General features: G+C 72.1%; 56 protein-coding genes. 23 read left to right on the top strand and 33 right to left on the bottom strand.

What is annotated here, in order from left to right; genetic code table 11:
• Positions 1-118: 118 nt before the first annotated feature.
• Positions 119-1516 carry a S8 family peptidase gene (locus tag ACWEF6_RS24470; protein ID WP_449685082.1) on the bottom strand — a complete coding sequence of 466 codons (1398 nt, stop codon included), beginning with the start codon at positions 1514-1516 and terminating at the stop codon, positions 119-121.
• Between the two features lie 63 nt (positions 1517-1579).
• Positions 1580-1819: an SCO4848 family membrane protein gene (locus ACWEF6_RS24475; protein WP_310967462.1), complete on the bottom strand. Its 240-nt coding sequence runs from the start codon at positions 1817-1819 to the stop codon at positions 1580-1582.
• Positions 1820-1862: 43 nt separating this feature from the next.
• On the opposite strand from ACWEF6_RS24475, the gene ACWEF6_RS24480 reads away from it, so the two are divergent.
• Positions 1863-3107 carry a D-alanyl-D-alanine carboxypeptidase family protein gene (locus tag ACWEF6_RS24480; protein ID WP_449685083.1) on the top strand — a complete coding sequence of 415 codons (1245 nt, stop codon included), beginning with the start codon at positions 1863-1865 and terminating at the stop codon, positions 3105-3107.
• On the opposite strand, the gene ACWEF6_RS24485 is transcribed toward ACWEF6_RS24480, so the two are convergent.
• The 6 genes from ACWEF6_RS24485 to ACWEF6_RS24510 all read right to left on the bottom strand — a co-directional run bounded on the left by ACWEF6_RS24485 (position 3104) and on the right by ACWEF6_RS24510 (position 7750).
• Complete coding sequence (locus tag ACWEF6_RS24485; protein ID WP_449685084.1) at positions 3104-3541, bottom strand: winged helix-turn-helix transcriptional regulator; 438 nt, start codon at positions 3539-3541, stop codon at positions 3104-3106. The two genes, ACWEF6_RS24480 and ACWEF6_RS24485, sit on opposite strands and share 4 nt — an antisense overlap.
• On the bottom strand, positions 3538-4647 hold the full coding sequence (locus ACWEF6_RS24490) for an acyl-CoA dehydrogenase family protein (protein ID WP_449685085.1): 1110 nt from the start codon (positions 4645-4647) through the stop codon (positions 3538-3540). Before ACWEF6_RS24490 ends, ACWEF6_RS24485 begins: the two co-directional genes overlap by 4 nt.
• Before the next feature lie 58 nt (positions 4648-4705).
• Positions 4706-5716 (bottom strand): inner membrane protein YhjD, encoded by a 1011-nt coding sequence (yhjD, locus tag ACWEF6_RS24495; RefSeq protein WP_449685086.1) that lies wholly within the window; start codon positions 5714-5716, stop codon positions 4706-4708.
• 108 nt (positions 5717-5824) lie between these two features.
• Entirely contained in the window at positions 5825-6325 is a 501-nt protein-coding gene (locus ACWEF6_RS24500; protein WP_449685087.1) for an AAA family ATPase, read from the bottom strand.
• Entirely contained in the window at positions 6322-7353 is a 1032-nt protein-coding gene (trpS, locus tag ACWEF6_RS24505; protein WP_449685088.1) for a tryptophan--tRNA ligase, read from the bottom strand. Before trpS ends, ACWEF6_RS24500 begins: the two co-directional genes overlap by 4 nt.
• A 46-nt stretch (positions 7354-7399) precedes the next feature.
• Positions 7400-7750: a hypothetical protein gene (locus ACWEF6_RS24510; protein ID WP_310967474.1), complete on the bottom strand. Its 351-nt coding sequence runs from the start codon at positions 7748-7750 to the stop codon at positions 7400-7402.
• 471 nt (positions 7751-8221) lie between these two features.
• Between ACWEF6_RS24510 and ACWEF6_RS24515 the strand changes: the two genes are divergently transcribed.
• Entirely contained in the window at positions 8222-8890 is a 669-nt protein-coding gene (locus ACWEF6_RS24515) for a chitinase (RefSeq protein WP_396136871.1), read from the top strand.
• A 5-nt stretch (positions 8891-8895) separates the two neighbouring features.
• Here ACWEF6_RS24515 and ACWEF6_RS24520 read toward each other — a convergent pair whose 3' ends face one another.
• Positions 8896-9714, bottom strand: a complete 819-nt coding sequence (locus ACWEF6_RS24520; protein ID WP_449685089.1) for an exodeoxyribonuclease III — start codon at positions 9712-9714, stop codon at positions 8896-8898.
• Between the two features lie 83 nt (positions 9715-9797).
• Here ACWEF6_RS24520 and ACWEF6_RS24525 point away from each other — a divergent pair, with 83 nt between their 5' ends.
• From ACWEF6_RS24525 to ACWEF6_RS24535, 3 genes are all read left to right on the top strand, one after another.
• On the top strand, positions 9798-10544 hold the full coding sequence (locus tag ACWEF6_RS24525; protein ID WP_449685090.1) for an MBL fold metallo-hydrolase: 747 nt from the start codon (positions 9798-9800) through the stop codon (positions 10542-10544).
• 564 nt (positions 10545-11108) lie between these two features.
• On the top strand, positions 11109-11672 hold the full coding sequence (locus ACWEF6_RS24530; RefSeq protein WP_449685091.1) for a TetR/AcrR family transcriptional regulator: 564 nt from the start codon (positions 11109-11111) through the stop codon (positions 11670-11672).
• Positions 11673-11751: 79 nt separating this feature from the next.
• Entirely contained in the window at positions 11752-12300 is a 549-nt protein-coding gene (locus tag ACWEF6_RS24535; protein ID WP_449685092.1) for a permease, read from the top strand.
• Between the two features lie 4 nt (positions 12301-12304).
• Here the strand turns inward: ACWEF6_RS24535 and ACWEF6_RS24540 are convergent, their stop codons facing one another.
• Positions 12305-12601: an SH3 domain-containing protein gene (locus ACWEF6_RS24540; RefSeq protein WP_310967484.1), complete on the bottom strand. Its 297-nt coding sequence runs from the start codon at positions 12599-12601 to the stop codon at positions 12305-12307.
• 172 nt (positions 12602-12773) lie between these two features.
• Positions 12774-13997 (bottom strand): NADP-dependent isocitrate dehydrogenase, encoded by a 1224-nt coding sequence (locus tag ACWEF6_RS24545; RefSeq protein ID WP_310967486.1) that lies wholly within the window; start codon positions 13995-13997, stop codon positions 12774-12776.
• 246 nt (positions 13998-14243) lie between these two features.
• On the opposite strand from ACWEF6_RS24545, the gene ACWEF6_RS24550 reads away from it, so the two are divergent.
• The 3 genes from ACWEF6_RS24550 to ACWEF6_RS24560 are packed head-to-tail and all read left to right on the top strand — an operon-like array spanning position 14244 to position 15792.
• On the top strand, positions 14244-14765 hold the full coding sequence (locus ACWEF6_RS24550) for a hypothetical protein (protein ID WP_310967487.1): 522 nt from the start codon (positions 14244-14246) through the stop codon (positions 14763-14765).
• A 25-nt stretch (positions 14766-14790) separates the two neighbouring features.
• Positions 14791-15171 carry a DUF2203 domain-containing protein gene (locus ACWEF6_RS24555; protein ID WP_449685093.1) on the top strand — a complete coding sequence of 127 codons (381 nt, stop codon included), beginning with the start codon at positions 14791-14793 and terminating at the stop codon, positions 15169-15171.
• A gap of 9 nt (positions 15172-15180) precedes the next feature.
• Entirely contained in the window at positions 15181-15792 is a 612-nt protein-coding gene (locus ACWEF6_RS24560) for a class I SAM-dependent methyltransferase (protein WP_449685094.1), read from the top strand.
• Between the two features lies 1 nt (position 15793).
• Here ACWEF6_RS24560 and ACWEF6_RS24565 read toward each other — a convergent pair whose 3' ends face one another.
• Positions 15794-16300 carry a hypothetical protein gene (locus tag ACWEF6_RS24565; RefSeq protein ID WP_449685095.1) on the bottom strand — a complete coding sequence of 169 codons (507 nt, stop codon included), beginning with the start codon at positions 16298-16300 and terminating at the stop codon, positions 15794-15796.
• Between the two features lie 84 nt (positions 16301-16384).
• Positions 16385-16798 carry a DUF2000 family protein gene (locus ACWEF6_RS24570; RefSeq protein WP_449685096.1) on the bottom strand — a complete coding sequence of 138 codons (414 nt, stop codon included), beginning with the start codon at positions 16796-16798 and terminating at the stop codon, positions 16385-16387.
• Positions 16799-16848: 50 nt separating this feature from the next.
• On the opposite strand from ACWEF6_RS24570, the gene ACWEF6_RS24575 reads away from it, so the two are divergent.
• Both ACWEF6_RS24575 and ACWEF6_RS24580 read left to right on the top strand, forming a co-directional pair.
• Positions 16849-17625 (top strand): AraC family transcriptional regulator, encoded by a 777-nt coding sequence (locus ACWEF6_RS24575; protein WP_449685097.1) that lies wholly within the window; start codon positions 16849-16851, stop codon positions 17623-17625.
• Positions 17626-17725: 100 nt separating this feature from the next.
• The gene (locus tag ACWEF6_RS24580) at positions 17726-18307 is read left to right on the top strand and encodes an HhH-GPD-type base excision DNA repair protein (RefSeq protein WP_449685098.1); all 582 of its coding nucleotides are present in this window, start codon (positions 17726-17728) and stop codon (positions 18305-18307) included.
• Here ACWEF6_RS24580 and ACWEF6_RS24585 read toward each other — a convergent pair.
• Both ACWEF6_RS24585 and ACWEF6_RS24590 read right to left on the bottom strand, forming a co-directional pair.
• The gene (locus tag ACWEF6_RS24585) at positions 18304-18864 is read right to left on the bottom strand and encodes a hypothetical protein (RefSeq protein ID WP_449685099.1); all 561 of its coding nucleotides are present in this window, start codon (positions 18862-18864) and stop codon (positions 18304-18306) included. The genes ACWEF6_RS24580 and ACWEF6_RS24585 overlap by 4 nt on opposite strands.
• Positions 18861-19295, bottom strand: a complete 435-nt coding sequence (locus ACWEF6_RS24590) for a TrmH family RNA methyltransferase (RefSeq protein ID WP_449685100.1) — start codon at positions 19293-19295, stop codon at positions 18861-18863. The genes ACWEF6_RS24585 and ACWEF6_RS24590 overlap by 4 nt, the downstream gene beginning before the upstream one ends.
• A gap of 197 nt (positions 19296-19492) precedes the next feature.
• Here ACWEF6_RS24590 and ACWEF6_RS24595 point away from each other — a divergent pair, with 197 nt between their 5' ends.
• Positions 19493-19681: a DUF1918 domain-containing protein gene (locus tag ACWEF6_RS24595; protein ID WP_449685101.1), complete on the top strand. Its 189-nt coding sequence runs from the start codon at positions 19493-19495 to the stop codon at positions 19679-19681.
• Here the strand turns inward: ACWEF6_RS24595 and ACWEF6_RS24600 are convergent.
• On the bottom strand, positions 19678-20853 hold the full coding sequence (locus tag ACWEF6_RS24600; RefSeq protein WP_449685102.1) for an MFS transporter: 1176 nt from the start codon (positions 20851-20853) through the stop codon (positions 19678-19680). The genes ACWEF6_RS24595 and ACWEF6_RS24600 overlap by 4 nt on opposite strands.
• A gap of 109 nt (positions 20854-20962) precedes the next feature.
• Here ACWEF6_RS24600 and ACWEF6_RS24605 point away from each other — a divergent pair, with 109 nt between their 5' ends.
• Positions 20963-21286 (top strand): ArsR/SmtB family transcription factor, encoded by a 324-nt coding sequence (locus ACWEF6_RS24605; protein ID WP_449685104.1) that lies wholly within the window; start codon positions 20963-20965, stop codon positions 21284-21286.
• Positions 21287-21470: 184 nt separating this feature from the next.
• Positions 21471-22655 (top strand): MFS transporter, encoded by a 1185-nt coding sequence (locus ACWEF6_RS24610; RefSeq protein WP_449685105.1) that lies wholly within the window; start codon positions 21471-21473, stop codon positions 22653-22655.
• A 52-nt stretch (positions 22656-22707) separates the two neighbouring features.
• Here the strand turns inward: ACWEF6_RS24610 and ACWEF6_RS24615 are convergent, their stop codons facing one another.
• Complete coding sequence (locus ACWEF6_RS24615; RefSeq protein WP_449685106.1) at positions 22708-23022, bottom strand: DUF3017 domain-containing protein; 315 nt, start codon at positions 23020-23022, stop codon at positions 22708-22710.
• Positions 23019-23876 carry a bifunctional methylenetetrahydrofolate dehydrogenase/methenyltetrahydrofolate cyclohydrolase gene (locus tag ACWEF6_RS24620; protein ID WP_310967510.1) on the bottom strand — a complete coding sequence of 286 codons (858 nt, stop codon included), beginning with the start codon at positions 23874-23876 and terminating at the stop codon, positions 23019-23021. The genes ACWEF6_RS24615 and ACWEF6_RS24620 overlap by 4 nt, the downstream gene beginning before the upstream one ends.
• 223 nt (positions 23877-24099) lie before the next feature.
• Between ACWEF6_RS24620 and ACWEF6_RS24625 the strand changes: the two genes are divergently transcribed.
• Positions 24100-26985 (top strand): glycohydrolase toxin TNT-related protein, encoded by a 2886-nt coding sequence (locus ACWEF6_RS24625; RefSeq protein WP_449685107.1) that lies wholly within the window; start codon positions 24100-24102, stop codon positions 26983-26985.
• Positions 26986-27026: 41 nt separating this feature from the next.
• Here the strand turns inward: ACWEF6_RS24625 and ACWEF6_RS24630 are convergent, their stop codons facing one another.
• Positions 27027-27614: a pentapeptide repeat-containing protein gene (locus tag ACWEF6_RS24630; protein WP_449685108.1), complete on the bottom strand. Its 588-nt coding sequence runs from the start codon at positions 27612-27614 to the stop codon at positions 27027-27029.
• Positions 27615-27638: 24 nt separating this feature from the next.
• Positions 27639-27821: a hypothetical protein gene (locus ACWEF6_RS24635; protein ID WP_449685109.1), complete on the bottom strand. Its 183-nt coding sequence runs from the start codon at positions 27819-27821 to the stop codon at positions 27639-27641.
• A gap of 39 nt (positions 27822-27860) precedes the next feature.
• On the opposite strand from ACWEF6_RS24635, the gene ACWEF6_RS24640 reads away from it, so the two are divergent.
• The 3 genes from ACWEF6_RS24640 to ACWEF6_RS24650 are packed head-to-tail and all read left to right on the top strand — an operon-like array spanning position 27861 to position 29852.
• Positions 27861-28685 carry a helix-turn-helix domain-containing protein gene (locus ACWEF6_RS24640; RefSeq protein ID WP_449685110.1) on the top strand — a complete coding sequence of 275 codons (825 nt, stop codon included), beginning with the start codon at positions 27861-27863 and terminating at the stop codon, positions 28683-28685.
• Entirely contained in the window at positions 28651-29082 is a 432-nt protein-coding gene (locus tag ACWEF6_RS24645; protein ID WP_449685111.1) for an acyl-CoA thioesterase, read from the top strand. Before ACWEF6_RS24640 ends, ACWEF6_RS24645 begins: the two co-directional genes overlap by 35 nt.
• Before the next feature lie 32 nt (positions 29083-29114).
• Positions 29115-29852, top strand: coding sequence for a class I SAM-dependent methyltransferase (locus tag ACWEF6_RS24650; RefSeq protein WP_449685112.1), 738 nt, complete (start codon positions 29115-29117; stop codon positions 29850-29852).
• Here ACWEF6_RS24650 and ACWEF6_RS24655 read toward each other — a convergent pair.
• From ACWEF6_RS24655 to ACWEF6_RS24670, 4 genes are all read right to left on the bottom strand, one after another.
• The gene (locus ACWEF6_RS24655) at positions 29835-33140 is read right to left on the bottom strand and encodes an error-prone DNA polymerase (protein ID WP_449685113.1); all 3306 of its coding nucleotides are present in this window, start codon (positions 33138-33140) and stop codon (positions 29835-29837) included. The genes ACWEF6_RS24650 and ACWEF6_RS24655 overlap by 18 nt on opposite strands.
• Positions 33141-33761, bottom strand: a complete 621-nt coding sequence (locus tag ACWEF6_RS24660; protein ID WP_449685114.1) for a hypothetical protein — start codon at positions 33759-33761, stop codon at positions 33141-33143. It abuts the gene before it with no gap.
• A 2-nt stretch (positions 33762-33763) separates the two neighbouring features.
• Positions 33764-35371, bottom strand: coding sequence for a DNA polymerase Y family protein (locus ACWEF6_RS24665; protein WP_449685115.1), 1608 nt, complete (start codon positions 35369-35371; stop codon positions 33764-33766).
• Between the two features lie 379 nt (positions 35372-35750).
• The gene (locus ACWEF6_RS24670; protein WP_449685116.1) at positions 35751-36443 is read right to left on the bottom strand and encodes a hypothetical protein; all 693 of its coding nucleotides are present in this window, start codon (positions 36441-36443) and stop codon (positions 35751-35753) included.
• 217 nt (positions 36444-36660) lie between these two features.
• On the opposite strand from ACWEF6_RS24670, the gene ACWEF6_RS24675 reads away from it, so the two are divergent.
• Together ACWEF6_RS24675 and ACWEF6_RS24680 are read left to right on the top strand one after the other, a co-directional pair.
• Positions 36661-37149: a GNAT family N-acetyltransferase gene (locus ACWEF6_RS24675; protein WP_449685117.1), complete on the top strand. Its 489-nt coding sequence runs from the start codon at positions 36661-36663 to the stop codon at positions 37147-37149.
• Positions 37150-37195: 46 nt separating this feature from the next.
• Positions 37196-37915 carry a hypothetical protein gene (locus tag ACWEF6_RS24680; RefSeq protein WP_449685118.1) on the top strand — a complete coding sequence of 240 codons (720 nt, stop codon included), beginning with the start codon at positions 37196-37198 and terminating at the stop codon, positions 37913-37915.
• Here the strand turns inward: ACWEF6_RS24680 and ACWEF6_RS24685 are convergent.
• The 8 genes from ACWEF6_RS24685 to ACWEF6_RS24720 form a co-directional block, all read right to left on the bottom strand.
• Positions 37912-38682, bottom strand: a complete 771-nt coding sequence (locus ACWEF6_RS24685; protein WP_449685119.1) for a hypothetical protein — start codon at positions 38680-38682, stop codon at positions 37912-37914. The two genes, ACWEF6_RS24680 and ACWEF6_RS24685, sit on opposite strands and share 4 nt — an antisense overlap.
• 27 nt (positions 38683-38709) lie before the next feature.
• Complete coding sequence (purH, locus tag ACWEF6_RS24690) at positions 38710-40269, bottom strand: bifunctional phosphoribosylaminoimidazolecarboxamide formyltransferase/IMP cyclohydrolase (RefSeq protein WP_449685120.1); 1560 nt, start codon at positions 40267-40269, stop codon at positions 38710-38712.
• Positions 40259-40876 (bottom strand): phosphoribosylglycinamide formyltransferase, encoded by a 618-nt coding sequence (gene purN, locus ACWEF6_RS24695; protein WP_310967530.1) that lies wholly within the window; start codon positions 40874-40876, stop codon positions 40259-40261. The genes purH and purN overlap by 11 nt, the downstream gene beginning before the upstream one ends.
• Positions 40877-40953: 77 nt before the next feature.
• Positions 40954-42408 carry a cell division protein PerM gene (locus tag ACWEF6_RS24700; RefSeq protein WP_449685121.1) on the bottom strand — a complete coding sequence of 485 codons (1455 nt, stop codon included), beginning with the start codon at positions 42406-42408 and terminating at the stop codon, positions 40954-40956.
• 136 nt (positions 42409-42544) lie between these two features.
• A complete protein-coding gene (locus ACWEF6_RS24705; RefSeq protein ID WP_449685122.1) occupies positions 42545-43324 on the bottom strand; it encodes a DUF5336 domain-containing protein in 780 nt (259 codons plus the stop codon).
• A gap of 210 nt (positions 43325-43534) precedes the next feature.
• Positions 43535-44425: a succinate--CoA ligase subunit alpha gene (gene sucD / locus ACWEF6_RS24710; protein WP_310967533.1), complete on the bottom strand. Its 891-nt coding sequence runs from the start codon at positions 44423-44425 to the stop codon at positions 43535-43537.
• Position 44426: 1 nt separating this feature from the next.
• Entirely contained in the window at positions 44427-45596 is a 1170-nt protein-coding gene (gene sucC, locus ACWEF6_RS24715) for an ADP-forming succinate--CoA ligase subunit beta (RefSeq protein WP_310967535.1), read from the bottom strand.
• Positions 45597-46107: 511 nt separating this feature from the next.
• Positions 46108-47616 (bottom strand): hypothetical protein, encoded by a 1509-nt coding sequence (locus tag ACWEF6_RS24720; protein WP_449685123.1) that lies wholly within the window; start codon positions 47614-47616, stop codon positions 46108-46110.
• A gap of 1638 nt (positions 47617-49254) precedes the next feature.
• Between ACWEF6_RS24720 and ACWEF6_RS24725 the strand changes: the two genes are divergently transcribed.
• Entirely contained in the window at positions 49255-49935 is a 681-nt protein-coding gene (locus ACWEF6_RS24725) for a M23 family metallopeptidase (protein ID WP_449685132.1), read from the top strand.
• Positions 49936-50961: 1026 nt separating this feature from the next.
• On the opposite strand, the gene pcrA is transcribed toward ACWEF6_RS24725, so the two are convergent.
• Positions 50962-53376: a DNA helicase PcrA gene (pcrA, locus tag ACWEF6_RS24730; RefSeq protein ID WP_449685124.1), complete on the bottom strand. Its 2415-nt coding sequence runs from the start codon at positions 53374-53376 to the stop codon at positions 50962-50964.
• 149 nt (positions 53377-53525) lie between these two features.
• Between pcrA and ACWEF6_RS24735 the strand changes: the two genes are divergently transcribed.
• From ACWEF6_RS24735 to ACWEF6_RS24745, 3 genes are all read left to right on the top strand, one after another.
• Complete coding sequence (locus ACWEF6_RS24735) at positions 53526-53951, top strand: DUF1707 SHOCT-like domain-containing protein (protein ID WP_449685125.1); 426 nt, start codon at positions 53526-53528, stop codon at positions 53949-53951.
• A 161-nt stretch (positions 53952-54112) separates the two neighbouring features.
• Complete coding sequence (locus tag ACWEF6_RS24740) at positions 54113-54409, top strand: chorismate mutase (protein WP_310967542.1); 297 nt, start codon at positions 54113-54115, stop codon at positions 54407-54409.
• A gap of 64 nt (positions 54410-54473) precedes the next feature.
• Positions 54474-54788, top strand: a complete 315-nt coding sequence (locus tag ACWEF6_RS24745; protein ID WP_310967544.1) for a hypothetical protein — start codon at positions 54474-54476, stop codon at positions 54786-54788.
• Positions 54789-55300 lie beyond the last annotated feature (512 nt).

Below are 55300 nucleotides of genomic sequence, written 5' to 3' on the forward strand. Positions count from 1 at the left end.
CCGGGCCCGCAAGCCTGCGCCCTCACCCAGCTCTGGGTGGTGGGTTGCGGGCCCGGCTCAAAGCGATTTTCACGGCCTCAGGCGACGGGATGACCACCCAGCTCCTCTATTGGTTGCGTCAGCGGACCGCGTCCAGGGCGTTTACCAGGCCGTGGCCGTAGTACGAATTGTTCTTTGCCGGGCCTGTGCACGCCTCTTCCGTCGATGCGCACCTCACCACGTCCGCTTCGCTCTCCAGGATCTGCGTCAGGAACCTTGGGGATGCTCCGCGGAACTTCGATGCCAGCAGTGCCGCCACCCCGGCCGCGTGGGGGGATGCCATTGATGTTCCGCACTTCGAGCCGTACTGGCCGCCGACCACCGATGACAGGGGGCAGGCCGGGCCCGCTCCTTCCGGTGGCGACTGCTCGAACGCGCCGCCCGGGGCCGTTACCTCGATCTCGCCGTAATTGCTGAAGTCCGACTTCGTACCCGCGTAGCCGACCGAGGACACCGTCACCACTTCGTCAGCCATGCCCGGGAGGATGGCGCACGACGCGTCCACCGGGTGGGGGCGGTTCTTGTCCGTGGTCTGGTTCGTGAGGTCCAAGCTGTCGTTGCCCGCCGCCGCCACGTTGAGCACTCCTCGATGCGTCGAGTACGCCACCGCCCTGCGGATCGCCTCGAACGCCGCCGCGTCTCCCGGCTGCTTCGGGCAGTAGAACATCCCCGGGTCGATGTAGTAGCTGTTGTTCGTCACCGCGAAGCCGTGCTCCGCCGCCCAGACGAAGCCGCAGACCGCCGACTCCGGGAAGATGTAGCCCGCGTCGTTGACCACCTTCACCGAGGCCAGCCGGACGCCCGGGGCGATGCCCGTGAAGCCCGCCGCCGGGTCCTTGCCCGCGATCGTGCCCGCCACGTGCGTTCCGTGGTCCGAGGTCGTCGGCTGCCACGCGGCCGGCGTCAGGTCCGGTGCGCCCGTCACGCAGCCGGCCGACGAACGAACGTCGAGAGCCGCCTTGAGCGCCGGGTGTGTTGCCTCGATGCCCGAGTCGAGCACGCCGACCGTCACCGCGCGGCTGCCCTGGTAGATCTTGTTGGCTTCCGGCGCGTGGATCGCCTTCATGTCCCACTGCTGCGCGGACAGGTCACCGGCCGCCGCGACCGAGCGGGTGTCCTCCAGCGTGCGCACCGCGCCCAGCGAACGGGCCGAGGCCGCCGCACCCTGGGAGGCCACGTCCTTGGCGCCCGAATAGGCCCGGTAGACGCCGATCTTCTGCTGGAAGTCCGCATTGCGCGAGCTGGCGATTGCGACGCCGATCGGCGCGTAATACGCGACCTTCGTGCCGCACTTGGCCGCCAGCTCCTTGTCGACAGCCGACGCGCGGGTGCCCGGCTGGTACATCACGACGTAGGTGTACGGCGTGCTCGTCGTGTCGCAGGCAGCCGGCGCGGCCTCCGCGGCCGGGGCCACCGCGAACAGGCCGCCTCCGACGGCCAGCGCAAGCGGGGCCGCCATTCGACGTAAACGGGACATTCCACCTCCAGGGTCTGTGGCGTCAACCTAAACCGGCCCCGGAAGCCGCGCCACCGACCAAAGTCAGGAGGAGACCCGCGCGGTGGCCCGGACGCCGCGCCAGCCGAGCACGCCGATGATCGTGCCGAGCACGAACGAAACGACGGTCAGCACGGCGTGCACCACGAAGTAGGCGGTGGGCGAGCCGTCGGGGGTCCAGGCCCGGTCGCTGTCCCACAGGTTCTTCGCGAAGGTGATCCAGATGATCCACGACCACACACCGAAGGCCAGCAGGAACAGCGAGGTGCCGCGTGAAATGCGCATGCCCCGTAGTATGCGGCGGCGGTCGCGACGCTAGATTGCGTGGGTGCACTCCGTTGTTTCCCGGTCGCTCAAGGTCTTCACGACGACGCTCGCCGCCGCCCTCCTGGCCCTGAGCTCGCCGGCACTGGCGGCCGCGGCGCCGCAACAGGGTCAGTGCGCGAACCGCCAGGCACCCCCGCCGCCGGTCGACACGTCGGAGAAGCCCGCGCCGGGCAAGCAGGCCCCGGCGCCGCTGGCGGTGCCCGCGGTCCCGGTCGGCGGCGCCCGGATGGCCGAATGCGGCCTGATCACCCCGGACGGCGCGCTCAACCCGCCGGACGGCAACACCGCGGCGTCCTGGGTGGTGCAGGACCTCGACACCGGCGCGGTGGTCGCGGCGAAGGACCCGCACGCCCGGCAGCGGCCTGCGTCCCTGATCAAGACGCTGCTCGCGCTGGTCGTCGTCACCCAGCTGGACCCGCAGCAGCCGATCATCGCGACGAAGGAGGACGCCGAGCAGGAGTGCACCTGCGTCGGCCTCGTCGCCGGCGGCCGGTACACCGTCGACCAGCTGCTGCACGGCCTGCTGATGCACTCGGGCAACGACGTCGCGCACGCGTTCGCCACGGTGCTCGGCGGGGTCGACGCCACGGTGGCGAAGATGAACGCGCTGGCCGCGAAGGTCGGCGCGCTCGACACGCGCGCCGCGACGCCGTCGGGCCTGGACGGGCCGGGCATGTCGACCTCGGCCTACGACCTCAGCCTGATCTTCCACTACGCGATGAAGCAGCCGGAGTTCGCGAAGGTCGTCGCGACGAAGAGCTTCGAAATCCCGGCGACCGGCGGCAAACCGGCCATCCCGATCTTCAACGACAACAAGCTCCTCGGCGTCTACCCCGGCTTCCTCGGCGGCAAGACCGGCTTCACCGACGACGCACGGCACACCTACGTGGGCGCGGCGCAGCGCAAGGGCAAGCGCCTCGCGGTCGTCATGCTGCGCGCCGAGCAGAAGCCGACGAAGGTGGTCGACCAGGCGGCGAAGCTGCTCGACTACGGCTTCGCGCTCGAGGAGGACCGGGCCGTGCCGGTCGGCCAGATCACCTACCAGGCACCGGCCGCGGCGCCGTCGAGCGAAGATCCGTCCGTGCTCGCCGACGGCGGCACCGGCAACAGCGGGACGTCCGCGGCCGCGTCGGCGGCGAAGGAAGACCCGTTCGGCGTCACCGGCTGGATCATCACGCTGGTGGTGTTCCTGATCATCGTCGGCGGGTTCGTGGTCGGGCACCAGCGCAAGAAGGCCGCGGGCTAGCGGAAACCGGGCCCCGGCTCGGGCGTCACCCGATCGGTGGCGATCGCGCCGCCGCAGTGGCCGCAGGCGACGTACGTCCCACCGACCTCCCCGCAGTCGTGGTGCCGCAACAGGATCGGCGGCCCCGCAGGGCCGGCGAGGTGCCGGTCCCCCCACTGCATGAGCGTGACGACGGCGCCGAAGAGGTCCCGGCCGGCGGCGGTCAGCACGTATTCGGGCACCGGGTCGACACGTTCGAGCACGCCGGCGTCGACGAGGGTCTTCAGCCGGGCGGACAACGTCGGGCGCGGGATGGACAGGTTGCGCGCGAACTCGCCGTAGCGGCGCACGCCGAAGAACGCCTCCCGCAGGATGAGCAGGCTCCACCGCTCGCCGACCAGGTCGAGCGCGCGGCCGACCGAGTCCGCCGTGAACCGGTGCTCCAGGCCGGTCACAGCTGTTCCGTCCGGGCCGGGACGCCCAGCAGGAGCTTGCCGGAGAGCTCGTAGCTGGCCGGGTTGACCTGGAAGTGGGCGGTTGCGGTGTGCGCGTCGCGGAACCGGCGCTGCAACGGCGAAGTCTCGTAGATCGCCGCGCCGCCGCCGAGGTCGTACATGCTCTCGGCGACCTTCGCGGCCGTGCGCGTCACGTGCGTCGCGGCCAGCCGGAGGCCCAGCTTGAGCGCGTCCGGCACCGGTTCGTGGCCCTGCGCGGCCTGCCAGGCGTCGTCGATGCTCGTGTAGTAGAGCAGCCGCGCGGCACGCAGGGCCGCTTCGGCCTCCGCGACCGCGGCCTGGGTCGCCGACCGCTCGGCCAGCGACCGGCTGGAGCCGAGCGGCGTGCGCGTCGAGGCAAGTTCGACGAGGTCGTCGATGGCGCCGCGCGCGTTGCCCAGCGCGGCGGCCGCGACCGACAGCGCGAAGAACCCGAAGAGCGGGAACCGGTGCAGCGCAACGGCTTCCGGCGGCGGGCCGGCCAGCACCGAGAAGACGCGGTGCTCCGGGACGAACAGGTCGTCGGCGACGCAGTCGTGGCTGCCGGTGCCGCGCAGGCCGTTGGTGTGCCAGGTGTCGAGCACTTCGATGTCGGCCTTCGGCAACGCGGCGACATAGAGCGCCTTCTCGTGGACGAACCCGGCGAAGAGCCAGTCGGCGTGCGGGATGCCGCTGCAGAAGGCCCACCGGCCGGTGACGAGGTAACCGCCGTCGACCTTCCGGCCGGCCCCGCGCGGCGCCCAGACCCCGGCGGCGACCGTGCGCGGGTCCCCGAAGACCTCTTCGGCGCACTTAGGCGGGGCGTAGGCCGAGAGCAGGCTGCTGGTCACGGCGATCGAGACGCACCAGCCGGCGGAGGCGTCCCCGCGTGCGACGGTCTCGGCGGTTTCGAGGCTGACGGCGGGCGACGCTTCGGGGCCGCCGAGGTAGCCGGGGACGCCGGTGCGGAACAGCTCGGCGTCGGTCAGCTTCGCGACCAGCTCGGGCGGCAGGGCGCGCTGCCGCTCGGTGACCGGGGCGAGGGTCTTGGCGAGGTCGGCACACTCGCGGGCGGCGTCCAGCAGCACGAAACCCCTCCGGTTCAGATTTCTTACCGGTTCAGTTTCTTTACTGGACGCGCAGCTGTCAAGGCTTGCGGCGCCCGCCCAGCCAGGCGAGCAGCGCACCGGCGCTGAAGGCCCCGGCGACGGCGCCGAGGCCGGGCCCGCGCTGGAGGGTGACGTTCTGCTCGAGCCGAACCGGCGGCGGGGGCGCGATGACCTTGCGTTCGTTCTCCTTGGCCGTCGCGGTCCAGGCCGTGACGAGCAGGAGGAAGCGCGAGACGAGGTTGGCGAACACGAGCAGGCCGATGACCGGCCCGAACAGCGCGAACGCGGGCGACTTCGTCACGCTGGCCAGGTAGATCGTGGCGGCCTGCTGCAGCACGACGAACCCGACCGCGGCGAACACGGCACCCTTCACTGCACTGCGCAGCGCGACGCGTTCCCGCGGCAGACGGGCGATCACCCAGAGGAAGACGAGGGTGTTCGCGGCCAGGCCGAGGACGATGGTGGCGCCCCGGAGCAGCACGATCGCCCAGGTGGCGTGTTCGAGCCCGACGAGTTCGAGCAGGAACTGCCCCACGCCACCGCCGATCGCGGTCAGGGCGAAGGAGACGACGAGGGCGACCCCGAGCCCGATCAGCGCCACGAGGTCCTTGAGCGTCTGCTTGACGACCGGCTGCGGCTGTTTTTCCTGGCCCCACTGCGCGGTGAGGGCGTCCCGCAGGTTCGACATCCACCCGACGCCGGAGTAGAGGGCGATGAGCAGACCGAAGATCCCGATCCCGCTCCCGGACTTGAGCGCGGCGTCGACGATCCCGGTGACGAGGGTCTGCAGCCCACCGGGCACGGACTTCTTGATGCCGTCGGAGATCTGCCGGATGATGTCCGGATCGTTGTTGACGGCGAGGCCGACAACGGCGAAGGCGACCATCAGGATCGGGATGACGGAGAGCACGCTGAAGTAGGTGATGGCGGCGGCGTAGTGGTTGCCGTACCGCTCGGTGAAGGCATCGTTGGCCCGGATGAGGTGATCGAGCCACGGGTACTTCCGCCGCAACCGCGGCAGGAGCTTTTCCTTCTCTTCAGTCGCCACCGTGAAACGCTAACCACGCAAGGTGAACCCCGCAACGCGAGCGCCCGGCGCGGGGGAGGTTCGTTCGCGTGATCCAGGCCCGCCGCGGGTCAAGGCACGCGCCACCCTTCACGTGATCGAGGTCAGCAGCGCGGAATAGGCGTCCACCGCGGTGAGCACCGGCACCCCGCGGCTCGCACCGAACGCGGCGACCGCCTCGTAAGCCGCATCCAACTCCCGCTCGGTCAGCGGCACGGCCGACTCGATCTCCGCTTCGCCTCGGGCAGCGAAGCGGCGCCGGACCACCTCCCGCCCCGGCAGCAACACCACCTCGTGGAAAGTCGCCCCGCACTCGGCCGCCAGCGCCTCGAGCCGTTCCGGGAACCCGGCCCGCGCCACCAGCTGCGGCACCACCACGTCGTGCCCCGCGCCGAGGTGCGTCCGCGCCGCCGCCAAGGCGATCTCCCGCGCGAGCCGGCCGGCCTCGCCCGGCGCTGATCGCCAGGCGCCGAGCATCGCCCGGATGCGGTCCACGTCCAGGGCCAGCGCCGGCGGGTGGTGGTCGGCGTAGCGCCGGGCCAGCGTCGACTTGCCGCCGGCCGGCGGGCCGTTGAGCAGGATCAGCTTCACCGCACCGGCGGCAGGAACCCGATTCGCTGGTACGTCTTGGCCAGCGTCTTCGACGCCACCTCGCGCGCACGTTCGGCGCCCGCGGCGAGGACCTTGTCCAGCTCCGCAACATCGTCCAAATAGGACTTGGCGCGCTCCTGGACCGGGGTCACCCACTCGACGAACACCTCGCCGAGGTCCTTCTTCAGGTCGCCGTAGCCCTTGCCCTCGTACGCTGCTTCGAGGTCCGGGATCGTCCGGCCGGTCAGGGCCGAGTAGATCGTCAGGAGGTTCGAGACGCCCGCCTTGTTCTCCGCGTCGAACTTGACCTCGCGGCCCGTGTCCGTCACCGCCGAGCGGAGCTTCTTCGCCGAACGCTTCGGGTCCTCGAGCAGCTCGATGATGCCGTTGACGTTGGACGCCGACTTGCTCATCTTGGCCGTCGGTTCCTGCAGGTCGTAGATCTTGGCCGTGTCCTTGATGATGTACGGCTCCGGCACCACGAACGTCTTGCCCAGCCGGTTGTTGAAGCGCTGCGCGAGGTCGCGCGTCAGTTCCAGGTGCTGGCGCTGGTCCTCGCCGACCGGGACGGCGTCGGCCTGGTAGAGCAGGATGTCGGCAGCCTGCAGGACCGGGTAGGTGAACAGGCCGACGCTGGAGCGGTCGGAGCCCTGCTTCGCCGACTTGTCCTTGAACTGCGTCATCCGGCCGGCCTCGCCGAAGCCGGTCTGGCACTCCAGGACCCAGCTCAGCTGCGCGTGCTCCGGGACGTGGCTCTGCACGAACAGGGCGCTGCGCTGCGGGTCGATGCCGATGGCGAGCAGCTGCGCGGCCGAGACGCGGGTGCGCTGGCGCAGCACCTTCGGGTCCTGCTCGACCGTGATCGCGTGCAGGTCGACGACGCTGTAGAACGCCTCGTGCGTGTCCTGCAGCTTCACCCACTGGCGCAGCGCGCCGAGGTAGTTGCCGAGGTGGAACGAGTCGGCGGTCGGCTGGATCCCGGACAGGACCCGCGGGCGGCGCTCTGCGACGGTCTGCTCTTCGGACACGTCAGGATTCTTCCAGGCCGCGACGAGCGGCGGGCGCCGAGGGCCCTCAGGCGTTCGGGCGCTGGGTGAGGAACGGGCGGGTCGGCGTCGCGTCGGGCTCGCCGAGGACGGCTTCGGCCATCGCCGTGACCGGGTCGGGCACCTCCGGCACCGCGGGGGCGGCCTCGGCCAGCCGGGTCTTGCGGCGCTGGCGCAGCACACCGAGCGTCATGCCGACGATGCCGAGCGCGACCGCGACCAGCCCGACGGGGCCGAGCACGCCGAAGGCCTCGACGTTGGTGTCGGCCTGCGCCGTCGTCGTGTCGGCGGCGAACGCGCTGCCGCCGGCCAGGAGCAGGCCCGCCGGGACGAGCGCGACCACCACGGCCGCGCGGGAACCGCGCAGGGTGGACCGCAACAGGGTTCGACCTGGGTTGCGCACCGGAGTGCCTCCCGCGAGTAACGCTCACCCATCCGAGTGAGACGTTGCGTGCTACTGGTCAGAAAACTACCGAGCGTGTCAAGACCTGCCGGTTCTGATCAACTCGGAAGCGAGGGTAGCGCTCATTCTGTAATACGCCTCGGGCGCCCCCGGGGTTCACTCTCGTTACCCGGGTGGGTGAAGTCGCTACTACTCGAAGTAGAGCGTGACCGGAGAGTGTCCGATCGGGGGTCACCCGTTCTTCGCAGCATCTGCTCACGCTGCGACGTTCGCCGCAGTACCCACTGCTCCGATCGCGTCCTCCTGTTCGGAAAACTTTTCACCGGATAGTGATTGGTCTATACCTCTTGGAGTAGTTGCCGAGTCCGTCCGGACCGCGCCCGGACGGCGTGACAAGAGGAGTCCCGCATGGCGATCACCCGCTTCCTGAAGCGCGCCGGAGTGGCGATGAGCGCGCTCGTCACGGCCGTCGCACTGGCCCCGGTCGCGTCCGCTGCGTCCTTTGTGGTCAGCGAGGCGCAGTTCGGGCAGATGTTCCCGGGCCGCAACACCTTTTACACCTACAGCGGCCTCACCGCGGCGCTGTCGGCCTACCCCGGTTTCGCGAACACCGGCGACGACACGGTGAAGAAGCAGGAAGCCGCCGCGTTCCTCGCGAACGTCAGCCACGAAACCGGCGGGCTGGTGTACGTCGTGGAGCAGAACACCGCGAACTACCCGCACTACTGCGACACGAGCCAGCCGTACGGCTGCCCGGCGGGCACCGCGGCGTACTACGGCCGCGGCCCGATCCAGCTGAGCTGGAACTTCAACTACAAGGCGGCCGGCGACGCGCTCGGCATCGATCTGCTCGGCAACCCGTACCTGGTCGAGCGGGACGCGGCGGTCGCGTGGCAGACCGGGCTCTGGTACTGGAACACCCAGAGCGGCCCCGGCACGATGACGCCGCACGACGCGATGGTCAACGGGCGTGGTTTCGGCGAGACCATCCGCAGCATCAACGGTTCGATCGAGTGCAACGGCGGCAACCCGGCCCAGGTGCAGAGCCGGATCGACCTGTACACGCGGTTCGCCGGGATCCTCGGCGTCCCGACGGGCGGCAACCTCTCCTGCTGAGCGTCCTACTGGGGGAAGTCGATGTCGTAGGTCGCGGTGACGGGCGCGTGGTCGGACCAGCGCTGGTCGTAGGCGGCCGCTCGCTCGACCACGACGTCGACGACCTTCTCGGCGAGGCCGGGCGTCGCGAGCTGGCAGTCGATGCGCCAGCCGGAGTCGTTGTCGAAGGCCTGGCCGCGATAGGACCACCAGGTGTACGGGCCGGGGCCTTCGGGATCGAGCCGGCGCTGGACGTCGGTGAAGCCGGCCTCGGTGTAGACGCGGCCGAGCCAGGCGCGTTCTTCGGGCAGGAAGCCGGAGTTCTTGCGGTTGCCGCGCCAGTTTTTGAGGTCGACGGTGTCGTAGGCGATGTTCCAGTCCCCGACCACGACGGCTTCCCGCCCGTCGGCGGCGGCCTTCGCCCGGAGCTCGACGAGGTAGGGCAGGAACGCGGCCATGAAGCGTTCCTTTTCGTCCTGACGTTCGGTGCCGACGTCCCCGCTGGGCAGGTAGAGGCTCGCGACGACGACGTTCGGCAGGTGCACCTCGAGGTACCGCCCGCTGTCTTCGAATTCGGGCTCCCCGAAGCCGACGCGCACCTCTTCGGGCTCGACGCGGCTGTAGACGGCAACGCCGTTGCGCCCCTTGGCGGCCGAGGGGGCGTGCACGGAGAACCACCCCTCGGGTTCGACGACGGCGGCGGGCAGCTGGCTGGCTTCGGCCCGCACCTCCTGGCAGGCGACCACGTCGGCTCGGGTGGCGGCGAGCCACTCGACGAAGCCCTTCTTGGCGGCGGCGCGGAGGCCGTTGACGTTCACGGTGGAGACGGTCAGCACGGACTGCACGCTACCCGGCGGAGTCTCCGGGCAGCGGGGCCGGTGAGGTGACCGACGGCGGGCGCTGTGCCGGTTCTGCCAGACTGCCGCGCATGGGTGATCTGACTGTGCTCGGCAGTTGTGGCGCATGGCCGGAGCCCGGACGCGCCTGCGCCGGGTTCCTGTTGTCGCACAACGGGTTTCGCATCGTCCTCGACCTCGGGTACGGCACCGCGTCGAGGTTGTTCACGCACTGTCGAGGCGGGTTGCCGGATGCGGTGATCGTGACGCACGAGCACCCCGACCACTGCGCCGACGTGAGCGCGCTCGGGCGAGCGTGGCACTACACCGTCCAGGTCGACGCGCCTTCGGCACGGCTGCCGCTGCACTGCACGACCGGAACCGTCCGGCGGCTCGAGGCGATGGAGCCCAGACCACATCCGACGGCGCTTTTCGACGTGCGCGAGTTGGGCGACGCGGCCGACGTCGGACCGTTCCGGCTGACGTCGTACGCCTTGCCGCACCACCAGCCGAATTTCGGGGTGCGCCTGGTCGCGGACGGGCTGACCGTCGCCTACACGGGCGACACGGGCCCGTCGCCGGCCCTGGCCGAGCTCGGGCGCGAGGCAGACCTGTTCATCTGCGACGCCACCCTCCGCACCCCACCACCGGAGGCCGAGCCCCGCTACCTGATGACGGCCGCGGAGGCGGGCCACTGGGCGGAGAAGGCCGGAGCGCAAAGGCTCCTGCTCACGCACTTCTGGCCCGGCACCAACCGCGCCGCGGCGGCCGAGGAGGCGCGGGGCGAGTTCCGTGGCGAGGTGCTGGTGGCGGACGAGGACCTGGTCATCGGGCTGTGACGCCTTAGCGGGCGCAGGCTCCGGCCGGCTGACCGCTTAGGCCGGCTGGCCGACCCTCGCCCGGCCGACGGCCTCGCATGGCTGGCCGCCTGCCGCCGCGGCTGCCGAGGGGGCCAGGCGGAGGCGCCGATCGCGGAAGTGAACCTCTCCATCGCGCTATGACGCGCCGCCACCGCGCCTGGCTGACCGCTGCCGCACCCCGGCACCCCGGCGATCGTCCCTCGTGCTCTGACCCCCGTCTGAGCACGAGCCCAAGGCTCGATTCCAAGGCTCGATCCACCGCGCCGCTCGGGCGCCCGGCCCGCGAGACTCCCCCTGGAGACCCCGCGGACACCCGGCCCAAACCGGCCCAACCCAAGCGGCGATTCAGTTGTCGCCCGCCCCCGGGCGTTCCCTCCTTCCCAGCGGCCCCCAACGGCCGCCACCTGCGGTTTTCGACGTGATCAGTTCTAGCACCCACCACCGACAAAAACCGGGCCTTGACCGCCGAAGCTACGGATATTAGCTTTAAAGCTATGCCAAGTAGCCACCATGTCGCCTAGAGCCGGGCTGACCACCGATGCCGTGGTCGAGCTGGCGATCGCCCTCGTCGATGAGGCCGGGCCCGGCGAGCTCACCCTGGCCAAGGTCGCCGAACGCGCCGGGGTTGCCGCCCCTTCCCTCTACAAGCACGTCAAGAACCTCGCGGACCTTCGGCGGCTCATCGACCTTCGGGTCGTCAAAGAAATGGCCGACACCCTCAAGAACGCCGCCACCGGGCGCGAGGGCGGGGACGCCGTTGCCGCCGTTGCCGCCCTTGCCGACGCCTACCGGCACTACCTGCAAGCCCACCCGCACCGCACCCACGCCCTGACCGCCGCCCCCGATCAGGGAGATGTCGAACTCAGCCGCGCCACCCATGCCGTTGCCGAAGTCGTCTTCGCCGTCCTGCGGCCCTTCGGCTTCGATCACGCCCGATCCGTCCACGCCACGCGGTGCATCCGCGCCGCCGTTCACGGCTTCGCAAGCCTCGAAGCCTCCGGTGGCTTCGGGCGCCCCGAAGACGTCGGCGAGAGCTTCGAAGTGCTCAAGAAAATGCTGGTCCAGGGCCTCACCGACTACGCGACGAACCACCCGGAGAAACGATGACCTTCCTCCTCGCCGTCCTCCTCTTCACCGTCGGGCTCGGCGTGCTCGACACGCGCTTCCCCTGGACGGAGGCCCGCCGATGATCGCCGGGCACTTCGGGCTGGCCGCCGCCGTCAAGGCGGGCCGTCCGGCCATTCCCGTGTGGACGCTCATGCTCGCCACCGCCTGGCTCGACGTCGTCTTCGTGCCGCTCTACCTGAGCGGTGTCGAGACGATCGACGGCGAAGGCTACGGCGGCGGCGTCATCCACGCCGACTACACGCACTCGCTCGTCGGCGCACTGGTGCTCGCCGCGCTCTTCGGCGCCGTCGCCGCCAACTGGCTCGGCCGCGAAGCCGGGCTCGTGCTCGGCGGGGTCGTCTTCTCGCACTGGCTGCTCGACCTCGTCGTGCACCGCGCCGACCTGCCGATCCTGCCCGGCAACGCCGGCGATCTGCCCGTCTTCGGCTTCGGGCTCTGGCGGCTGCCCGCCGTCTCGGCCGTCGTCGAACTGCTGATGCTGGCGATCGGGATCGGCCTCTACTGGCGCGCGGCCGCGAAACGGGACCCGAAACGCGCGCGGACGCTCGGCCTCTCGGCCGCGGCCTTCGGTGTCGTCACGCTCGCGGCCGACCTGATCGGCCTCTGAAACCTCAGCAGGCGGAGCCGGCGACGGGCTGGGTGAACTCGGCGGCCACCCACTTGTTGTCGGCCACCTTCCGGAAGCCGGCCTGCACACCCGGCAGGACGTCGAACTGGGCGTCACGCAGGTACTTGCCGACGACCTTGGCGTTGCCGTCGGCCGCTTCGCGGGCGTTGAGGACGTCGGCGGTCACCGTCACCTTGCAGCCGGTGGCCGACGCTCCCGACGCCTGCTTGCCCGACGAGTTCACGTACACGATGACGATCAGGACGAGCGCGCCCAAGATGAGCAGAGTCTTCTTCGACATGCCTTCCTCCAACCCGCGAACCCGTCCCCACGCCAAGGGTAGGCAATCCTTTACCCCGGCGGCAGCGCCGGACGACGCAACCACCCGGAGGCGCCAGCGACGTCACCGCGTGTGATCAAAGCGAAAGGCCCCCTCCCCGGCGAACCGGGGAGGGGGCCTTCAACGCACGAACTCAGCCCTGGGCGATCTTCTTCGCCAGGTTGTCGTCCAGCGTCGCGAGGAACTCCTCGGTCGTCTGCCACGGCTGGTCCTTGCTGATGAGCAGCGCGAGGTCCTTCGTCATCTGGCCGCTTTCGACGGTCTCGACGACGACCTGCTCGAGCTTGTTCGCGAAGCCGATCAGCTCCTGGTTGCCGTCCAGCTTGCCGCGGTGCTCGAGGCCGCGGGTCCAGGCGTAGATCGACGCGATCGGGTTGGTCGACGTCGGCTTGCCCTGCTGGTGCTGGCGGTAGTGCCGGGTGACCGTGCCGTGCGCGGCCTCGGCCTCGACGGTCCGGCCGTCCGGCGTGCGCAGCACCGACGTCATCAGGCCGAGCGAGCCGAAGCCCTGCGCGACCGTGTCGGACTGGACGTCACCGTCGTAGTTCTTGCACGCCCAGACGTAGCCGCCCTCCCACTTCATCGCCGCGGCGACCATGTCGTCGATCAGGCGGTGCTCGTAGGAGATGCCCTTGCTGTCGAAGTCGGCCTTGAACTCGGCGTCGAAGATTTCCTGGAACACGTCCTTGAACATGCCGTCGTAGGCCTTGAGGATCGTGTTCTTGGTCGACATGTAGACCGGCAGGCCGCGGTCGAGGCCGTACTGCAGCGACGCGCGCGCGAAGTCCTCGATCGACTTGCGGTAGTTGTACATCCCCATGGCGACGCCGCCGCCCTCGGGGAACTTCGCGACCTGGAACTCCATCGGCTCCGACCCGTCCTCCGGGGTGAAGCTGATGGTCAGCGTGCCGGGGCCGGGGACCTTGAAGTTGGTCGCCTTGTACTGGTCGCCGTGGGCGTGACGGCCGATGATGATCGGCTTCGTCCACGTCGGCACCAGCCGCGGGATGTTCTGGATGACGATCGGCTCGCGGAAGATCACGCCGCCGAGGATGTTGCGGATCGTCCCGTTCGGGGACAGCCACATCTTCTTGAGGCCGAACTCCTCGACGCGCGCCTCGTCCGGGGTGATCGTCGCGCACTTGACGCCGACGCCGTGCTTCTTGATGGCGTTCGCGGAGTCGATGGTGACCTGGTCGTCGGTGCGGTCCCGCTCCTCGATGCCCAGATCGTAGTAGTCCAGGTTCACGTCCAGGTACGGGTGGATCAGCTTGTCCTTGATGAACTGCCAGATGATGCGGGTCATCTCATCGCCGTCGAGTTCGACGACGGTGCCCTGGACCTTGATCTTGGCCATGAGCAGCGGTGCTCCTTCCGCGGATCTTCGCGTTCTTCGATACGTCTCGCCGGTAGCGGTACAAGCGTACTGCTTGACGCACCTGGATGGTTCAAGTAGTGGTCGGCATCAAGTCTCCACCCGCGCTTTGTGGCACGGATCACCGGGCACGGCCCGATCCGACCGCTCGCCGAGCGACCATCGCTTTTCGGGCGTGAACCAGGGCACGATGCCACCCGTGAATTCTTGATGCGGGAGGTGACGGCCATGTCGACCCATCGGTACGCCGGCTACGAAGACGACTACGAGAACGACTACCAGGATTCCGGTGAGCCCGGTGACGTGCTCGACGAGCGGCCGCGCCGCGGAGCCGCGCACGTCGTCAGCGCGCTCGGCGGGCTCGTGCTGACGCCGGTCGCGCTCGGCCTGCTGAGCTGGGGCGGCCTGCGCCAGCAGCAGCTGATCCAGGCCACGCTGAGCACCAACCGCGACGCCCTCGGCATCGCGCTGCTGGCCGGCGGGGCGATCCTGCTGCTGGTCGTCGCCGCGCTCGGCGCCCTGTCGGCGGTCGGCCCGATCCTCGGCGGCCTGATCTACGGCGTGCTGCCCGGCGTCGCCGCGATGGCCATGCCCGAATGGGGGTTCCGGCTGGTCAACCTGATGCCGAAGAGCGACATCGCCTACGGCGTCATGGACTTCCTCTTCATCGGCGGCCTGCTCGGCGTCGGCTTCCTGCTGGTCGGCAGCGGACTGGCCAACGCGCTGGTCCGGCGGCGGCGCGAGGGCTGACCCACGCCGGTGGCATCATCGGCGGATGGGACTGTTCACCGTCGCCGAGGCCCGCGCCGAACTGACGCGCCTGCGGCCGGTCCTCGACGAACTCGTGCGCGTCCGCGCCGACGCCGCCGAGCTCGCGGCGTCGCTGCGACCGGGCGGCCGGGCCACCGAGCTGGGCGGCCTGCCCGAGTGGAAGGCCGCGCAGGCCCGCCTCGACGACCTGATGACGACGGTCCAGCGCACCGGCGCCGAGCTCAAGGGGTTCGCGCCGCTGCTGGTCGACTTCCCGGCGGAGCTGGACGGCACCGACGTGCTCCTGTGCTGGCTGGAAGGTGACCGCGAGCTGGCCTGGTACCACCGCGCCGACCTCGGGTTCGCCGGGCGTCGCCGCCTGAAAACCGCTGGTGGGCCCGGCTAGGTTGGGTTCGTGAGCGACGAATCCCGGGCCGCGTTCTTCGACGGCACAGCCGAGCACTACGACGACGACACGTTCCACGCCTCGGTGGCCGCCGCGCTGGTCGAGCCGCTGCCGTCCGGCCCGGAACTCGTGCTGGACGTCGCCACGGGGACCGGCTTCGCGGCCTATGCGGCGTTGCAGCTGAAGCCGGCGCGCGTGCTGGCTGTCGACCTGTCGCCGGCCATGGTCGCGCGGGCCGAGGCGAAGGCCGCCGCGCAGGATCCGGCCGGCGTCATCACGTGGCAGGTCGCGCCGGCGGTGCCGATGCCGGCGCCCGACGGTTCGGCCGACGTGGTGCTGTGCGCGTCCTCGCTGCACTTCCTGGGCGCGGTGGCGTTCGCGGACTGGCTGCGCGTACTGAAGCCGGGCGGGCGGCTGGCGTTCTCGGTGGTGTCCGGAGCGCGGTTCAAGCCGTCCGGGCCGTTCGCCGAGTTCGTGCCGAAGGACCTGGCGTTCCCGCTCGACGAGGCCGGGGCCGCCGCGCTGGCCCACGGCTTCGTCGATGTGTCGGCGAAGACCTTCACCGCCGACGACGGCGAGCGCGTCCGAAGCGTCTTCGTGGTGCACGCGACGGCCCCGTGACTCAGGCGCGGAAGTGGACCTCGCCGCGAGTGGCGGGGCCGTCCGGGCTGCCGCAGTGCTGGACGAACGTCAGGTCGACGTCGGTCGACCAGCCGTCCTCGGCCGGTTCCAGCCGGTCGATCGTGAAGTCGGCGTACGCCTCGCTCCACACGTTGCCGTGGGTGTAGACGAAGATCCCCGGGGTGGTCAGCTCCTGGTCACTCTGCCAGCGGAACCGCGCGCCGGTGTACGTGCCGGTGTGCAGGGTCTCCCCCGTCGGCGCGCTCAGCTCGACGCGCAGGTCCTTCAGCCCCGACTGGACGTCGATCTTCAGGACGCCGTTGTACTCCCAGACGGCGATCTCGTCGCCCGGAGCCGCGTAGTGGGCGCTGCCCTCCAGCGGCCAGGCACCGTCTTCCGACGTGTAGTCGACCGTCTGCAGCGGGTCCGCCGAGGCGACCGGCACGAGGGCCAGGCCCAGCCCGGCCGCCGCCGTCAGGACCACGCACGCACGACGAAGTGAAGTCACGGAACCTCCCCATTCCGAGCCGCCCTCCGCGGCACTGCCGATCATGCTGGCAGCTCACCCTCCCGGGGGACAGGGGGTTTCTCCTCAACGGTGCAGCGACGCGCCCTTGAGGATCTTGTCGACGGCGTTCTTCGGCCCGTGCACCGCCAGCCCGGCCAGCGCCAGCTTCTCCCCCGGCACCTCGCGGACCGCCGCGCGGTTGTCGGCGTCGTTGCCCGTGTGGAACAGCTCGTCGGTGAAGATCGAGAACCGGAGGCCGCGGCCCAGCGCGCGGGCGTGGGCCGCCGTGAGGACGGCCGCCGTCCCGGAGAAGACCAGCACCGGCTGGCCGAACATCGGCAGGTACCCGGTGCCGTCGGCGTCGGCGTACGGCTCGCCCATCAGCTCGGGCGTCACGTGGGCGATGCCGCTCACCAGGAACGCCGTGACGTTCAGCCGCTGCCAGGACGCCAGGTCGTCGCGGAGCAGGACGGCGATCTTCGTGTCGAAGGAACTCATGCCGGTCACGATCGCCCGGGCGCGACGGCCGCGTCTTGTACGTTCTTGACATGGCGGACGTCGCGGCTTGGCGGCCGGCGGTCCCGGGGATCGCCGAGGTCTTCCACGCGCGCTTCACCACGCACGCCTACCCGCTGCACACGCACGACACGTGGACGCTGCTGATCGTCGACGACGGCGTCATCCGCTACGACCTCGACCGCCACCACCACGGCGCGCTCGGCCCGGCCGTGACGCTGCTGCCGCCGAACGTCGCCCACGACGGCCGCGCCGCGACCAGCCACGGCTTCCGCAAGCGGGTGCTCTACCTGGACACGCCGGTGCTCGGCGAGGACCTGATCGGCGCCGCGGTCGACCGGCCGAGCCTCGCCGACGGCCTTCTGCGCACCCGCATCCACCAGCTCCACGAGTCCCTCGCCGAGCCCGGCGACGCGCTGGAGGCCGAGAGCCGGCTGGTGCTGGTCGCCGACCGCCTGCGCACCCACCTGGGCAAGCCGGCGTCGCACGAGCCGAAGCGCGGCCTGGCCGACGACCTCCGGGACCTCCTGGACGCGCGCCTGCCGGAAGCGCTGACGCTGGCCGAAGCGGGCGAGACGCTCAGCGCGCACCCGGCGTACCTCGTCCGCTGCTTCGGGGCGCGGTTCGGCCTGCCGCCGCACCGGTACCTGACCGGCCGCCGGGTGGACCGGGCCCGCCGCCTGCTGCTCGACGGCACCCCGGCCGCGGAAGTCGCGACGGCGGCCGGGTTCACCGACCAGGCCCACCTGACCCGGCACTTCAAGCGGTACCTGGGCACGACGCCGTCGCGCTACGCGAAAACCCGGTGACGACGCCGTTGCGATTCACCGGACATGATGTGGCGCGCGATCACGGTCGCGCTGGTCGTCGCGCACCTGCCGGAGCGGGAGACTGTGTCAAGATGACAGCATGCTGCGCGAACTGCACCTGACCGGTGACCCGGCGGCCGACAAGCTGCTGAACGACGACCCGTTCGCCCTGCTCGTCGGCATGCTGCTGGACCAGCAGTTTCCGATGGAGCACGCCTTCATGGGCCCGCGGAAGATCGAGAACCGGATGGACGGGTTCTCGCTGGCGAAGATCGCCGCGACCGAGGTCGATGAGTTCGTCGAGCTCTGCGTGGTGCCGCCGGCCATCCACCGGTACGGCGGCTCGATGGCCCGCCGCGTCCACGCGCTCGCCCAGCACATCATCGAAACCTACGACGGCCGCACCGAAGGCATCTGGCTCGACGGCCGCCCGAAGCCGGACGGTCCCGAGGTCCTCAAGCGGCTGAAGGCCCTGCCCGGGTTCGGGGAGCAGAAGGCCAAGATCTTCCTGGCCCTGCTGGGAAAGCAGCGCGGCATCCAGCCGAAGGGCTGGCGCGAGGCAGCCGGCGCGTACGGCGACCGCGGCTCGCGCCGGTCGATCGCCGACGTCACGAGCGCCGAAACCCTCGCCGAGGTGCGCGCGTTCAAGAAGGCCGCCAAGGCCGCCGCGAAGGCCGGCTAACGCACTAGGACGCGCAGGGGTCCGAGCGCCGAAGCGCCGTGGTCCAGCGCGATCCGCAGCGCGTCGCCGTGTTCGTAGCCGACCACGGGGAGCCCCGGGAACGCGGCCGCCACCGCCGCCACCGCGCCGGGCCACGCCGAGGGTGGGCCCGCGAAGTTGGACAGCCCCACCACCTCCTCGCCGCGGTGGGCGACGACCCGCGCCGGGCCGCGGGACAGCACCGCCACCGAGGCGACGACCGGGAAGCCGTGCTCGGTCAGCCGCCGCCAGCCCGGCTCGGGGACGCCCGGCCCGCACGCGATCCACGTCGCTTCGAACAGCACCGAAAACCCGGGCAGCGCCAAGGTCGCGAAGCTGTCCTTGACCGAACACCCCGCCGAGCCGTCGACGAACGGGAGGATGTCGGCGGCGGTGGCGTCCGGGGCCAGCGTCACCGCGTCCGGGTAGAACTCCGGTGCGCGCGACGGCGAAGTCCACGCCCGCGGGCCGAACTCCCCGCCGCACACCAGATCGCACCAGGCGGCGTTCTCCGCGACCGTCCACTTCAGACTCGTCACAGCAGGCCGGCCAGCTTGTACAGCACGAGGCTCCCGGCCACCGCGACGTTCAGGCTGGCACCGGTGCCGACCATCGGGATCTCCACGACGCTGTCGAGCAGGTCGAGAGCCTCCGGCGGGATCCCGGTCTGCTCGTGGCCGAGCACGGCGATCGTGCGGCCGCGGGCGGCAGGCAGGTCGGCCAGCCGGACGGCTTCCTCGGCCAGCTCGACGCCGACCACCTTCGTGCCCGCCGCGCGTTCGCGGGCCAGCCAGGCCGATGGGTCGTGCACCCAGTGCACGCAGGCCGGACGCCGCAACGTGTTCCCCCTCCGCAACGCTTCGGGCACCCACGGGAACCGCGGCACGGCGAGGCACGCGCCAACGGCGTCGCAGGTGCGCAGGAGCGTGCCGAGGTTGGCGCCGTGCAACGGCCACAGCGGGGCGGCCACCAGGTGCCCCCAACAGGAATGTGCCTTGCTCCGCCGGGACTTCCGCAGCTCTCGGGGCGTGCGGACCCGGACCGAAGGGCTCACCGGCGCCGAGGCGCGGCGCCTCCGGATTCACTGATCATGCCGGGGATTCTAACCCGTTCGCCGGGTCCACGGGACGGATTTCCGCTCCTACCCTGGACCCGGAGGTGAAGCCCATGCACGCAGGAGTAGGCGACGAAATCCAGGTGCACGGCCGGACCGTCGGAGCGGCCGAGCAGCGCGGCGAGATCCTCGAAATCCGGGGCCCCGACGGCGCACCGCCCTATCTGGTGCGGTTCGCCGACGGGCACGAAGGGCTCGTGTACCCCGGCCCCGACTGCGAGGTCCAGGCGCACGCCGACTAGACGGTGACCGGTTCCCGGGGCTCGCGGACCCGCCCCCACGCCCAGCCCACCAGCAGCAGGGCGACGAGGGTCAGCGCGGCCGCGACCTCGGGCAGCAGCCGCGGGCCGCCCGAGGCGAGCACCGCTCCCCCGACCACGCCGGACAGGCCGACGCCGAGGTAGATCGCGGACGCGTTGAGCGAGAGCACCAGCCCGGCGTGCCCCGGCGACAGCTCGATCAGGCGGTGCTGCACCGGCGGGTTGAACGACCACGTCGCCAGTCCCCAGACGAACAGCGAGATGCCGGCCGCGACCGGGGTCACCGTCGTCAGCGGCAGCAACGCCATCACCGCGGTGATGGCCACGGTGACCACGAGCAGCGGCGCCCGCGAGCCCCAGCGGTCGACCGCCCGGCCGCCCGCGAAGTTGCCGATCGCGCCGCCGACGCCGTAGCAGAACAGCAGGATCGTCACCGTCGTGCCGTGCACGCCCGCCGTAGCGGCCAGCAGCGGTGACACGAACGTGTAGACCATGAAGGCGGCGAGGCAGGCGAGCACCGTCGTGGCCAGCATGACGAGCACCCGCGGGTCGCGGCCGGCGGCGAACCGCTCGGCCAGGCCCACCCGCGGGGGCGCGGCGACCGTGGGCAGCGCGAGCCGTATGGCCAGCGCGCTGACCAGCGAGAACGCGGCGACCAGCGCGAAAGCCGTCCGGTAGCCGAGGTGCTGGGAAATGAGGCTGCCGAGCGGGACGCCGAAGATGAGCGCGACGGTCAGGCCGCCGAACACGAGCGCGACGGCGCGGCCCCGGCGTTCCGGCGCGGTCAGCTCGGCCGCCACCGCGCTCGCCGCCGGCGTGAACACCGCGGCGCCGACCGCGGTCACCACCCGGGCGACCAGGAGGGAGCCGTAGCCGGGCGCGAGCGCGGCGAACAGGTTGCCGGCGCCGGTGACGGCGAGCGCGGCGACCAGCAGCGTCCGGCGCTCCCAGGTGCCGGTGGCCGCGGCGAACAACGGCGAGCCGACCGCGTACGCGATGGCGAAAGCGGTCACGAGCTGCGCCGCGGCCGTGGCCGAGACGTGCAGCTCGCCGGTCAGCGCGGGCAGCAGCCCGGCGACGATGTAACCGCTGGTCCCGACGCCGAAGGCGCCGAAGGCGAGGACCGAGATCCTCGGCTGGGCAGGTGCGGACATGGGCTGGGCCCCCAAGCGAAGCAGGGATAAGTTCGATGAACGTCGTAGTTCGACAGTCACCGTACTACGACTCGTCCCCGAATTTCGACCGGCGTCGTACCATGGACCCATGGCCAAGACCGACACCCTGCCCCCGATCGCCCACCCGGCCCGGGAGGAGATCACCGTCGAAGGGGTGTTGCGCGCCCTCGCCGACCCGGTGCGGCTGGCCATCGTCCGGCAACTGGCGGCCACCGAGCACGAAGTCGCCTGCGGGGCGCTGACCGTGCCGGTGACGAAGTCCACAATCACCCACCACCTGAGCATCCTGCGCCAGGCCGGGGTGGTGGCGGGCCGCCAGGAAGGCACCACGCGGTTCAACTCGTTGCGGCGCAACGATCTCGACGCCCTGTTCCCCGGCCTGCTGACCGGCGTGCTGGCCGCTCCGCGCTGATCACGGCGTTACGGTGTGGATCGTCACCCGATATCGGGATGACAACGGACCCCCTCACTTGTTGGACTGGGCGTAGGCAGCTCACGGCGCTGGGGCCGATCGGCTGTCTTTCTTTTTGCCCGCCTACTGAACCGATCCAGAAAACTAGGCTCAGTAATCGTTTACCCACCCTGGAAGGAGTGCCGTGCCCGTCGCGCTGCTCGCGCTCGCCATCGGAGCTTTCGGCATCGGGACCACCGAGTTCGTCATGATGGGCGTGCTGCCCCAGGCGGCCGCCGACTTCGGCGTCGACATCCCGGCCGCCGGCCACCTCATCTCCGCCTACGCCCTCGGCGTCGTCGTCGGCGCCCCCCTGCTCACCGCGGTCGCCGTCCGGCTGCCGCGCAAGACCATGCTGCTGGCCATGATGGGCCTGTTCACGCTGGGCAACGCCCTCTTCGCGCTCTCGCCGAACCAGGAGTTCGGCGTCGCGTTCCGGTTCCTGGCCGGCCTGCCCCACGGCGCGTTCTTCGGCGCCGGCGCGGTCGTCGCCTCCAGCCTCGTCGGCCAGGGCGAGCGCGCCAAGGCCGTGTCGCTGATGTTCCTGGGCCTGACCCTGGCGAACGTCATCGGCGTGCCGCTGGGCACGCTGCTCGGCCAGCAGGTCGGCTGGCGCGCCACCTTCGGCGTCGTCGCGGTGATCGGCCTGATCGCCATCGCGGCCATCGCGAAGCTCGTCCCGCACCAGGGCAAGCCCTCGGCCGAGGCCTCGCTGCGGAACGAACTCGGCGCGTTCAAGCGGCCGCAGGTGCACCTGGCGCTGGCGATCGTCACGTTCGGCCTCGGCGGCGTGTTCGCGTGCCTGTCGTACATCACGCCGATGCTGACCGACGTCGCCGGCTACTCGCCGTCGAACGTCACCCTGCTGCTGTCCCTGGCCGGCGTCGGCATGACGATCGGCAACCTGCTCGGTGGCCGGCTGGCCGACCGGGCGCTGATGCCGAGCCTGTACATCGCGCTGCTGGCGCTGGCCTCGGTGCTGGGCATCTTCACGATCACCGCACAGGGCAAGATCGGCGCGGCGATCACGATCTTCTTCGTCGGCGTCGCCGGGTTCATGATCGGCCCGATGATGCAGGCGCGGATCATGGAGAAGGCGGGCGGCACACCGTCCCTGGTGTCGGCCGCCGTCCAGTCCGCGTTCAACATCGCCAACTCGATCGGGGCCTACCTGGGCGGGCTGGTGATCGCGGGCGGGCTCGGCCTGGTCGCCCCGAACTGGGTCGGCGCGCTGCTCGCGGTGTTCGGGCTGACGCTGGCCGTCGTCTCGGGCACCTTGGACCGCCGCGAAGCCCGCGCCGAACGGCGGGAACTCGCCCTGGCGTCCTAACCCTGCCGCAGCTGTCGTGAGTGGTAAGGCGGGTTAGAACCCGCCTTACCACTCACGACCCGAGCGGGCCGCCGGTGATCGTCAGGGCGACGTACAGCACCGCCGCCGCCAGGGCCGTGAACGTCACCACGTCCACGAGCTTGCCGCGGATGGCCAGCAGGCCCGCCCGGGCCGCCGGCAGGACCGCCCGCAACACCGCGGCGAGGAGGAGCGCGGCACCGATCAGCGCCGCGCCCTCCCGCCAGTGGTACTGGAAGATCCGCAGCGCCGCGACGGCCACCACCAGCAGCACCGCCGCGAACGGCAGCTGGGTGAAGCGGGAGGGCCGGTGACCGGGCACCTCCCGCCGCTCCTCGGTCATCGTCATCGGCCCTGGACCGAGCGTTCCGCCGCTTCGACGACGTTGCTGACCAGCATCGCCCGGGTCATCGGGCCGACCCCGCCCGGGTTCGGCGAAATCCAGCCGGCGACCTCGGCGACTCCCGGGTGGACGTCGCCGGTGAGCTTGCCGTCCACATGGGACACGCCGACGTCGAGCACCGCGGCGCCCGGCGCCACCATGTCCGGCGTGATGATCCCCGGCACGCCCGCCGCGGCCACCACGACGTCGGCGCGGCGGACCTCGGCGGCGAGGTCGCGGGTGCCGGTGTGGCACAGCGTCACGGTGGCGTTCTCGCTGCGGCGGGTCAGCAGCAGGCCGAGCGTGCGGCCGACGGTGATGCCGCGGCCGACCACGGTGACGCGCGCGCCGTTCAGCTCGACGCCGTGGCGCTTGAGCAGCTCGATGATCCCGTACGGCGTGCACGGCAGCGCGCCCTGCTGGCCGAGCACGAGCCGGCCGAGGCTGACCGGCGCGAGGCCGTCGGCGTCCTTCTCCGGGTCGATGCGCTCCAGCACGCGGTTCGCGTCCAGGTGCTTCGGCAACGGCAGCTGCACGATGTAGCCGTGGCAGGCCGGGTCGGCGTTGAGCTCGTCGATGACGGCTTCGAGCTTCTCCTGGGTGATGTCGGCCGGCAGGTCGCGGCGGATCGAGTTGACCCCGATCTTGCCGCTGTCGGCGTGCTTCATCCGCACGTACGAGTGCGACCCCGGGTCGTCGCCGACCAGGACGGTGCCGAGACCGGGCGTCACCCCCTTCGCAGCGAGGGCCGCGACACGGGGCTCGAGCTCCGCGAAAATGGCGTTCTTGGTGGCCTTGCCGTCGAGAATCTTCGCCGTCACGCGCCCCATTCTGGCAAAGCGACCCCCGCGCGTCGCTTCCAGGCGCGGCTGGTCGCAGCCCGTAGACTGATCGCTACCCCACACGGTCCAATCGCGACGGTGCCCGCGATCAAGCTGTGACCTACCGCACGTCGCATCACCCGAGGTCAGGCCCGGTGCCACCGGGTGGCCGGGCGGCAAAACCCACATGCGGGGTGCACTCGCGCGCGCGAGCAGTCAAAATGTGCGGGTGGCACAACCGACGACGCAGCTGAACGCGACCGAGCAGGACACCCTGGTCAAGCAGATCGGACTTGCCCTGCTCCGTGCCGCCCCGCGCGACTGGCGCAAGGTCACCGCGGAGTACCGAGCCGTCGGCAGGTACCACGAGCTGACCGGCGAGATCGTGACCGAGGACGGCACGGTGCACGAATGGCTCGCCACCCACGACATCGCGACCCTGTTCGGCAGGCTCCGCGGCGGCATGTACCGCGACGGCCGTGGAACGTGGTTCAACGCGCGCTACCAGCTGGACCACCCGTCCAGTTACAACCTCGAGTACAACCGCGACGAACCCGTGTGGAACCTCACGCCGCCGCCGCAGGCCTACTCCGACGAGCTGCGGATGTTCCCGCGCACCGAGGAGAACGTCCCCGAATGGCTGATCCGGCGGATGTCCGGGCTCGGCCCGGAGCAGCCGGGGCCGCACTTCCGGATCGCCCGGATCTTCGACACCGTCGGCCCGGCCGGCCGCCCGGTGATCAACCGGCCCGACCTCGAGGTCGACGAGCAGGACCGCCTGCTGGAGTACCTCGAGCGCGCCCCGCTGGTGGTGCCCGAGCGCGGCTACGACATCGACCGCCTCGCCGCGACGCCGGAAGCGACCGTCCCGGTCGCCTTCCACAGCGACGGCCACTGGATCTGGCCCGCCGCCGTCAACTTCTACCTGCACAAGTACGGCGTTTCGCCCGAACCGGACCTCGTCGAGCACGTCCGCTCGGTCGGGTTCACGCTGCCGCCGGTCGACGAGCCGACGCTGCAGGGCGCGGCCGCGTACCTGACCCGGGGTCACCAGCCGCCGCCCCAGCAGCAGCGCCCGGCCGGGCCGCCGCCGCAGGGGCCCCCGCCGCAGGGCCCGCCGCCCCAGCCGCCCGTGCAGCAGGCTCCCGCGGGGCCGCCGCCCGTCGCGCCCCCGCCCGTGGCTCCGCCGCCGCAGCAGCACCAGGAGCCGCCCGCGCCGGTGGAGGCACACGCGCCCGCCGAGCCGGAGGCGCCGGCCGAAGAGCACGAGTACGCCGAAGAGGGCTACGACGAGCAGGAGTTCGAAGACCGCTTCGCCGAGGACGAGGAGTACGCCCACCCCGAGCACGCGGCGGGGTCGAACGGCTCGTCGCCGGAGCCGGGCCGGGTGCACGACCTCGAAGAGACCGCGGAATACGTCCCCGACCAGCCGATCGGGCAGGAACCGCGCGACGGCGAGGAGGAACCGGCGGAGCAGGCGGCGTTCGACGCCGGTCCGGCCGACGAGGCCGGGCACGCCTTCGACACCGGCCAGGCGGACGAGCCGGCGCACGCCTTCCAGCCGGCCCACCAGGACGAAGAGCCGTCGCACGCGGCCTTCCAGCCGCCGCGGCACGAGGACGAGCACGCGTTCCAGGCTCCCGGCCAGGACGACGCGTTCCAGCCGGGCCAGCCGCCGCGCCACGACGACGAGCACGCGTTCCAGGCCCCCGGCCAGGACGACGCGTTCCAGCCCGGCGAAGAGGACGCGTTCCAGCCCGGGCAGCCGCCGCACCACGACGAGGACCCGTCGCACGCGGCCTTCCAACCGCCGCGGCCGGACGACTCGTTCCAGCCCGGTCAGCCGCAGCATCACGAAGACGAGCACACTTTCCAGCCGCCGGCCCGGCCGGAAGACGAGGCCACCTTCCCGCCGCCGCGGCGGGAGCAGCCCGCGTTCGACCCGGGCCCGCCGACCATGATCACCCAGCCCGAGGTGCCCGGCGTGCTGCCGGTGCCCGAGCCGCCGGCCCCCGAGGCCCAGGCCGAGCCGCCCGCACCGCCGCGTCCGGGCCGCCGGGCGCTGCGGCGCGAGACGCCGGACCACCCGGTGCTCGCCGGCCTGCAGACCAAGCTCGACGAGCTCGACGTCCCCGAAAGCGGCTACAAGCTGGGCGCACCGGCCGAGCACGGGTGGAGCGTCGAAGAGGTCGAGGACGGCTGGCGCGTCGGCTGGTACGACGGCAAGCTCAGCAACCCGGCGGTGTTCGGCGACGCCGAGGACGCGGCCGCGTTCATGCTCGGCAAGGTGCTGCTCAACCCGGAGGGCCACGTGCCCGCCGAGGAGCCGCCCGCGCCGGAGCCGGAACCCGAGCCCGAACCGGAGCCCGCGCCGCAGCGGGTCGTCGCGACGCTGTCGCCGGAGGTCGCCACCGGCTCGTACCCGGTCCGCAAGCCCGAGCCGGTGCCGCCGCAGGAGCAGACGGCGTTCACCAGCGCCGAGGAGCTCTTCGGCGACCTCGAGGACGACGAGCCGCCGGCTCCCCCGCGCCAGCCCGCGCCGGTGCCGGCCGGGCCGCCGCCGGTGGCGCAGCAGGCCGGCCCGCCGCCCGCGCCGCCCCGGCGTGAACCGCCGTCGGCGCCGACCGTCCTGGCCCCGGTGCCGCAGGGGGTCCTGCCGGTGCCGCCGCCCGCCCCGGCCGCTCCGCCCGCGCCGCCGCGCCGGGAGGAACCGGCCCGCCCGGCCGTCAACGGCGGTGGTGGCGGTGGCCAGCAGCAGTGGCCGATCGGCCCGATGGCCGGCGAGCCGCCGCTGACGCTGTTCCGCGGCAAGGAACTGCGCGAGCTGCCCGCGGGCAGCGAGCTGGACCGCTTCGGCGGCCCGAACGGCAACCTGACGTACGCGGCGGGCACGCCGTTCGCCGAGCGGTCGCTGGTGCCGGAGTGGGTCAACCGCCCGTACCACGTCTACCGGGTGCAGCGGCCCCTGGAGACGCTGGCCGGCGTCGCGATCCCGTGGTTCAACCAGCCGGGCGGCGGGTCGGCGTACCTGCTGCCGGCGTCGATCGAGGAGCTGGTGGCCGAGGGCGATCTGATCGAGCTCGACCCGGGTGAACCCCCGATCGACTGAATTTCCGCGAAGGCCCCGGCGCTGCCGGGGCCTTCGCCGGTTCAGCGGACGACGAGCCCGTGCGCGGCGGCGAAGGCGATCGCCGTTTCGACGTCGACCTCCGCGCCCCTCAGGTCGGCCTGGACCAGGGCGTTCGCGTCGAGCCGCGCGCCACGCAGGTCGGCGCCCTCGAACTTCGCGCCGTGGAGGCGAGCGCCGGTCAGGTCGCTGCCGCGCAGGTCGGCGCCGGAGAGATCGGCCTCCATCAGGTTGGCCTCCCGCAGCCGCAGACCCGACAGCCCGAGCTTGCGCAGCCGCGCCTTCGCCAGCGAGGCGAGGGAGAGATCGCACTCGGTGAGCGCGATCCCGGAGAGCCCGCTCTCGGTGAACGACGAGCCCAGCAGCGAGCACGCCGTCCAGCGGCTCTCGGCGAGCACCGTCCGGTCGAAGGTGCAGGAGCGGAACGCGGACGCGTCGTGCCGGGACCGCGACAGGTCGGCCCGGGTGAACACGCAGTCGTCGAACGTGCAGCCGCGCGTCCGCAGCCCGCTCAGGTCCGCGCCGGTGAAGTCGCAGCCGGTGAACCGCCGCTTTTCCCACCACTGCCCGGACAGCACCGCTTCGCGGTAGTCCTCCCCCGTCTCCAGCACGGCCCCAGGGTGCCACACCGGCGGTCAGGGCTTCGCACCCTGGACGTAGTTCATCGCCTCGACGTACTCGGGCAGGCCGTCGGGCGAGTCGAACGCCATCACCACGGCGTCGCCGATGCGCACCTCGGCGTGCCCGATCTTCCCGTCCTCGCCGACGACCCGGCCGAGTTCTTCGGCGTCGAAGGCGGCCTTCAGGAAGTCGAGCAAGCCGGCGTGTCGTGCTGTTGACCGCTGCATACTGGTCCCATGGGAGTTCCGCTGCGGCCGGTGGCGGCGCGGTCGGTGTACCGCGAAGTGGCGCCGCCGCCCGCGCTCGCGGACGTTCTCGCCTGCGGCTGGGACGGGCGCACCGGCTGGGCGCGGCCGTTGCGGGTGCTGCCCGACGGGTGCGCGGACCTCGTCTGGGACGGCGCCGCGCTCACGGTCGTCGTCACCGTCGGGGCGCCGCTGCGGCTGTGGGTCCCGGCGTCGTCGTCACGGGTCGGTGTGCGGCTGCGGTGCGGGGCGGCGGCCGCTGTGCTCGGCACGGCCATGCCGGAGCTGCCCGCGGGCGCGACGCCCTTGCGCGACCTCTGGGGCCCGGATGTCCGCCGAGCCGAAGAAATCCTTGCCACGTCGGGAGATCCCCGGAGCCAACGGGGTGTTCTCGAACGGCTCGTCGCCCGGCGGAGGGCGGCACCGGACCGGCGGGTGCTCGCCGCGGTCCGCGCGCTCGGCGTGACATCCCGGACCGCGGAGGTCGCCGATGCGCTCGGCGTCAGCGAACGCGCGCTGCGGCGGCACTTCGTCCATTCCGTCGGGGCCGGGCCGAAGCACCTGCAGCGCGTCCGGCGGTTCCAGGGGTTCCTGCGGCGGCTCGACGCGCTCGCCGCGCACCGGACGTCGCTGGCCCGGGTCGCCGCCGACCTCGGGTACGCCGACCAGTCCCACCTCGGCCGCGAGTGCCGGCGGCTCTCCGGCTCTTCGCCCGCCGCCCTGGTGCGGGTGGCCGAAAAGTTCCAGACGGCGGCCGCGGCGCCGGGCCACGATCGCGGGCATGACCTTCCACGTCACGATCCCGGTGCGCTGTGACGACATCGACGTCAACGGCCACGTCCGCGGCCCGGCCTACCTCGTCTACGCCGACCACGCGCGCTGGGCGTGCCTCCAGGCCGCCGGTATCGACCCGGCCGGGCTGACCGCGCGCCGGATCGGGCCGGTCAACCTGGAGACGACCGTGCGGTTCCACCGCGAGCTGCCGCCGTACGGCGAAGTCGACGTCAGCTGCGAATTCCGGTGGGGCAACGGGAAAACCTCCCGGGTGACCCAGGAGTTCCACACGCCGGACGGCACGCTCGTCGCCGAAGTCGCGAGCGTGTCCGGCCTGCTCGACCTCGATCGCCGGCGTCTGCTGGCCGACCCCGGCTCGTACTGGCGGGAGCTGGCCGTGCACCCGGAACTGCTGGGGCTGGCACCGAAAACCGGATGATCTTGCCCGGCCCGGCCACTACCGTGGCGGGGATGCCGGACCACGACTACGTCGATCCCTTCCTCGCCTCGCTCTACGACGCGCTGAACCCGCGCGAGACAAGCGGTGACTTCGCGTTCTACCTGCCGATGATCATGGCCGCGGAGTCCGTGCTGGACGTCGGCTGCGGCACCGGTTCGCTGCTGCACTGGGCGCGCGAGTCCGGCCACACCGGACGGCTCGTCGGCCTCGACCCCGCCGAAGGCATGCTCATCCAGGCCCGCCGCCGGGCCGACATCGAGTGGGTGCACGGCGATTTGTCGACCGCGTCCTGGGACGGGGAGTTCGACTTCGCCGTGATGAGCGGACACGCGTTCCAGGTGCTGCTGACCGACGACGAGCTGCGGACGGCGTTCTCGGCGATCCACCGCGCGCTGAAGCCGGGCGGCCGGTTCGGCTTCGAGACGCGCAACCCGGCCGCCCGCGGCTGGGAGCGCTGGACGCCTTCGCACGTCTGGAAGGCCGGGGACGTCCGCTCGTGGAACGACGCCGGGCCGTTCGAGAACGGGTACGTCAGCTTCAAGACCACCTACGAGAGCCCGAACTGGGACGCGCCGAAGTACAGCGAGAGCACGCTGCGCTTCCTCGACGTCCCTTCGCTGAACGCCTTCGTCGAGGAGGCCGGGCTGGTCGTCGACGAGCAGTACGGCGACTGGGACCGCACACCGGTGACCGGCCCGAGCCCGGAGATCATCACGGTCGTCCGGCGCCCCTCACCGGAAGTCCCGTGACTTCGCCTTGATGCGCATCGGCAGCGGCTCGACGCGGTGGGCGAGGACGCTGACCACGCCGTCGGCCTTCTCCACCACCCCGCGGATCAGCAGCGCCGGGCTGCCGCGCGCGACGCGGTGGTAGCGCTGCCAGAGGCCGAGCGTGCAGATCACGTTGACCATCCCCGTTTCGTCCTCGATGTTGAGGAAGGTGACGCCGCCCGCCGTCGCGGGGCGCTGCCGGTGCGTGACCGCGCCGCCGATCAGCACCCGGGCGCCGTCTTCGAGGTCCGCCAGGCCGCTCGCCGGGACGACGCCGAGCTCGTCGAGGCGGTCGCGGATGAACTCGGTCGGGTAGCTGTCCGGCGACACCCCGGTGGCCCAGACGTCCGCCGCCGCGACGTCGAGCCCGTCCATCCCCGGCAGCACCGGGGCCGCGGCGCCGAGCAGGCCGGGCAGCCGGTCCGGGCGTTCGCCGGCGACGGCGCCCGCGGTCCACAGCGCCTGGCGGCGATCCCCGCCGAAGCCGGCGAACGCGCCCGCGGTGGCCAGCGCCTCGATCTGCGGCGTGGTCAGCCGCACGCGGCGGGCGACGTCGGCCATGTCGCGGTACTCGCCGTTTTCCGCGCGCTCGGCGACGATCCGCTTCGCCAGGTCCTCGCCGATCTTGCGGACGGTGCTCAGCCCGGTGCGCACGTCGTGGAACTTCCCGGTGCCCGCCTCCAGGGTGGCGTGCGGCAGGCTGCGGTTGATGTCCGGGCCGTGCACGGTGACGTCGTGGCGCCGCGCGTCGGCGACCAGCGACTGCGGCGAGTAGAAGCCCATCGGCTGGGCGCGCAGCAGGCCGGCCAGGAACGCGTCCGGGTGGTAGAGCTTGAAGTAGGCGCTGGAAAAGACGAGGTGCGCGAAGCTCAGCGCGTGGCTCTCCGGGAAGCCGAAGTTCGCGAATGCCTTGAGCTTCGAGAAGATCTTCTCGGCGAGCTCGTCTTCGACGCCGTTCGCGGCCGCGCCCGTGAGGAACCGCTGCCGCAGCCTGTCCATCTTCCGGTCCGAGCGCTTCGACCCCATCGCGTGCCGCAGCTGGTCGGCCTCCGCCGCGGTGAAGTTCGCGACGTCCAGCGCGATCTGCATCATCTGTTCCTGGAACAGCGGCACGCCTTTGGTCTTGTGCAGGGCCTTTTCCAGCAGGTGGTGGTCGTACGTCCACTTCTCGCGGCCCTGCTTGCGGCGGATGTACGGGTGCACCGAGCCGCCCTGGATCGGCCCGGGCCGGATCAGCGCGACTTCGACGGCGAGGTCGTAGAACTCGCGGGGCTGCAACCGCGGCAGCGTCGCCAGCTGGGCGCGGCTCTCCACCTGGAAGACGCCGATCGCGTCGGCGCGGCAGAGCATGTCGTAGACCTTCTCGTCGGCGAGGTCCAGCTCGGCGAGGTCGACCTTCTCGCCCTTGTGCTCCTCGACGAGGTCGATCATGTAGTGCAGCGCGGACAGCATGCCGAGGCCGAGCAGGTCGAACTTGACCAGCCCCGCGGCCGCGCAGTCTTCCTTCTCCCATTGGATGAGGCTGCGGTTCTCCATCCGCGCCCATTCGACCGGGACGACCTGGCTCACCGGCTCGGCGCACATGACCATGCCGCCGGAGTGGATGCCCAGGTGCCGCGGGAAGTCCTCCAGGGCGAAGGCGAGCTGCACGACCTCGTCCGGGATGTCGTGGTCGTGGTCCTTTTCGGTGCTCTGCAGCGAACCCCAGCGGTCGATCTGCTTGCTCCAGGCGTCCTGCTGCCCGGGTGAGTAGCCCAGGGCCCGGGCGGCGTCGCGGACGGCGGACCGGGCGCGGTAGGTGATCACGTTCGCGACCTGGGCGGTTCGGAGCCGGCCGTGCTTGCGGAAGACGTACTGGATGGCCTCCTCGCGGCGGTCGGACTCGATGTCGAGGTCGATGTCGGGGTAGCCGTCCCGGTCCGGGGCGAGGAAGCGCTCGAAGAGGAGTTCGTAGGCGACGGAGTCGACCTTGGTGATGCCGAGCGCGTAGCAGACGGCCGAGTTCGCGGCCGAGCCGCGGCCCTGGCAGAGGATGTCGTGGTCGTTGCAGAACCGGACGATGTCCCAGACGATCAGGAAGTAGCCGGGGAAGCCGAGCTCTTCGATGATGGCCAGCTCGTGCTCGATCTGCTGATTGGCCTTTTCCTCGTGGGGCTTGCCCTTGAAGCGCTCCTCGGCGCCTTCTCGGGTGAGTTTCCGGAGATAGGTCGTTTCGGTGTGGCCCTCGGGGACGTCGAAGGGCGGCAGTTCGGGGGCGATCAGCTTCAGCGGGAACGCGCATTCCATGCCGAGCAGGGCGCTGCGCCGGACCGCGCCGGGGTACCGCCGGAACAGGACGTCCATTTCGGCGCCGCTGCGCAGGAAGGCCGTCCCGGCGGCGGGCAGCCAGCCTTCGAGTTCGTCGATGCCCCGCCGGGCCCGGATGGCGGCGAGGGCGTCGGCGAGCGGAGCGCGTTCGGGCCGCGCGTAGTGGGCGGCGGTGGTGGCGACGGTAGGCAGGTGCAGCTCGTCGGCGAGCTGGGTCAGGAGGTCGTTGTGGGTGCTGTCCAGGGGCTGGCGGTGGTCGGTGAGCTCGACGTAGACGTTGTCGCGCCCGAAGCGGTCGACGAGTTCCTCGAGCTTTTCGGCGGCGGCCGCCGGGCCGTGCGTGACGAGGGCCGAGCGCACCGCGCCTTTGCGGCAGCCCGTCAGCACCACGCACTGCCCGGCGACCTCCTCGGCGACCGCGCCGAGGTCGTAGACGGGCCGTCCCTTTTCGGCCCGGTGGTGGATCTGGCCGGCGGTGATGGCGCGGCAGAGGGCGCGGTAGCCCTGGTCGCCGCGGGCGAGCAGCAGGAGGTGCTCGCCTTCGGGGTCGGGCACGCCGTTCTGCGGGCCGGGCAGGCCGAAGCTGAGTTCGGTGCCGAAGACGGTGTCGACCCCGAGCTCCCGAGCGGCCTCGGCAAACCGCACGACGCCGTACATGCCGTCGTGATCGGTGAGGGCGATGGCGTCGAGCTCCAGCCGCGCGGCCTCTTCGACGAGCTCTTCGGGGTGGCTGGCGCCGTCGAGGAAGCTGAAGTTCGAGTGGCAGTGCAGCTCGGCATAGGGGACGCGGACGGACTCGGCGCCATCGTCGTTCCGGCGGGTGGGGAGGTCGCCGGGACGCCGGTAGCCCTCGCGGCGCCGGCCCCAGGCGGGGCTGTCACCGTGATCGCCAGGAGGCAGCCCGCCGGCGAGGGTGCGGGCGAGATCCTTCCAGCGGACGGGCGGGTTGTTCCAGCCCATTCAGTGACTCCCGGGCTGGTTGCGAGGGTCTTCAGCAGCCCGGCGGCGACGGTGCCAGCTGCTGGGGTGGTTCCAGCGGGACCGGGCTTCGGCGTCGCTCATGGGGGCGCGCCGGCCGTTGTCCGGGGCGGCGTTGGGAGTCGCTTCGGGCGCTTCGGCGCGATGGTCGGCGTTGGTCGGGTGATTCCAGCGGGAGCGGGCCTCGGCGTCGCTGCGGTTCGCGTCGGCGCGGCGGTCGGCGTTGCTCGGGTGGCTCCAGCGGGAGCGGGCCTCGGCATCGCTGGCGCGGCGGTCGGCGTTCGCCGGGTGATTCCACCGGGAGCGAGCCTCGGCGTCGCCGATGCGGCGTGGCGGGGTCCAGTGGAGCTCGATCCCGCTGATGCGACAGCCGTTCTCCCGCGACGGACGCGGGACCGGGAGGGCGATCACCGGGCAAACCCAGTCGTCGTCGGCGGGGGTCTGCGGGAGTTCTCCGCGGACCGTCCACCTTTCGGCCTGCTCTTCCGTTGCCGGCTCGGGAATCTCGCGCAGCCACTCGCGCTCCTCCGAGGCCCCTCGGGGTGTGGGCCCGGGCTCGGCTCGCAGCCAGTCGCGCAGCTTTCGTGCGTAGTCCTCGTCCATGCTCAGTCGTACACTCCCTCGACCGTCCACAGTGGATTTTCCGTGCCTGCGCAGTGCACCAGCACCGCTTCGGGCGGCTCCTCCCCCTCGCCGGCCAGCACCAACTGCAGCCGCGCCCTGGGCGGACCCGGCCGCCGTCTGTCACCCGTCAAGGGCCAAGGGCCCGCCCAGCCCACGACCTCCCGGCCCGCGCCGCCCGCGATGCTGAGCCGCCGCGGCGGGGACGTCACCTGGTCGCGCGCGGTGATCCCGACGGCGCGGCCGCCGTCGTCGAAGACCTGCGCCGGGACCGGCCGGGCGAGGACCGTCGCCGGGGATGGGGACGGCAGGCGTCCCGGCCAGGTCGCGTCCGGTGGCGTCGTCCGCTCGCGCGGGTCGCCCCACGGCACCAGCCGCACTCGGCCCGCCGGGTCGCGGCCGCCGTCGAGCACCGGGGTGAGCACGCTTTCGGGGCCGAGCAGGCCCTGGACCCGCACGAACGCGCGGGCCGCTCGCTCGTCGGCCTCGTCGGTGCCGCCGTTGCGCCACAGGTCGAGCTGCAGCGACCGCCCTTCGACGACCTCCTCGGGTTCCAGCCGCAGCCGCACGACGCCGGACGTCGGACGCTGCCCGGGCGCGGCGCGCAGCCAGCCTTCGAACTGCCAGCGCACGCGATCGGCGACGCCGGCGGGGGTCAGCGGTTCGGCGCACCGCCACGCCCGGCCGAGGTGTTCGCCTTCTTCGGTGACCGCGTAGATGCCGAGCCGGGTGCAGGCGAGACCGTGTGCGGCGAGGCCCGCGCAGAACCGCGCCGCGAGCCCCTTGGCGAGGAACGCCGCGACGTCGACTCGCTCGACCACGGGGTCGAACTCCTCGGCGAGGCTCAGTTCGGGCGGGGGCCGCCGGCGCAGCGGCGGCCGCTCGGACCGGCCGCGCGCCAGCCGGTGCGCGAGCAGGCCATCCGCACCGAAGCGGTTGGCGACGTCACGTTCCGGCAGAGCGGCGAACGCGCCGAGCGTCTTCAGCCCGAGGCGGCGCAGCAGGTCGACGAGGTCCTCGCGGTCGGCGCCGGGCTGGTCGAGTTCGGTGACCGGCAGCGTCGCGAGGAAGTCGGCAGCGTGCCCGCGTTCGACGAACTCACCGCACCGCGCGGCGAGCGTCGCGGCGAAGAGCCCATCGGCGGCGCCGACCTGGCACTCGACCCCGGCCGCGGCGGCGACCTCGTCGAGAAGCCGTTCGACGAGCGCGTGTTCCCCGCCGAAGTAGCCGGCGGCACCGTCGACGGGGACGGCCACCAGGCCGGGCCGCACGACCTCGACCCCGACGACGAGCCCCTCGACCGCCTGCGCGACGGCTTCGAACAGGCGGGCGTCCCGGCCGTCGTCGGCGGCGAAGACGGCGAGCTCCGGACAGTTCGACTGGGCATCCCGCCGCCGCATCCCCCGCCGCACGCCGCTCCGCCGCGCGACGGCGTTGCAGGCGACGACCCGGTTGGCGGTGAAGACGCCGACGGGCAGGTCGGCGGCCACCCCGCCAACGGCGGCGGCGGCGACGGCGGGCCAGTCCGGGCACCACAGGACGAGCATCCGGGTGGGGACGTCGGGGGTGGTGCGCTGGGCCGGGACGGTCATGCGGCCTCCCGGATCCGGCCGCCGCCCCGACGCTGGTGGCGGTGTGGCGAGCGCGCGTGGGCAAGGGGCCGGATCGCGCGTGGGCGCGGGCGCCCGGCCGGTCGGCTCTCGTGGGCGAGTGGGCGGCTCGCGCGAGCCGATCTCGCGTGATTAAGGCCGGGATTCGCGTGATGGGGGTCGTAGCTCGCGTGATGGGGGTCGTAGCTCGCGTGATTGGGGCCGGGACTCGCGTGATTGGGCGCGGATCTCGTGTGACCGGAGGGGCCACACGCGTGATCGGCGAGGCATCTCGCGTGATTGAGGGGGCAACGCTCGTGACTCAGGAGCCGACACATGTGGCTGGGGAGCCGACACGGGTGGGTGGGCGGGCGGGTGGGGTTCATGCCGTGGCCTCGTCGAGTGCAGGGCAAGACGAGGGGGCGGGGTGGGCGGTGGCGGGTGGGAGGTCGAAGGTGGCCGTCAGGGGGCGGGCGGCCGCGCCGCGGCCGTGGGACCGGACCTGCACCCGGCGCGACTCGAGGTGTCCGTACCCGGCCGAGAGGCCGGACCAGGCCGCACGGCGGCACGAGAGCTCCACGTCCGCCGCGGGCCACGCTCCCGCGGCCAGCAGGACCGCGCCGCGGTGGCGGGCTCGGGCCGACAGCCTCCGGGCCACCGCCGGCAGGACCGTCTCCGGCTGGACCGCCACCAGGTCCACGCCGTCCACCAAGGCCGCGACCACCGCCGGGAGGTCCGCGCCCGGACGCGGGACCAGCGCCAGCCGGCGCACGTCCACGCCGTACTCGGCGGCCGCCGCCACACCCAGGGAGGGCATGCCGACCACCGCGGCCCACGAACCCGCTTCCGTGGCCGCGGCGAGGAGGGCGAGCAGCAGCGATGTGCCCCCGTGGACCGCCACCGTGCTCCCGCGCCGGAGCCCGGTGTCGGGCAGCAGCCCGGCCAGCGCCGGGACGACCGGGAGCACCCTTCCCGTCGCCCTGGCCCGCTCGGCCTGGGCCGCCACCCGGCTCGCCGTGCTGACCCCGGGCAGGGCCGCCAGCCGGGCCACCGGCGGCTCCACCACAGCGGTCACCGCACGCACCTCCCCACCACGGACTGGTGCCGGCGGCCGAGCCTCTCCCAAAAACGCGACCGACGGCACTGGTTCGCCGCGGGGAAGGCGGCGGTTTCGTGTCGAACATCTGTTCGACGTACTCCAGTCAACCGCGAACCACCCGAGGTGTCAAGTCACCCACTAGTGGGGACCTAATGCAGTTGCCCGCCCGCCCGCCGATCGCTAGACAGGCGGCGTGGAGCTCACCGACGCCCGCCCCGAAGACGTCCCGGAACTGCTGGTCCTGCAACGCTGTTGCTGGGTCCAGGAGGCCGTCCTCAACGACACCCTCGACATCCCCGCGCTGCACGAAACCCTCGAAGACGTGCGCGACTGGACCAAGACCTGGTCGGTGTGGGTGCTCCGGCAGGACCACCGGCTGATCGGCGCCGTGCGCGCCCGGCTCGAGGGCGACCGCTGGGAACTCGGCAGGCTGATGGTCGCCCCGGACCTCGCCGGGCGCGGGCTGGGCCGCCGGCTGCTCGCCCACGCCGAAGCGCACGCGCCCGCCGAAGCCCGCCGGTTCGTCCTCTTCACCGGGGCGCGCAGCGCTCGCAACATCGCCATGTACCAGCGGGCCGGCTACCGGCTCACCGACGCGCCCGCCGCCGATGGCCACATCCGCGACGCGGTCTACCTGGAGAAGGACGTCACCCTCAGCGAAAAACCCGGTCCGGCCGCCTGACGCTGCGGCGTCGGCTAGATTCCCCGGTGGACTTCGGGGGGTGGCGATGACAGGACCGCTGAGACGGCCGATCCTGGCGGTCGTCGGCGTGCTGGCGGCGATGGGAACGGCGGCCTGCGGGGTGCCCGGCGCCACGGCCGCGGCCCCGGCGCCGACGACCATCGGCGCGGAGTGGCGCTCGTTCCGCGCCGACGTCACCGGGATCCGCCCCGGCTCGGACGACCACAGCCTGTTCGTGCAGGTCGCGCTGCCCGGCAAGGACCCCGGCTGCGTCCGCGAACCGCGGATCGAACAGGTCGTGGAGGCGAAGACCGACATCCGCGCCGACGTCGTCTACTCGACGCGCCCCGCGGCGGGCGGCTGCCAGGACAAGGTGCCCGCGGAGGTCCCGCTGACGACGGCGGACCCGATCGCGGACCGGACGGTCATCCTCAACGCCGACACCGGCAACGCCTGGCACAAGCTCGGCGCGGGCTGGGGCCACTGCGACCGCCAGGGCGCCTGTGCCCCGCCCGCCGACCACTGCGACCCGGCGTGGATCGGCGCCGCGGTGTCCGCTGCCGGCGCCGCGGGCCCGGGCACCACCCGCGCCTGCGACCCGTCGTGGCTGATCGTCGACCTCGCGGGCGCCCGCAGTGCTTTCCGCTGGAGCGACGCGGGGTGGACGTCGTTCGCGCAGGCGCACTCCGCCGGCTGCGCGGAGCTCCTGGCGGCCGCACCGAAGTTCCCGGTCGCGCTCTGCAAGGCGCTGCCCGCGCCCGCCTAGCGCGCCAGCTTCTTGACGATCTCCGCGCCGACCGCCTGCACGGCGGCGTCGGTTTCCTGCTGCGGCATCGGCGAGTTCGAGAAGAACCCCTTGTCCCAGCCGGACACCTCGAGGACGACGACGGTCGTGCCCTTCAGGACGTGCAGTTCGGAGCCGCTGAACGCGCTGTCGGTGGCCAGCCGGACCAGCAGGGCCTTGTCGCCGAGGCCGCGCACCTCCGTCGGCGGGATCGGCGGCGCCTTCGGCGTGAACAGGTCGTTCGCCTGCTCGCGCGCGCTCTCCCCGGAGTACCGGGTGATCTGGACGTGCATGGTGGCGTCGCGGACGTTCTCGTCCGGCCCCGGCTTCCAGCTGCAGCCCTGCTGCTTGATGCCCGGCAGGTCCTCGGTGCCCTGACCGGCCAGGACGAAGCTCGGGAAGCCCGCCTTCTCCAGCACCGGCGCCGGGACCTGGCACTCGGCGGGCACCGGCGACGACGACGGCGCCGCGCCGGTGCTCGCGTAGTAGTCGCTCGCCACGATGCTCAGCGGGATGCCCGCGCCGAGCAGCACGACGACGCCGCCGATGATGCCGAAGACCAGCCCCGTCCGCTTCTTCTTCGGCGGCGGCACCGGCGCCCCGTACCCCGCGAGCGGGTAGCCAGGCGGGTAGCCCTGCGGTGGATAGCCCTGCGGGGGCGGGTACCCGGGCTGCTGCGGGTACCCGGGCTGCTGCTGCGGATAGCCCGGGTACCCCTGCTGACCGTGGCCGTACGGCGGTTGCTGCATCGAGCCCTCCCTCTCGAAGCGCGGGGGTCAGTGCGCGAAGTGGCGCGTCCCCGTCAGGTACATCGTGACGCCCGCCTTCTCCGCGGCCGCGATGACTTCGGCGTCGCGGACCGAGCCGCCGGGCTGCACGATCGCGCGGACACCCGCCTCGACCAGCACCTCCAGGCCATCCGGGAACGGGAAGAACGCGTCCGACGCGCCGACCGAGCCCTTGGCCCGATCGCCGGCCCGCGAGACCGCCAGCCGCGACGAGTCGACCCGGTTGACCTGACCCATGCCGACGCCGACGGTCGCGCCGTCGGCGGCCAGCAGGATCGCGTTGGACTTGACCGCGCGCAGCGACCGCCACGCGAACTCGAGGTCGCGCAGGGTCTGCTCGTCGGCCGCGGTGCCGGTGGCGAGCGTCCAGTTGGCGGGGTCGTCGCCGTCGGCGTCGATCGCGTCGGCCGTCTGCAGCAGGACGCCGCCGGAGATCGGCCGGAACTCGACCGGGAACGCCGGGGCCGCCGGCAGCTTCAGCAGGCGGATGTTCTTCTTGCGCTGCAGGATTTCCAGGGCTTCGGCGTCGAAGTCGGGGGCCAGCACGACCTCGGTGAAGACCTCGGCGATCTGCTCGGCGGCCTCGCGGCTGACCGGCCGGTTCGTCGCGATGACGCCGCCGTAGGCCGAGACCGGGTCGCAGGCGTGGGCCTTGCGGTGCGCCTCGGCGATGTCCGCGCCGATCGCGATGCCGCACGGGTTGGCGTGCTTGATGATCGCGACGGCGGGCTCGGCGAAGTCGTACGCGGCGCGGCGAGCGGCGTCGGTGTCGACGTAGTTGTTGTAGGACATGGCCTTGCCGTGCAGCTGCTCGGCGTGCGCCAGGCCCGGGTTCTGGCTCTTGTAGAGCGCGGCCTTCTGGTGCGGGTTCTCGCCGTAGCGCAGGACGTCGGCGCGTTCCCAGGTGGCGCCGAGGAAGTCCGGGAAGCCGGCGTCGTCCGCGGGCGCGTACGCGGAGGCGAACCACGAAGCGACAGCCGTGTCGTACGCCGCCGTGTGCGCGTACGCCCGGGCCGCGAGGCGCTTGCGGTCTTCGAACTCGAAGCCGCCGTCGGCGACGCGCTCGAGCACCCAGCCGTAGCTCGCCGGGTCGACGACGACCGCGACGCTGCCGTGGTTCTTCGCCGCGGCGCGGACCATCGCCGGGCCGCCGATGTCGATGTTCTCGACGCAGTCCTCGGGGCTCGCGCCGGACGCGACCGTCTGCGCGAACGGGTACAGGTTCACGACCAGCAGGTCGAACGCCGCGATGTCCAGCTTCCGCAGCTGCTCGACGTGGTCGGGGTTGCCCTGGTCGGCCAGCAGGCCGGCGTGCACGTTCGGGTGCAGCGTCTTGACGCGGCCGTCCAGCGACTCCGGGAAGCCGGTGACCCGCTCGACCGGCGTGACCGGGACACCGGCGTCGGCGATGGCCTTCGCCGTCCCGCCGGTGGAGACGATCTCGACGCCGGCCGCGTGCAGGCCGGTCGCGAGGTCCAGGAGGCCCGCCTTGTCCGAGACGCCGATCAGCGCCCGGCGGACCGGGCGCCGTCCCAGGTCAGTGCTCACGAAATGTCACCTTTCGTCCGTCCACGGTGCAGCCACCGCGGCCGAGTCGCTCGATCGTTTCCACCAGCAGCCTGCGTTCGACGGCCTTGATCCGTTCGTGCAGGACGTCTTCGTCGTCGTCGTGCTCCACGACGACCGCTTCCTGGGCGATGATCGGCCCGGTGTCGACCCCGGCGTCCGCGAAGTGCACGGTCGAGCCGGTGACCTTGACGCCGGCTTCGAGGGCGTCGCGGACCGCGTGCATCCCGGGGAAGGACGGGAGCAGCGCGGGGTGCGTGTTGATCACCGTGAAGCGGCCGAGAAACTGCTCGCCGAGGATCTTCATGAACCCGGCCGAGACCACGAGGTCGGGCCGGTACGCCGCGACGGCCTCGGTCAGCGCCTTGTCCCACGCGGCGCGGTCGGGGTGGTCGGCGACGCGGACGGTGAAGGACGGGATGCTCAGGCGCTCGGCGCGGGTGAGGGCTTCGATGCCGGTGCGGTCGGCGCCGACGGCGACGACCTTGGCCGGGAAGCCGGACCGGCCGGTGGCGTCCAGCACCGCCTGCAGGAGGGTGCCGGAGCCCGACGCGAGCACGACGAGCTTCACCGGGGTGGGCAGCTCCAACCGTTGAGACAGAGCGGGCTCCTTGCCGCGGGCGGTGCGCAGCCGGGCGCACGGCGCTTCACCAGGTCACGTAAACCCTAACGGTCGCCCTCGTCCGGCTCGACGTCGCCGCAGGTCTCGGTGCCTCCGGTCACAGCCTCGTCCGGGCCGGGAGCGGTTTCGGCGGGTTCGTCGAGGCCGAGTTCGGCGTCGGCCTCGGCTTCGAATTCGGCGTCCTCGGCGGAAAACTCGTCGTCCTCTTCGGACGGCTCTCCGGCTGCTTCGAGTTCCTCGACGGCTTCGGACGCTTCCTCGGGGTCGATGTCGTCGGCGTCCTGGAAGGCTTCGTTGTCTTCGAGCGCTTCGGGCGGCGGAGCGGGCGGCTCGTGCTCGCCGGCGAAAAACGCGACGAACGATCCCGGGATGACGATCCAGCAGAACGCGACGACCGAGGCGACGCCGACGGGGACGCTCACCGGGTCGAACGGGCCGTCGCCGAGCCGTCCGCCGGCGAGCGTGCCCAGCACGACGCAGCCGAGCGCGACGACGGCTCCGGCGACCGCGACCGCGCGGATGCGCTGCGCCGGATCGGCGTCCACCTTGCGGAGCGACCAGCCGGCCAGCGCGCCGGCCGCGGCGGGCAGCACCAGCAGCGCCGGCCACCAGGCCGCGTGGTGCTCGGGCAGCCCGCCGAGCAGCGGGACGGCGGGTACGGCGCCGCCGCGGTAGCCGAACATGCCGACGGTGAGCGGCCCGATCGAGAACCCGGGCCCGGTGACGAAGGACAGCGCGGCCGTCACGGCGTTGGGCAGATACAGCAGCGAGAGCAGGAAGAGCCCGGAACTGGTGCCGAGCCCGGGTTCGTACGTGTCGGACACCGTCGCCCACGACAGCGCGGTCGCGACGGTGAAGACGGCGGCACCGCAGGCCACCAGGACGGCCAGGCTCATCGCGCCGACGCGCAGCCCGCGCAGCGCGAGCGGGTCGAGGCGGTCCGCGACGGCGTCCGGCAGCCCGCACGAACGGGTGATGCCGGCGGCCGAGGCCGCTCCGGCGAGCAGGCCGGGGACCACGAAGGCGGCGAAGGGGTTCGCCGTCACCGACGAGCCTTGCGCGCAGAAGGCGATGACGAGCCCGAACACCGCGTGCGCGCCGGTGATCGTGAGCAGCACCGGCTGGGCTTCCCGGAACGACCGGCAGCCGAGGCGGCGGGCGGCGCCGGACGCCGTCCGCGCGGCCAGCGCGACCACGCCCAGCGTCGGCAGTAGCGGGAGCATCCCGAGCGGGTGGCCGGCGATGCCGAGGCGCACCTGGTGCGCGGCGAGCCAGCCGGGGCCGGCGGCGAGCAGCACACCGGTGTCGGAAAAGGCGGCGCGGCCGGCGGTGAGGGCGACGAGGGTCAGCACGGTCGCGACGGCGGCGTAGCCGGTGACCAGCGGGCCGAGGGCGGCGGCCAGCAGCACCCGCACCCGGGACACGCGGACGGGTTCGGGTGCGCCCACCTCGTCACCCGGCGGGTGGGGTTCTTCGGTGAGCAGGTCCATGATCCGCACCCTGACATCCGGGCTGCTCCGTTCGGGAGAGCCACGCCGCCGCCGGGCGCGGGAGCTCACCCGGTCGGGTAGCCCCGGACGCGAAACACCCGCTGTGACACGGAGCGTCACAGCGGGTGTCCGGGGTGGGGCTGCGTCAGTTCGACTTGCCGAAGCCGCCGGGCGGCGTGCCCGGGTTCTCCGGCGGCGGCTGCTGGAAGAACGAGCCCTGCTGCGGGGCGTAAGTGGTGGCCTGCTGGCCCGGCGGCGGGGTGGTCGACGGCGGGTTGGGCGAGCCGTACTGGCCCGGCTGCGAGAACGGCGCCGACGGCTCCCCGGTCGGGGCGACCGGGCCGTGGCCCTGCTGGCCGAACTGCTGGCCGGGCTGGCCCTGCTGGCCGTACTGCTGCTGGCCCGGCTGGCCGTACTGGCCGCCGTAGGAGGGCGCGGCGGGCTTCGGCGCCGGCGGCTTGATGACGTCGTGCGCGATCAGCAGCGCGGCGACCGCGGCGAGCATCTGCAGGATGCCCAGGATCAGGATGACGGTGACGATGCCGGGCGAGGTCTGCATCCCGACCAGGGTGTCCAGGACCTCGAGCGCGCCGAGGACGCTGAACAGCGCCGCGAACGGCAGCGTCTTCGGGCCCTTGGGCAGCGCGGTCATCCCGGCGAGCAGGCCGCCGCCGAGCAGGAACGTCCCGCCGAGGCCGACTTCGCCGTTGTCGGAAAAGCCGAGGAAGTACTGCACGAGGCCGAGGCCGGCGACGACCAGGGCGAGCAGCAGCGGCAGGTTCTGCGGCAGGCCCGCGCCACCGGCGGACGCCTGGTGCGAGTGCGGCGGCTGCTGCTGCGCCGGGAAGCCACTGGACGGCGGTCCGGGGGGCTGCTGGCCGCCACCCTGCTGGGGGTAGCCGGGCCCACCGCTGGGGAAGGTCATCGGATGCACTCCTGTCGGTTCGACCGGCACCCCGGGCGCGCACGGGCGCCCGGGGAAAGACGAGGCGGCTGGTGTGCGCAGAACGCTAGCGCACTCCGCGGCCGCCAGCCCACCAGACGTGTGAATACCTCGCCCGGTTTCCTACCGGAACGAAGGAGGACCGGCCACCCACCCGGGTGGCCGGTCCTACCAGGAGTTACTTTCCCGGGCTCAGCCCAGGTTGTTGTACAGCTCACGTGCGAGGACGGCGGTCTCGCTCGGGGTCTTGCCGACCTTGACGCCGGCGGCCTCCAGGGCCTCCTTCTTCGCGGCAGCCGTGCCGGAGGAGCCGGAGACGATGGCGCCGGCGTGGCCCATGGTCTTGCCCTCGGGCGCGGTGAAGCCCGCGACGTAGCCGACGACCGGCTTCGTCACGTTCTCCTTGATGTAGGCCGCGGCGCGCTCTTCGGCGTCGCCGCCGATCTCGCCGATCATCACGATGACCTTGGTCTCGGGGTCGGCCTCGAACGCCTCGAGGGCGTCGATGTGCGTGGTGCCGATGATCGGGTCACCGCCGATGCCGACCGCGGTCGAGAAGCCGATGTCCCGCAGCTCGTACATCATCTGGTAGGTCAGCGTGCCGGACTTCGACACGAGGCCGATGGAGCCGGGGCCGGTGATGTCGGCCGGGATGATGCCGGCGTTCGACTTGCCCGGGCTGATCACGCCGGGGCAGTTCGGGCCGATGATCCGGGTGGTGCCGCCCTTGGCGACGGCGTGGGCCCAGAAGTAGGCCGAGTCGTGCACCGGGATGCCCTCGGTGATCACCACGGCGAGCGGGATCTCGGCGTCGATCGCCTCGATGACCGCGTCCTTGGCGAACTTCGGCGGCACGAAGATGACCGACACGTCGGCGCCGGTCTCCTTGATGGCCTCTTCGACGGTGCCGAAGACCTTGAGGTCCTTGCCCTCGATGGTGACGGTCTGGCCGGCCTTGCGGGCGTTGACGCCGCCCACGATGTTCGTGCCGGACTTCAGCATCTTGGTGGCGTGCTTCATGCCCTCGGAGCCGGTGAGCCCCTGGACGATGACCTTGCTGTTCTCGTTCAGGAAGATCGACATCTCACGCACCTGCCGCGGCGAGCTCGGCAGCCTTGTCGGCCGCGTTGTCCATTGTGTCCACCACGGTGACCAGCGGGTGGTTCGCGTCGGCCAGGATCTGGCGACCCTCGACGACGTTGTTGCCGTCCAGGCGGACGACCAGCGGCTTGGTGGCCTCGTCGCCCAGGATCTTCAGGGCCTCGACGATGCCGTTCGCCACCGCGTCGCAGGCGGTGATGCCGCCGAAGACGTTGACGAAGACGCTCTTGACGTCGGTGTCGTTGAGGATGACGTCCAGCCCGGCCGCCATGACCTCGGCCGACGCGCCGCCGCCGATGTCGAGGAAGTTCGCCGGCTTCACGCCGCCGTGCTTCTCACCCGCGTACGCCACGACGTCCAAAGTGGACATGACCAGGCCCGCGCCGTTGCCGATGATGCCGACCTGGCCGTCGAGCTTGACGTAGTTGAGGTTCTTGGCCTTGGCCTTCGCCTCGAGCGGGTTCTCGGCGTCCTTGTCCACCAGGGCCTCGTGGCCCGGCTGGCGGAAGTCGGCGTTCTCGTCGAGGGTGACCTTGCCGTCGAGGGCGATGATCTTGTCCTGCGGGTCGCGGACCAGCGGGTTGACCTCGACGAGGGTGGCGTCCTCGGAGACGAAGGTCTCCCAGAGCTTCACCACGACGTCGGCGGCCTCGTCGATGATGTCGGCCGGGAAGTTGCCGGCCTTCAGGATCTCGAGCGCCTTCGCCTTGTCGACACCGGCGATCGCGTCGACCGGGATCTTCGCGAGCGCTTCGGGGCGCTCGACCGCGAGCTGCTCGATCTCCATGCCGCCCTCGGAGGACGCCATCGCCAGGAACGTGCGGTTCGCGCGGTCCAGCAGGAAGGAGAAGTAGTACTCGGACGCGATGTCCGAGGCTTCGGCCACCAGCACGCGACGCGTGATGTGGCCCTTGATGTCGAGGCCGAGGATGGCTTCCGCCTTCTCCTTCGCCTCGTCCGGCGTCTGGGCCAGCTTGACGCCGCCCGCCTTCCCGCGGCCGCCGACCTTCACCTGCGCCTTGACGACGACCTGGTTGCCGATCTGCTCCGCGGCGGTCTTGGCTTCTTCGGGGGTGCTAGCCACCGAGCCCGGCAGAACCGGTACTCCGTGGGCGGCGAAGAGATCCCTCGCCTGGTACTCGTAGAGGTCCACTACTCCAGTCTCCTGACGACACGCCACTGTGGTGGTCCGTTGCCGGACCGCGCTGTCGGACCAGTCGAGGTTAGCGACCTGCGCAGACGCAGGGGACTCCGCACCTGGTGAAGTCGGTCACCGTCCGCGGTCAGACGGTGTTCCCGAGGTGTGAGACCGCCCACCGCGCAACCATTCCAGGGCATTTTCGGGGTCTTGGGTGGGGAGGATCCGAACGCCGTTCAAGGCCTCGGCCAGCCCGGGCGGGGGTCCTGCGCCGAGCACGCCGACGGCATCGGGGCCTTCTTGGTCGGCGGTGGCGCGGAGCTGGTCGAGGGTGTCCAGGGGGCCGGCGTGGATGACTTCCATGCCTTCGTCGCGGAGGGTGCGGGCGAGCTTGATGGCGGATGGGTCGGGTCTTTTGAACTCGACCAGCAGGACGCGGAGGCGTGCGCGGGGTGCGGTGTCGGCGGGCGGCTGGCTGGGGGGTGTGGCGTCGGCTGGGGGCCGGGGGCTGGATGCCTTCGGCCCGTCAGCGTGCACGGCGGTCCCCGGCTGCGGCCATTCCGGCGGCGAGCAGGAGCGCGGCCGTTGCGGCGAGCGCGACCCAGAAGCCGGTGGCCGGGCTGGCGCCGCCCAGTGCGCCGCCGACTAGTGGCAACTCTGCGGCGTGCAGGGCGGTGAGCACGGCCGCTCCCGCGAGCAGAGCGGCCGCGGGCTTTGGGCGGGATCGCGTCGCGAGTGCGGCGGCGCCGACTACCACCGCGGCCGCCGTCAGCAGGCCCCACGATGGCGTGTCGAGGTTGGACCACAAGCCCGCGGCGACGTAACCGGGGACGGCGAAGACCGGCAATCCGAACGCCGCGACCGCCAAGATTGCGCCGGCCGCCACCGGGGTCAGGACGTTGCTCTGGGTTGTCCCTTGCCCCGCGTCTTCGCGTTCGACGACTCCCGTTCCCGCGGCGGCGAGTGCGGCCAGGGCGGCGAGCACGAGCGCGGCGAACGTCCAGGCTGCGCCGGCGCCGAGGTCGTAGGTGAAGACGGGCGCGGCGGTGCCCCCGAAGCCGGCGAGGTTGCCGGCCTGGGTGGCGGTCAGGGCCGTGTTGAGGACGGCCGTGCCGGCCAGGACGATTCCGGCCCAGGCGACCCCGAGCACCGGCCGCGCGACCGCGGCGGTTCTCGGGACGAGCACGCCCGCCGCGGGAACGGCGAGCACGAGGGCGGCGACGAGCAAGAACCAGCGTGCGGGACTGTCCGCGGCGGCGCTGACCGGCGTGACCGCGCCCGGGTTCAGCGCCGTGACGGCGACCTGCGGGGCGAAGGCGCCGATCAGCGCGGCGGCCGCGGTGGCGAGGCCGAGGACGCCGGTGGTGAGCCGCCACCAGAAGAGGCCGGGGAGCTTGGCGTCGCCGGTCTCGGCCTTCTTGGTGCTTTCGGTGAGCCGCGTGCCAGCGAGACCGGCGATGATCGCCGTCGCGACGAGGGCGAGGGCGGGGCCCCAGGTGACGTGCAGGTCGGCGCGGAAGAGCCCGGCGAGAACCGGCGGCGCGGCGACGGCGAAGGCCCCGGCGGCGAGCCCGCCGAGCGCACCCCGGGCGACCTGCTCGGCCGGAGCGGCGAGGGCGAGCGCGGCGGCCAACGGCAGGGCGGCGGCGAGGAGGAGGTAGCCGCCGAGAGCGGGCCAGGGGCCTTCGAAGGCGGCGCGGGCGAGGAGGAAACCGTTGTCGGAGTGGACGGGCGCGGTGAGCAGCCCGGCCCCGGCGACGACGGCGAGCAGCGGGACGAGCAGCCGCCAGCGCCGTCGTTCGGGTTCGTCGTGGTTCCGGAGGGCCTGCCAGGCGCCGACACCGGCGGCCGCGGTCAGGAGGTGCCCGGCGACGAGCAGCCAGAAGCCGGCGCCGACGGCGGAGCTGCCGAGGAACCGGTCGGGCAGGTAGAGCTCGGGCCGGATGGTGAGGGGGCCGTTGGCGGCGAACTGGAGGTCGAGGACGAGCCGGCCGGGAGCGAGGGCGGCCAGGCCGAGGACGAGGCCGCCGCCCACGCCGGGCTTGTTCTTGACGGCGAACCAGACGGCGGCGGCCGCGGGAGCGATGGCGAGGAGGGCGAGCCACGGCCAGCTGGTGAACCCGGGCGCGGCGGCGGGCGAGACGGGGACGAACGCGGCGGCAGTGAGGGCGACGGCCCCGAGGGCGGCCAGGGTGAGGGCGGTTTTCAGGGCGGTGGAGGGGTGGGTTTCGTCGGCCCAGGGGTCGGCGGGCTCGCCGGGGGTTGGGTGCGCCGGGCTTCCGGCTCGGCCGGCCTGGGCGGCGGGCTCGCCGGGGGCTGGGTGCGCTGGGTTTCCGGCTCGGCCGGCATGGGCGGCGGGCTCGCCGGATGCGGCCTTGCCGGAGGTGGGGCGCGCGGGGCTTCCGGCCCGGGCGGCAGGCTCGCCGGATGCGGCTTCGCCGGAGGTGCGGCGCGCTGGGTTTTCGGCTCGGCTGGCCCGGGCGGGCGACTCGCCGGATGCGGCTTTGCCGGAGGTGGGGCGCGCGGGGCTTCCGGCTCGGCCGGCCCCGGCGGGGGACTCGCCGACTGCGGCTTCGCCGGAGGTGGGGGGCGCGGGGCTTCCGGCCCCAGCGGCAGCCTCGCCGGATGCGGCTTCGCCAGTGGCTGGGCGCATAGGGCTTCCGGCCCGGGCGGCCCGGGCGGCCGGCTCGCCAGGGGTGGCGTGCGCCGGGCTTCCGGCTCGGCCGGCGCCCGTCGGGGACTCGGCGGCTGCGGCTTTGCCGGTGGTGGGGCGCGCCGGACTTTCGGCCCCGGCGGGGGGTGAGGCGGGGTTGGCGGAGGCGCGCGGAGGCTTTGGGGATTTTTCGGGCACGACGGGTATACGTGCCGCGGCGGGGACGGGGCTCGTCGGGGCGTCGGATTCGGGAGATTTTTCTCGCGCGCTGGACGCCTCACCGGCAGCCGGTACCGGGCGCGTGGGGGCGTCTGGCTGCGGGGCGCTCTGGCCTTCCGCATGCGGGTTCGGCTCGGCTGGACCGGTGTCGGGCGGGCTCTGGGCCGCTTCGCCCTTGCCTCGCGCCGGGGGTTCTCGGCGGGGGTCGGGGGTGCTTCCGGTGGGGGGCTCTGCGCGTGGGGGCATGTTGCCCGCGACGCTAGCAAGTTCGGACCGCGGCGGACCCGTTGGCGGGCGCGAGTCGTCGAAGGTGCTTCAACCCCGCGTTGCAATTCGTTATTCCGGGCTTCGGGGCCTCCGAGACCTCCGTTGGGCCCTCTGGCGGGTCTTCACCACCCTCTCAGCCTGTAAGGCAAGTCACACCGAACGCCGTAAACCCCCTCTAACTTTGGGTGATCTCCACAGGTGAGCGGGGTGTCGGCTCCACCCGATCGGCCGACCGAGGGGGCACGTCTTGCCGACAGCGGTACCCCTTCGTTACTGTCCCGGGGTCCCCATTACAGTCAGGTCACGAAGTAGGACGCCGAGCAAACCACCCCCGAGGTTGGCTCACCGGGTTCCCCCGCCCGCAGTCCTCGACCCGGCTCCCCGACGATGGAAGGCCCTGTCTTGGCTTCACACCGCTCCCCCGGCGGCCAAGCTCCTTCCCCGGCACTGAAGGACGCGCTCGAAGGCGCGGTCGTCCGTGTCCGGGGTGCGCACCGCATCGCCCCGCCCTCTTCGGCCCTGCGCGGCCGTGTCGTGGTTGCCGCTGTTGCGGCTGGTGCGTTCGCCGCCGCTGCTGCGGGCTCGACCCTCAAGACAGTCACCGACTCGAACACCGCCGTCACCCCCCTGGCCAACAGCCAGGACGCCAGCGCTTCGCTGACCGCGGGGGGTGCGGGCTCCGGGGGTGCTCCGGAACTCCTGCCGACCGGCCACGCCGTCGATGCCTCCGCCGAAGCCGCGAAGCTCGCTGACAGCGCTTCTGTCACGCAGGCCCGCGAGCAGCGCGAAGCCGACGCCGCCAAGAAGGCCGCCGAAGAAGCCGCTCGCCCGAAGACCTGCCTGCCCGCGCACGGCACCTTCACCTCGGGCTTCGGTGCCCGGTGGGGCACGAGCCACCTCGGCATCGACATCGCCAACTCGATCGGCACCCCGATCTACGCCGCCTCGGACGGCACCGTGATCGAGGCCGGGCCGGCCAGTGGTTTCGGCCTCTGGGTGCGGGTCCAGCTCGACGACGGCACGATCCAGGTCTACGGCCACATGAACAGCTTCTCCGTCAAGGAGGGGCAGAAGGTCAAGTGCGGCCAGCAGATCGCCGAGATCGGCAACCGCGGCCAGAGCACCGGCCCGCACCTGCACTTCGAGGTGTGGCAGAACGGCACCAAGAAGATCGACCCCCGGCCCTGGCTGGCCGCGCGCGGCATCGTTCTCTGATCCGTTCGCTCCCTTCGCGGGAGCAGGCACCAGCAGCGGGACCCCGGCCGTAGAGCGAGCGTTCGCTCCGGCCGGGACAGCGCAGGCGGGCGCACCCGGCGAAGGGCGCTCAAGGCACGCGCTCCGCCGAGCCGCTCGGGTGCTGGAACCGGTCACGAGATCAGGGTTCACCGCTAAGGGCCAAACACAAACGCCCGGATCGGGTAAGTCTTGGCCAGCGGGTGAAAGCCGGATGGCAACGCGCTGGTTCGGCGAGGGCGCTTCGTCGCGAACACGGGCCGCACCAAGCGGTTCCGGCGAGGGCACATCTCCACGGGTGCGGGCCGCGCCAAGCGATTCCGGCGAGACCGCATCCCCGCGGGCACAAGCCGCGCGGAAGCCGTCGAGGCCGCTGCCGATCACACGCATCGCCAGAAGCGCGCCAGATCGAGCCGAGAGCCGCGAGACGACCCGAACCACTCCCGGGCCGTCAAACGCCGTCCACAGGCGCCTCAGCGCCCGAAACGACCTACCGCTGTCCACCCGGTGAACGGCGGATGAAGTACGCCACCGCGATCTGCCACACCGTGCACAGCTCCGCCGGGCGGCGGACCGGCAGCCAGCCCCAGGGCACAACTCCCCCTGCGCCCCCCGCGGAGCGGACACGCGCGGCACTCCGGGCCCTGGTCGTCCAGCGGCGTCCCCGGCCGCAGGTGACACAACGCCCGTCCGCGCCGAGCTCGTGCTGCCTGAGCAACGCTCGCCAGGCGGCGGCCAGCCGGCACGCCTCCGCTCCCGCAGGCGAAGGATTTCCTGAAGCCCCCGAAGGCTCCCGACCCCGATCCGGAACCGTCGACCCCAGGACTCCTCGCAGGTATTTCTGTACCCCTTCGGCCAGAAGACCAAACAGCACCGCGTCCACACCACGCTACTCCCTCCGTCGAACCTTTGTTCGATGACGGGGTCAGTTGTACCGGGCGGGTACGACGATTCCGGCGGCGATCGAGGAGATCGCCGCCGGAATCACTCGGACGAGTGGCGGCCGGGCTAGAGCTTCACCATCGGGACGCTGCCGATGAGCATCAGACGGACCTTGCCCGCCTGGCCGAAGTCGATCGTGGCCGTCGCGCGGGGGCCCACGCCGTCGCAGGAGATCACCGTGCCGAGGCCGTACTTGTCGTGGCTGACGCGGTCGCCGACGTCCAGCTTCAGCGCCACCGTGTCCTTCCAGCCCTTGCCGAACGACGGCGTTCCCGACGAAGACGGCGACGAAGTCCGCCGGCCGCCCCAGGTGGTCGCCGCCCGCGGGGTGCCGCGGGAACCGGAACCGAACGAGCCGAAGCCGCTGCTCGACGGCTCCAGCCGCCGCCAGTCGACCAGGTCCGGCGGCAGCTCGTCGAGGAACCGCGACGCCGGGTTCATCGACGGCTGGCCCCACGCCGAGCGCGTGATCGCGCGCGAGACGTACAGCCGCTTCCTGGCCCGCGTGATCGCGACGTACGCGAGCCGCCGTTCCTCGGCCAGCTCCGTCGGGTCGCCCAGCGCGCGCATGTGCGGGAAGACGCCGTCCTCCCAGCCGGTGCAGAACACCACCGGGTACTCCAGGCCCTTCGCGGTGTGCACGGTCATCAGCGTGACCACGCCCGCGCCGCCGTCGCCTTCCTCGCCGCCGTCGGGCGAAGGCACCGAATCCGCGTCCGCGACCAGCGACACGCGCTCGAGGAACGCCGGCAGCGAGCCCGGCGCCGGAACGCCTTCTTCGACGACCAGCTCGGCGTTCTCGTCCGCGACCACCTCGGCGGTGATCTCGGTGAACTCCCGGGCCACGGTGACGAGCTCGTCCAGGTTCTCCACCCGCGTGTGGTCCTGCGGGTCTTCCGACTCCTCGAGCTCGACGCGGTAGCCGGTCTTGTCCAGCACGGCTTCCAGGACGTCGTGCACCTCGGCGCCGTCCGAAACCAGCGTCCCCAGCTCGTCGAGCATGGCGACGAACCCGCCGATCGCCTTCACCGAGCGCGGGTTCAGCAGCGGCACCTTGCCTTCGACGGCGTCCCGCAGCGCCTGCGCGAACGAGATCCGCTCGCGCTCGGCGTGCGTCGCCACGACGGCTTCGGCGCGGTCGCCGATGCCGCGCTTGGGCACGTTCAGCACGCGCCGCAGGCTGACCGTGTCCTCCGGGTTCGCCAGCACGCGCAGGTAAGCGATCATGTCGCGGACTTCGCGCCGCTCGTAGAACCGCACGCCGCCGACGACCTTGTACGGCAGGCCGAGCCGGATGAAGATCTCTTCGAAGACGCGGGACTGGTTGTTGGTGCGGTAGAAGACGGCGACGTCGGAGTAGTCGGCTTCGCCCTTCTCCGCCAGCGCGTCGATTTCGCCCGCGACGAACGCGGCTTCGTCGTGGTCGTTGTCCGCGACGTAGCCGACGATCTTCTCGCCGTCGCCCGAATCCGTCCACAGCCGCTTGGCGCGGCGGTTCGGGTTCCGCTCGATGACGGCGTTGGCCGCGGACAGGATCGTCTGCGTGGAGCGGTAGTTCTGCTCCAGCAGGATGGTGTGCGCGTTCGGGAAGTCCCGCTCGAACTCCTCGATGTTCCGGATCGTCGCGCCGCGGAAGGCGTAGATCGACTGGTCCGCGTCACCGACGACGACCAGCTCGGCCGGCTCGACACCGGCTTCGTCCGGCGCCGTCCCGGCCAGCTCGCGGACCAGCGTGTACTGCGCGTGGTTCGTGTCCTGGTACTCGTCGACCAGCACGTGGCGGAAGCGCCGCCGGTAGTACTCGGCGACGTCCGGGAAGGCCTGCAGCAGCGACACCGTGCGCATGATGAGGTCGTCGAAGTCGAAGGCGTTGGCCTGGTTGAGCCGCCGCTGGTACTCGCCATAGACCTCGGCGACGCGGCGCTCGAGGTCGTTGCCCGCGTTCGCCGCCGCGGTCTCCGGGTCGGTCAGCTCGTTCTTCAGGTTCGAGATGTGCACGGCGAGCGTGCGGGCGGCGTAGCGCTTCGGGTCGATGTCGAGGTCCCGGGCCACCAGGGTGATCAGCCGCTTGGTGTCGTCGGAGTCGTAGATGGAGAAGCTCGACGACATGTCCAGCGTTTTGGCTTCACGGCGCAGGATCCGCACGCACATCGAGTGGAACGTCGACACCCACATGGCGTTCGCGCGGCGCCCGACGAGGGCGGCGACGCGCTCGCGCATCTCGGCGGCGGCCTTGTTGGTGAACGTGATCGCCATGATTTCGCCGGGATGCACGCGGCGCTGCCCGAGCAGGTAGGCGATCCGGCGGGTCAGCACCCGGGTCTTGCCCGATCCCGCACCCGCCACCACCAGCAGCGGGCCACCGGCGTGGGTGACGGCTTCGCGCTGGGCGGGGTTGAGGTCGTCGAGCAGCTCGGCCTGCCCGCCGGCGGCGGGCTTGCGCACAGGGGTCGCGGCGGGGAGATCGAAGAGGGTGTCCATCGTGGCGTCCACGCTACCCCGGGTGGGTGCCGGTCCGGCAAAGTCGTCGGGTGTGTCCGGGCGCGGTTCCCGTACGGCGGCGGGCGTACCGCCGGGTGTCGCCCGGCGTCCGACGCGCCGCGGCCCCCGCGCGCGGAGCATCGGTGGACATGGAAGACACCAGCTCCGCCCGGATCCGGGCCGCCGACGCCGATCGCGAACGCGTCGCCACCACCGTCCAGACCGCCGGTTCCGAAGGCCGGCTCACCCTCGACGAGGTCGAAGAGCGCCTCAGCCGCGTCTACGCCGCGCGGTTCACCGACGAACTCGCCGCGCTGACCGCCGACCTGCCGCGGCCGGCGCCGCCGCCGCCCGGTTTCCCGTTGAGCCGGGCCGCGCTGCGGCGGCACCCCGCGCTGCGCGTCCACGTCGCCGTCGTCGCCCTGATCGCCGCGCTCGTGATCATCCGCTGGGTCCTGCTGGGCGCCGGGTTCTTCTGGCCGGCCTTCCCGCTCTTCTGGCTCGGGGTGAGCCTCCTGGTGCACGCCCGGGTGCGCTCGGTGCGGGAGCGGCCGCACACCGCTGTGCCATACTGATCTCATGCGGCACCACGCGGAGCGATTTTTTTACGGGACCCGGACTCCGGCTCCCGTGATCGCGTAGTGCCCGAACCGCCATCACGCCAGCCCCGGAGTCCACGGACCCCGGGGCTGTCGCCGTCTCGGGGCCGGGTCCGGGTCTCGAGGAAGAGGTCCCGATGAACGCACACGCGACGAACGCCGACGGCCAGCCCGCCGAACACACCCCCGCCGGCGACGACATCGCGGCGCTCCGGCAGGAGATCGACCACCTGGACAAGGAGATCCTGCGGCTGGTCAAACGCCGGGTCGAGGTGTCCAAGACGATCGGGGCCGCGCGGATGGCCGCGGGGGGCACGCGCATCGTCTACAACCGCGAGATGGACGTGCTCGCGCGCTACCGCGAGCTCGGCCCGGACGGCCGGCAGCTGGCCATGGCGCTGCTGAACCTGGGCCGCGGGCGGCTCGGCCGGTAACGGTTGCCCGAATTCGGGGACTTCCCCGAGGCACCGGCGGCCCCCGTGCGGGCAGACTGGAGCCATGGACTGGCTCGTGAACCTCATCGCCGTCATCGTCGCGCTCGCGAGCGTGCTGGCCGCGCTGGGCCATGTGGGGTATTTGGCGTTGCTCAACAACGCGGCGGGTAAGCGGGCCGGGGGCACTCCGGTCGCGCAGTACGTCAAGAGCAGGTGGGCCGTTGCCGGCGGTACCACCGCGGCCTCGTTGTTCGCCTGGTTGCTCACGGCCGGGGGACCGACGCTGGACGTCTTCGCGATCATCGTCGCCGCGGGTAGCGGTGTGGTGGCGACGAAGGCGCTGCAATCCACGCGGGACCGTTACCGCACGGGAGGCTGAAACCCCTGATCAGGGGCGATGGCGCTGCGTGAAACTTCGCAGCGTCACCATCGCCCGTTCGGTCGCGCCCGACCGAGTGAAACCTCTGCAACTTGCAGGTTTGGGGGCGACTTTCTCCACCGGATGCTCCTAGGGTTGACGTCGTGAGGACCCTTGCGTCTGGGTCGGGCGATGCCCGGGGGACGCGCGGGGGCATCGGCCCCGCGCGCCTGCCGTCGCGTGCGCGTGCATTTGCGCAGTATTCCGAACGGGATTCCGCGCGTGAGGGTGCTCCGATCGGGTCGTCGTGCCGCCGGATGGCGTCAGGACCGCACCGCCGGGTGGTCGAGCCCACATGAGCCAAGGCACGGAGTTCCACGGACGCGGTGCGGCGCCCGCTCATCCCGGGCGGCACCGGAGCGGCGGCGCGGAGAGCTGGACGCCACCGCTGCCGCAGCACCGCCCCGTGCGGCACCACGCGGCCGGTGCGCCGGAGCCGGGGCTGCAGCACGCGCCGGCGGGCGGGGCCTACG

It is taken from the genome of Amycolatopsis sp. NPDC004772 (genome assembly GCF_053601215.1).

What these genes read in the sequence shown, in the direction of transcription:
- ACWEF6_RS24615 (WP_449685106.1), bottom strand. Translation starts at nt 23,022, where the DNA reads ATGACGATGACCGAGGAGCGGCGGGAGGTGCCCGGTCACCGGCCCTCC.
- ACWEF6_RS24660 (WP_449685114.1), bottom strand. Translation starts at nt 33,761, where the DNA reads ATGGACGAGGACTACGCACGAAAGCTGCGCGACTGGCTGCGAGCCGAG.
- ACWEF6_RS24650 (WP_449685112.1), top strand. Translation starts at nt 29,115, where the DNA reads ATGCCGGACCACGACTACGTCGATCCCTTCCTCGCCTCGCTCTACGAC.
- ACWEF6_RS24605 (WP_449685104.1), top strand. Translation starts at nt 20,963, where the DNA reads ATGGCCAAGACCGACACCCTGCCCCCGATCGCCCACCCGGCCCGGGAG.
- ACWEF6_RS24525 (WP_449685090.1), top strand. Translation starts at nt 9,798, where the DNA reads ATGGGTGATCTGACTGTGCTCGGCAGTTGTGGCGCATGGCCGGAGCCC.
- ACWEF6_RS24735 (WP_449685125.1), top strand. Translation starts at nt 53,526, where the DNA reads ATGGAAGACACCAGCTCCGCCCGGATCCGGGCCGCCGACGCCGATCGC.
- pcrA (WP_449685124.1), bottom strand. Translation starts at nt 53,376, where the DNA reads ATGGACACCCTCTTCGATCTCCCCGCCGCGACCCCTGTGCGCAAGCCC.
- ACWEF6_RS24535 (WP_449685092.1), top strand. Translation starts at nt 11,752, where the DNA reads ATGATCGCCGGGCACTTCGGGCTGGCCGCCGCCGTCAAGGCGGGCCGT.
- ACWEF6_RS24600 (WP_449685102.1), bottom strand. Translation starts at nt 20,853, where the DNA reads ATGTCCGCACCTGCCCAGCCGAGGATCTCGGTCCTCGCCTTCGGCGCC.
- ACWEF6_RS24475 (WP_310967462.1), bottom strand. Translation starts at nt 1,819, where the DNA reads ATGCGCATTTCACGCGGCACCTCGCTGTTCCTGCTGGCCTTCGGTGTG.
- ACWEF6_RS24470 (WP_449685082.1), bottom strand. Translation starts at nt 1,516, where the DNA reads ATGTCCCGTTTACGTCGAATGGCGGCCCCGCTTGCGCTGGCCGTCGGA.
- ACWEF6_RS24540 (WP_310967484.1), bottom strand. Translation starts at nt 12,601, where the DNA reads ATGTCGAAGAAGACTCTGCTCATCTTGGGCGCGCTCGTCCTGATCGTC.
- ACWEF6_RS24575 (WP_449685097.1), top strand. Translation starts at nt 16,849, where the DNA reads ATGGCGGACGTCGCGGCTTGGCGGCCGGCGGTCCCGGGGATCGCCGAG.
- ACWEF6_RS24705 (WP_449685122.1), bottom strand. Translation starts at nt 43,324, where the DNA reads ATGACCTTCCCCAGCGGTGGGCCCGGCTACCCCCAGCAGGGTGGCGGC.
- ACWEF6_RS24685 (WP_449685119.1), bottom strand. Translation starts at nt 38,682, where the DNA reads ATGCAGCAACCGCCGTACGGCCACGGTCAGCAGGGGTACCCGGGCTAT.
- ACWEF6_RS24545 (WP_310967486.1), bottom strand. Translation starts at nt 13,997, where the DNA reads ATGGCCAAGATCAAGGTCCAGGGCACCGTCGTCGAACTCGACGGCGAT.
- ACWEF6_RS24595 (WP_449685101.1), top strand. Translation starts at nt 19,493, where the DNA reads ATGCACGCAGGAGTAGGCGACGAAATCCAGGTGCACGGCCGGACCGTC.
- ACWEF6_RS24645 (WP_449685111.1), top strand. Translation starts at nt 28,651, where the DNA reads ATGACCTTCCACGTCACGATCCCGGTGCGCTGTGACGACATCGACGTC.
- ACWEF6_RS24665 (WP_449685115.1), bottom strand. Translation starts at nt 35,371, where the DNA reads ATGACCGTCCCGGCCCAGCGCACCACCCCCGACGTCCCCACCCGGATG.
- sucD (WP_310967533.1), bottom strand. Translation starts at nt 44,425, where the DNA reads ATGTCGATCTTCCTGAACGAGAACAGCAAGGTCATCGTCCAGGGGCTC.
- ACWEF6_RS24580 (WP_449685098.1), top strand. Translation starts at nt 17,726, where the DNA reads ATGCTGCGCGAACTGCACCTGACCGGTGACCCGGCGGCCGACAAGCTG.
- ACWEF6_RS24680 (WP_449685118.1), top strand. Translation starts at nt 37,196, where the DNA reads ATGACAGGACCGCTGAGACGGCCGATCCTGGCGGTCGTCGGCGTGCTG.
- ACWEF6_RS24740 (WP_310967542.1), top strand. Translation starts at nt 54,113, where the DNA reads ATGAACGCACACGCGACGAACGCCGACGGCCAGCCCGCCGAACACACC.
- ACWEF6_RS24640 (WP_449685110.1), top strand. Translation starts at nt 27,861, where the DNA reads ATGGGAGTTCCGCTGCGGCCGGTGGCGGCGCGGTCGGTGTACCGCGAA.
- ACWEF6_RS24555 (WP_449685093.1), top strand. Translation starts at nt 14,791, where the DNA reads ATGGGACTGTTCACCGTCGCCGAGGCCCGCGCCGAACTGACGCGCCTG.
- ACWEF6_RS24745 (WP_310967544.1), top strand. Translation starts at nt 54,474, where the DNA reads ATGGACTGGCTCGTGAACCTCATCGCCGTCATCGTCGCGCTCGCGAGC.
- ACWEF6_RS24570 (WP_449685096.1), bottom strand. Translation starts at nt 16,798, where the DNA reads ATGAGTTCCTTCGACACGAAGATCGCCGTCCTGCTCCGCGACGACCTG.
- ACWEF6_RS24655 (WP_449685113.1), bottom strand. Translation starts at nt 33,140, where the DNA reads ATGGGCTGGAACAACCCGCCCGTCCGCTGGAAGGATCTCGCCCGCACC.
- ACWEF6_RS24515 (WP_396136871.1), top strand. Translation starts at nt 8,222, where the DNA reads ATGAGCGCGCTCGTCACGGCCGTCGCACTGGCCCCGGTCGCGTCCGCT.
- ACWEF6_RS24550 (WP_310967487.1), top strand. Translation starts at nt 14,244, where the DNA reads ATGTCGACCCATCGGTACGCCGGCTACGAAGACGACTACGAGAACGAC.